Raw genomic sequence first — 57,671 nt, 5'->3', positions numbered from 1 at the left:
CGTGGCGTGGGTGAGCGCGTCCATGCCGGAGTCAGCCGCGAGGAAGTTGGGCTGGCCCTGGGCGAGCACCGGGTCGACGATGGCGACGGACGGTGTCAGCGCGTAGTCGGCGAGCGGGTACTTCTTGCCCTCGTCCGGGTCCGAGATCACCGCGAACGGCGTCATTTCGGCGCCCGTGCCCGAGGTGGTCGGGATGCAGACGAGCTTGGCGAGCTCACCGAGCTCGGGGAACTTGAACGCGCGCTTGCGAACGTCGAAGAACTTCTCGCGCATGTCCGAGAACTCGATCTCGGGGTGCTCGTACAGGAGCCACATGACCTTGGCCGCGTCCATCGGCGAGCCACCGCCCAGGGCGATGATGGTGTCGGGCTTGAAGTCGCTCATCAGGTCGGCGCCCTTGCGCACGGCCTGCACGGTGGGCTCCGGCTCGACGTTGTCGATGATCTGGAGCGATACCTTGTCCTCCCGTCGGTTCAGCACGTCGATGATCTTGTCCACGACGCCGAGGCGAGTCATCGTCGCGTCAGTGACGATGGTGACCCGGTTGATGTGGAGCATGTCCTCGAGGTAACGAATCGCGTTCGGCTCGAAGTACGTCTTGGCGGGGACCTTGAACCACTGCAAGTTGTTGTTCCTCCGTCCGATTCGCTTGATGTTGATGAGGTTGATGGCCGACACGTTGTTCGACACCGAGTTGCGGCCGTACGAGCCGCAGCCGAGGGTCAACGACGGGATGAAGGCGTTGTAGATGTCGCCGATCCCGCCGAGGGCGGATGGCGAGTTCCAGATGACGCGGATCGCCTTGACGCGGGATCCGAATTCGCGGGCGAGCTCCTCGTCCGACGTGTGGATCGCGGCCGAGTGACCGAGTCCGCCGAGCTCGAGCATCTGCTCGGCGAGCTGAATGCCTTCCTCGGAGTTCTCCGCACGCAGCACGGCGAGCACCGGGCTCAGCTTCTCTCGCGTCAGCGGCTCCTGCGGGCCGACGCCGGAGCATTCGGCAAGGATGATGGACGTGTCCTCGGGGATGGTGAATCCCGCCTGCTCGGCGATCCAGGTCGCCTTCTTGCCGACGACGTCCGGGTTCAGCTTCGCACCGGCGCAGTTCTCGGAGTTGGCTGTGGCACCGAAGATGAACTCTTCGAGCAGCGCCTTTTCCTTGGCGTTCACGCGGTATGCGTGGAGACGCTCGAACTCGACCATCGCCTGGTCGTAGATGGGGGAGTCGAGGATGACTGCCTGCTCCGAGGCGCAGACCATTCCGTGGTCGAAGTCCTTCGACAGGACGAGGTCGTTGATGGCGCGTCCGAGGTTGGCGGTGCGCTCCACGAATGCGGGCACGTTGCCCGCGCCGACGCCGAGGGCGGGCTTGCCGCACGAGTAGGCGGCGCGGACCATGGCGTTGCCGCCCGTCGCGAGGATGAGCGCGACACCCGGGTGGTTCATCAGGGCGTTGGTGGCCTCCAGGCTGGGGTGCTCGACCCACTGGACGCAGTCGGCGGGGGCGCCCACGGCGACTGCCGCATCGCGCACGATCTTGGCCGCGGCCACCGAGCACTCCTGAGCGCTGGGGTGGAAGGCGAAGATGATCGGGTTGCGGGTCTTGATCGCGATCAATGCCTTGAAGATCGCGGTTGACGTGGGGTTGGTGACCGGGGTGATGCCGGCGACGACTCCGACGGGCTCCGCGATCTCGACGATGCCGTTGATGTCGTCACGGCTGATCTCGCCGACCGTCTTGAGCTTCGCCATCGAGTTGGTGACGTGCTCGCAAGCGAAGATGTTCTTCGTCGCCTTGTCCTCGAACACGCCACGTCCGGTCTCTTCGACCGCGAGGACCGCGAGGTTTCCGTGCTCGTGCAGGGCGGCGACAGAGGCCTTCTTGACCAGGTGATCGATCTGCTCCTGATCGAAGCGCTGGTACTCGCGCAGTGCACCGAGCGCGCGCTGCACCAATCCGTCGATTTCGGCAATGACCTCTGGGTTCGGGCCGTTGTCTGACATGACTACCCTCTCGTTCTTCTTCTCGTTAATCCGAGGGCCGACGATGGGCTGGCGATCGGATTAGTGGGGCTGAGTTCTGTTTATGATCTCAAGAACAACGGTATGGCGTCGAAAGGCTTGCGCGATGTGTCATTAGTCCCACGTTTGGGGCGGTATCGGATATGTCCGACATGGCGGGTAGTCGAGGGAGCGCGCCCGTGGAGCGGTGATGACCTCGCGTGCAGTGTCGGAGAGCCTGCGGCGGGAATGAGGACGAGGCACCCGTCGGCCCCCGCCCAGCGACTAGGGCGTGAGCCGCGTGAGCCAGGAAGTCGTGAGCGATTCCTCGGCGACGTCGATCTCCCGGAGCATCGATCGCAGCACGGTCTCGTTGACCTCGCCCTTGTCGCGTTCGGCGGCGAGCACCTTGCGCTGTGCCCCCAGCAGATCGTGCCGTACCTGCAGGATCATGGCCCGCTTCTTGCGCATGCGCGCCTGCTTCTGGGCGTTCGTCTCCGCCGCGGTCGCATCCGGCGACGTATCGACTGCCGCGGTCGCGACGGAGGGCTCGTCCCCCGAAACCTGCTGTGGCCCGGGCGAGGTGCTGGTCATGTCGGACACGGATTGCGAGTCGCGGGCGGCCTGGGCAATGGCCGCGCCAGCCGCGATCATGCGGGCCCGGAGCGTGTCGGCGATGGCCGTCGCATCTTCCTCACCCAGCTGGGGAGACCAGCGCTTGATGGCCCGGTCGATGACCTCGCCCTGGGCCTTGGCCATCTGCGCGCGCACGCGGATCTCCTGCTGGGAGTCGATTCGGTGATCCTCCTCGCCGGACAGCCCGAGGCGCCTGATCATCCATGGAAGCGTCAGGCCCTGCAGCAGCAGCGTGCCGATCGCCACGCTATAAGCGGCGAACTGCACGGTCGCGCGCTCGGGAAACACGACGGACCCGGCGAGTACCGGGATCGCGCTCGCCGCCGCCAGCGTCACCACGTCGCGCATGCGTGCGAACGCCGTGATGGCAAGTGCGATGACGACGAACACGATGATGAGGCCCGGGTGTACTCTTCCCTATACCCTTCTCCCATACCGCCGGCCCGGACGGGCCCGGCTGCTACTTTCGACGCGAAATAAGGCTGACGTCGCGGACGGCACCGCGATCGGCCGAGGTCGCCATTGCGGCGTATGCCTGCAGTGCGGGCGAAACGTACCGATCCCGGTTCTTGGGTTGCCATGGGTTCTCCGACGCCTCCATTTTGGCGCGGCGCTCGGCTAGGACGTCGTCGGGCACGTTCACGCGGATGAGGCGCGTGTTCACGTCGATCTCGATCTCGTCGCCGTCCTCCACCAGCCCGATGGTGCCTCCGGCCGCCGCCTCGGGGGAGATATGACCCACGGAGATGCCCGACGAGCCGCCCGAGAACCGGCCGTCTGTGATCAGCGCGCAGACCTTTCCGAGTCCGCGGCCCTTGATGAAGGACGTCGGGTAAAGCATCTCCTGCATCCCGGGGCCGCCCGCGGGTCCCTCGTAGCGCACGACCACGACGTGACCGGGGACTACCTGCTTGCTGAGGATCTTCTCGACGGCCTCGTCCTGGGACTCGACCACGATCGCCTTGCCGACGAAGTGGAACACGTCCGGGTCGATGCCCGCCGTCTTGATGATCGCCCCGTCCTCGGCGAGATTGCCGCGCAGTACCGCGAGGCCTCCCTCCACGGTGTAGGCGTGCTCGGCGTCGCGGATACAGCCGCCTGTCGCGTCCGTGTCGAGCGAATCCCAGCGGTTGGACGTCGAGAACGCCTGCGTGGTGCGCACCCCGCCTGGGGCAGCGTGGAACAGTTCGAGCGCAGTGTCGGTAGCCTTGCCGCCGCGCACGTCCCAGTCGTCGAGCCACTGCTGCAGATTGGCCGTATGGATCGACGTGACGTCGTGGCTCAGCAAGCCTGCCCGGTTGAGTTCGCCGAGCAGGGCGGGGATGCCGCCAGCGCGGTGCACGTCCTCCATGTGGTAGTCCGGGTGGTTCGGCGCGACCTTGGAGAGGCAGGGGACGCGGCGGGAGATCGCGTCGATGTCCTCGAGCGTGAAGTCGATCCCAGCCTCCTGGGCGGCGGCGAGGATGTGCAGGACGGTGTTCGTCGAGCCGCCCATCGCGACATCGAGCGTCATCGCGTTGGCGAACGCCGACCGGTTGGCGATGGAGCGGGGGAGGACCGAGGTGTCGTCGTTGTCGTAGTAGCGGTGGCACAGGTCAACGACGCGCCGGCCTGCCTCGAGGAAGAGTTCCTTGCGGGCGGCGTGCGTGGCGAGGGTCGATCCGTTCCCGGGCAGGGACAGCCCGAGCGCCTCGGTGAGGCAGTTCATCGAGTTCGCGGTGAACATTCCAGAGCAAGAGCCGCAGGTGGGGCACGCGCTGCGCTCGATGGCGCTGAGGCCGTCGTCGCTCACCGCATCGTCGGCCGACGAGTTGATCGCGTTGATCAGGTTCAGGTGGCTCGTGGCGACGCCATTGACGATGACGGCCTTGCCTGCTTCCATCGGCCCGCCGGAGACGAAAACAACGGGGATGTTGAGACGCAGGGCGGCATTGAGCATTCCAGGGGTGATCTTGTCGCAGTTGGAGATGCACACGAGGGCATCCGCGCAGTGCGCGTTCACCATGTACTCCACGGAATCAGCGATGAGGTCGCGGCTCGGCAGCGAGTAGAGCATGCCAGCGTGGCCCATGGCGATCCCGTCATCGACGGCGATCGTGTTGAATTCCTTGGCGACACCGCCCGCCTCGCGTACCGCGCTCGCGACGAGGTCGCCCATGTCCTTGAGGTGGACGTGGCCGGGGACGAACTGGGTGTAGGAGTTGGCGATCGCGATGATCGGCTTCCCGAAGTCGTCGTCGCCCATGCCGGTGGCGCGCCACAGTGCGCGGGCACCGGCCATGTTACGGCCGTGGGTGGACGTCTTAGAACGCAGGGGGCGGGGCATGGAACGGGCTCCTTGGGGGTGCGTATGGCTCTTCACTAAGGGTAACGCCCAGGAGTGTCCGTTTTATTCACGTCGCCCTCGCGTGCTGACGGCATCGCGCACGGCTGTGGGGGCGCGCCGACGATTGCGCGGCACGCCCCCACAGGTTCCGGTCTTGCCGGAATCTGACTAGATTCAGATCACAGGCTCGTCTTCACGCTTCCGGCCAGGAGGGCGTTGTTGACGGCATTGCTGCGTTCGACCAGCTTGAGGTGGAGCGCGCTTCCCTGGCCGCCCTTCGCAACCTTCTTCTTGGTGTAAGAGGAGTTCCAACCGTAGGAGTAGTTGACCTTGGTGGTCTTGGTCTTGCCGTTCTTGGTGACCGTGACGGTTCCGGTCACCTTCATGCTGCCGTCGTCCTTACTCGCCTCGAGCGTCTTCCAGGACGCCTTGAGGAGCGTCTTCTTGCCCTTGAGGACCGAGAAGGAGCCGGTGGTGTTGGATCCGTTGGCCTTGTTGTTCGTCTTGGCCTTGTAGGAGGACTTGGCGATGCGGCCGTTCGACAGCGTGATCGTCGACGCTGATTGCGAACCCGTGTTGCCCCACGTCGAGGTGCCCGTTCCGGACTTGACCTTGTACTTCTTGACGCCGGCGGGCAGGTACTTGGTCTTGTACGTCCACTTGATGCCCGACTTGGACGTCTTGGACGCCATCGTGCGCACGGAGTAGGGCGTGGCGCTGGACGAGTTCGCCACGAAGACCGAGGTGGCCTTGTTCTTGACGGTGTTGCCGTGGATGCCGGCGACCTTCTTGTCGAAGTAGGGAGTGTTCAGGGTGATGCCGTCCGTCTTGGTGCCGTACTTCGCCCAGACCGACAGCGCGGTGTCATCTGAAAGCTTGGTCTCGTTCTCGTTCACCGTCGTGGCGGCGTTCGCTGCCGTCTGCGCACCGAGAGTCAGAACGAGGAGTGCGGCGCCCAGTGCGACAGCGATCTTCTTGCGACCGAACATGATGTTCCTCCGGAAATTTAATGCGGCCCGCAGGCCGGTCAAGGGACGAAATGCCTAGTGGCATGCGTTCAGGCTAATCCGGGCGCGGAGGGTCCCAAATGGGATTCGGCGAAAACTAGGGTCGAATCTGGGGGCGAACCGTACGGCCGGTTCGCTAGGGGCTGGCCGCAGCCGCCTATGCAGGACCGACGTCGGCGACTATGAGCGAGTAGTTGTCGTCCGTGTCGTAGTCTTGCGCGACGGTGATCAGCGCGTCGTGGGCTTCGAGCGCTGTCCGCTCGCGCTGCAGGATGCTGCGGATCTTTCCCGGCGGCACGGCCCGGTGCAGCCCGTCCGAGCACACGAGGTAGCGGGCGCGTCCGGTCTCGCCGTGTTCGAGGGTGAACCGGTGCGGGTCGAGTACCCGGGGGACGCCGCCGAGGTGCTGCGTGACCACCGTCAGCGATCCCTGCGGTTCGTGATCGTCGGTGCTCAGCAGCTCGATCCGGCCCTCGGCCACCTGATAGGAACGACAATCGCCCAGATTGATCGAAGTGGCGTGGGTTCTGGACAGCACGAGTCCGGCGACCGTGGCGCCCATGCGTTCGGTTCCCCAGGCTTTGCCCGCGGCGGCGACGCGATCAGAGGCGTACTCGATGGCCTCGGCCCAGTTGGTGCGCGGAGCCGCGATGCGGATCATCTCGCCCGCAGCGACGAATGCCGCGTCGACGCCGCCCGCGTGCCCGCCGATTCCGTCGATCACGGCGAGCAGTAACCAGTCCTCGTCGGCCATCCAGTAGGTCCCCGCGAGGGTCGCGCCGTCAGTGAGCGCGATAGTGCCGCCCACGACGATCGCATCCTCGTGGTAATTCCGATGACTTCCCTGCATGGTCGTGCCCCAGTAGTTCACGGACCATGTCGCGGGCGGTGTTGTAGCGCCTGGCCTAGGGCTCATGGCGTACCGTCCTTACGCCGGCTAGACCGCCGGTAGGTCTGCAAGACATCGTGCGATCGGCGAACCACCGCACTTGTGCAGCAATGCTGTCATACCGGACGGCGCGTGTCACTAGGGATCGGCGCGCGGGCTTTTGCTCAATGGCTGCCGGGAATTCGGCGGAACGATACGATCGAAGGCGTGCGCAGGCTGATCGGCCTCCTTGCTTTATCAGTGTTTCTCGTCGCGACCGCCCTCGTCGGGCCGGTCGCGAACGCTGCTGCGCCGATCTGGACCCTGCAAGACGCCGCTGTGGCGCGCCAGCTCGCCGTTCCGCCGGCGGCCATGGCCAACCCGTCGTCGCCGACCGGCCAGCCCGAATGGCTTGCCCAGGACGAGGCGTACCGTGGCTACCTCGATTCGAAACTCGCGCTCGCGAATAATAAGGCCAAGGTCAGCGCCAAGCTGACGAAGATCGTCAGGGCAGGGAAGCTCGGGGCGGCCTCGTCCATTCGCGTCATCGATGTCGCCACCGGGCAGGTGGTCTACGACCGCAAACCGGGCAAAGCGCGCACGGTCGCCTCCAACACCAAGATCCTGACCGCCATCACGGCACTCGAGAGGCTGGGAACTCAGCGCACGTTCCAGACGACAATCCGCCGTAGCGGCAAGAGTGCGACCGTCTACTTCGTCTCCGGCGGCGACCCGCGCATGACGAACACAAAGCTGAAATCGCTGGCCCGGCAGACCGCCACGGCGATGAAGCAGAAGACGGGCGGCGCGCCGAAGAAGGTGACGGTCCGCCTGGACGACACGATCTTCTCCGGACCGGCCAAGCACAAAACCTGGCGCAAGGGGGGCTACAACCTCGCCACTATCCAGCCCATCCGGGGCACGGCGCGCGTGGAGGTTCGCTCAGCGGACTCGGCGAAATCGGCCGCGACCGTCTTCACCAAGTACCTGGGAAAGGCGCTCGGCAAGGCCACTAAGGCGGAGTACAAGGGAAAGCGTAAGGCGCCTAAGTCCGCCAGCGTGACGGGATCGGTCCAGTCCGAGACGACGGAGGCGCTCGTGCGGCGAATGCTCACGAACTCCGACAACCAGGTCGCCGAGGTGCTTCACCGGCACGTCGCGCTCGCGGCCGGGTACAAGGGAACGTTCGCGGGCGGTGTGAAGGCCACGGCGAAGACGCTTCGCAAGCTCGGGGTTTCCCTGGCGGGACTCAGCCAGGTTGACGGTAGCGGGCTCTCGCCCCGGAACAGGATGACGACGGCGTTCCTCACGCGCACTCTCAGGGCGGCGGCCAACCCCGACGAGTTGCCGCTGCGGACGATTCTCTACACCGCCAATTCGCTGCCCCTGGCCGGGCGCACCGGCACGCTCTGGAGCGGCTACGGGCGTTTCTCCTCCTCGGAGTCAAAGTGCGCGGCGGGGCTCATCGTGGCGAAGACCGGCACGCTGGACTACGAGATCGCGCTGTCCGGTTACACCGTGGGAGGCGACGGCAGGCTCAAGGCGTTCTCTATCCTCGTGAACGGTGTCAAGGGGGCCAAGCGAACCGCCGCACGCAAGGCAATGGACGCGGCCGCAGCCGCCGTCAGTGGCGGCTGCACGCGGTAAAAGCGTCACCGCTGCGCGGCGCCGAGACCGCGGCCCCCTCGAGGCGCCGGAACCACAGGTCGGCGGCCCACTAACGAGTGGCTGTCGGATCGGTGACCACGGTCTCGCGCGAGGCGCCTGATCGCCGATTGAGTGTGCGCCCGAAGGGACTCGAACCCCCGACCTTCTGCTCCGGAGGCAGACGCTCTATCCACTGAGCTACGGGCGCGCAGCGAGGAAAAGTGCCCTCGCACGGTGAATGAGCCTATCAGGCATCGCAGGCGCGGCGCATCTTGCCTCGACCTGCGAGCCCGATTTCAGACCCGCCCGGAATTGTCCTGTCCGACCACCGGGCGGCTCGGTGCGTCGAAGAACGCCTGAAAGACGTGGTGGATGGCGTTGATCGCGCCGAAGCCGTCGCGGCGCAGCACCGCGTCGACCAGCTCATCGTGATCGTGCTGCACGTTCTCGACCTGGCTGGGGGACTGGAGCGCCACATCGAGGCTCGCCTGCACGTTGGCCTGAATGGCATCGACGAGGTTTTCGTATATCGACGCCAGCAGCGAGTTGTGCGAAGCGGCGACGAGCGCCCGGTGCAGGGCGACGTCGGACTCGACGAGTTCCTCCGTTGCGATCGTCTCGCCGGGAACCACTGCGGCCAGCGTGGCGCGGCGGCGACGTTCGATGCTTCGCAGCGTTTCGGCGTCCTCGTCTGTGTGGCGCTGAGCCGCCAGCCACACGGCCTCGACCTCGATTGCGCGGCGTACCTCTAGCGACTCGAGGTATTCGGCTCCGCCGATGCGCCGATTGAGCGCGGCGGAGAGCTCGTCCTTGCTGATGACGTACGTGCCCGACCCCTGCCGCTTCAGCAGCAGGCCCGCATGCACGAGAGATTGAACGGCCTCGCGAACGGTGTTACGCCCGAGCCCGAGCAATTCCGTCAGCTCGGTTTCCGTCGGGATGCGGCTGCCAACGGGCCACACGCCATCGGCGATCATGCCGCGCATCGTCGTCACGGCGTGTACTGCTCGCGGAGAATGCGTTGCTCCTCCAGCTGACATCGGAGTCTCCTCTTATCCCGTCCGAGCGGTGCGTCCTGGCGAGTACCATGGGCGGGTGACTCCCGAGGAACTCTCCCGCGCGGTACGTGACGCGCTCCAGGCGGCGCTTGCCGCCCTATCAGACACTGTAGACGCCGAATCGCTGCCTGAGCGCATTCAACTCCAGCGCCCCAAGCAACGCGAACACGGCGACTGGTCCACCAACATCGCCCTTCAACTGGGCCGCCGCGTCGGTCTTGCCCCCCGCGCGATTGCCGATGAGATCGCCGCACAGCTGCGTCAATTGCCGTCCGTTGCGAAGGCAGAGGTGGCCGGACCAGGATTCTTGAACATCACGCTTGACGCCGCGGCCGCCGGCGAACTGGCCCGTACGATCGTGCAGCGCGGGCCCGACTTCGGACGCGGGCACTCCCTGCAGGGCCACGTCATCAACCTCGAATACGTCTCAGCTAACCCCACGGGGCCGCTGCACATCGGCCACACGCGCTGGGCTGCCCTGGGCGACTCGCTCGTCCGCCTGCTGCGCGCCGCGGGGGCAGACGTCACCGCCGAGTACTACATCAACGACGCGGGTAGCCAGATGGACAAATTCGGCGAATCCATCGTCGCGCGCATCACCGGCGCCGACGTGCCCGAGGGCGGCTACAACGGCGCCTACGTCGCGGAGTTGGCGAGCAAGGTCGCGGCGGAGGACTCGTCCATAGCCACCCTGCCGCGCGAGGAGGCCATCGACCAGGCGCGGGAGGCGGGCTACCGCCTGCAGCTCGCGGAGATCCGCGACGTGCTCCAGGAGTTCGGCGTGCACTTCGACGAGTGGTTCTCGGAGCGGACTCTGCACGGATCGGGTGCCGTCGCCAGCGCGGTGCAGCGCCTGCGCGATCAGGGTCACGTCTACGACGAGGGTGGGGCGGTCTGGTTGCGAACGACCACGTTCGGCGACGACAAGGACCGCGTGCTGATCAAGGCGGACGGATCGCCGACGTACTTCGCCGCGGACGCCGCGTACTACCTGTCGAAGAAGGACCGGGGCTATACGGAGAAGATCTACCTGCTTGGGGCGGACCATCATGGATACGTGGGGCGCCTCAAGGCGATCGCCGCGTGCGCCGGCGATGACCCAGGCGTCAACATCGAGATCCTGATCGGCCAACTCGTCTCGGTCGGGGGCGCCAAGTTATCCAAGCGCGCGGGAAACATCATCGAACTGGCCGACCTGATCGACTGGATCGGCACAGACGCGATCCGCTACTCGCTCGAGCGTTACCCCGCGGATACCCCGCTGTCCCTGGACGGCGAGGAACTGCGCAAGAAGTCCAATGACAACCCGGTGTTCTACGTGCAGTACGCTCACGCCCGCACCGCCTCGGTGGCGCGCAACGCCGCCGACCTCGCAGTGGCCCGTGTCGACGGGTTCGACGCGTCGCTCCTAGCGGACAGCACGGAGGCGACGCTGCTTGCCCTTCTCGCGGACTACCCGAGAATCGTTGCGAATGCCGCGCAGCTGCGCGAGCCGCACCGCATCGCCCGCTACCTCGAGGAACTCGCCAGCGCTTATCACAAGTGGTACGACGTCTGCCGCGTCACCCCGCAGGGGCAGGAGGAGGTCACCGACACGCACCGCACGAGGCTGTGGCTCAATGATGCTGTCGGCCAGGTCCTGGCCAATGGTCTCGATCTGCTCGGCGTCAGCGCCCCGGAGCGAATGTGACCGCCGAGTCGGCGCGGATCTGGCCGCGCGGAACCAGACTGTCTGAGGCGGGCTCGCTCGTGCTCGGCGAACACGATGTGCGCGATCTGGCGGAAAACTTTGGCACTCCGCTATTCGTGCTGAACGAGGATGATTTCCGTGCCCGGGCGCGCCTTTTCAGGGACAGCTTCGGCGCGGCCTTCGCGGACATCGGGTCGAGCGTGGACGTGTACTACGCCGGTAAGTCGTTCCTGTGCACTGCTATCGCCAAGATCGTTGTGGCCGAGGGCCTGCGGCTCGATACGTGCACGGGCGGGGAACTGGCGGTCGCGGCGCGGGCAGGGGTGCCGGGCGCCAAACTGGGCCTGCACGGGAACAACAAGTCGCTCGCCGAGATCGAGCGGGCCATTGAGATGCGCGTGGGCCGGATCGTCATCGATTCGCTCGACGAGATCGATCTGATCGCCGATGTTGCCCGTCGCGCGGGTCGCCGCGTGCCCGTGATGGTGCGCGTCACCACCGGCGTGCACGCTGGCGGGCACGAGTACATCTCGACGGCTCACGAGGACCAGAAGTTCGGCCTGTCGCTCGCCGACGGGGGAGCCGTCAAGGCGATCCAGAAGGTGCTGGGACTCGAGTCCGAACTCGAACTGCTGGGTATTCACACGCATATCGGATCGCAGATCCAGGACGCGGCCGCGTTCGTCGTGTCGGCGCGCAAACTGCTGTCGCTGCGGGCGCAGATCCGCGACAAGTTCGACTACCTCCTTCCCGAGATCGACCTCGGCGGTGGCTTCGGCATTGCATATACGATCCGGGACGAGCCCATCGACGTGCCCGCGCTGGCGCACGAACTAGCCGGCTCGATCGACGCATTGTGTACCGAGATGTCGATGCCGGTTCCTCGCGTCTCCATCGAGCCGGGCCGGTCGATCGTCGGACCCTCCACCGTGACGCTGTACCGAGTGGGGGTCGTTAAGCCTGTGACGGTGGACGACGGCGACACCAAGGTGCGTACGTACGTCTCCGTCGATGGGGGGATGTCCGACAACATCCGGCCCGCGCTCTACGGCGCGGAGTATTCCGCCAAGCTTGCGAACCGGGCGTCGTCGAAGGTGAAGATCCGTTCGCGAATCGTGGGCAAGCACTGCGAGTCCGGGGACATCGTGATCCCCGACATCGATCTGCCCGCCGACATATCCCGCGGAGACCTGATCGCGGTTCCCGCGACGGGGGCGTACGGCAGGTCCATGGCCTCGAACTACAACCTCGTGACGCGGCCCGCGGTGGTGGCGATTCGTGGTGGGGAGGCCCGGGTGATCGTCCGGCGCGAGACGGAGGAGGACCTGCTAGCGACCGACGTCGAATCGTAGCGAGTTCGCGCCGGCCAAAATGCCCTGGTTTTTTGACTTTTTGTCAGAAAATCAGGGCATTTTTCGCGCCCCGCGTGTGTCGTGAGACACAATTCCGCGCTACTTCGGTTTCGCTGTTGATTTTCGCAACACTTCTGTTGTGGAATGGGTGGTGCCTAAGGTTAGTTAACCAATCCTGGGCGGGATGCGCGCCGCAGCAATCGCTCAGGCGTCGTGGCCGATGCTGGCCATATCAACCGATTATCGTGTGAGAGGGAAGCGCGTGACTTCAGCGACAACAAAGCGATGGCGTGCAGGGGTGGGTGCCGGCGCGGCAATCGTCCTAGCCGCTATCGGCCTGGCACCAGCGGCACAGGCTGCGACCGTGGAGATTTCCGGCGGAACGCTGCAGTGGAGTGTGAGCAACCAGGTTGTGCAGCACTTGTCGGCTCGTACCGTGGCTGGCTCCGCGCTCATCAAGAACGCCACCGCTGGAGTCGTCGCGTTCGGCAACGCCACCGGAACTGTCGATGATGCAAGCGGTGAAGCGACGATTCAGTACTCCGGGTCATACACGGCCGGGTTCGTCTACGGCGGTTCGACGTTGTACTCGGTGACCATCACCGATCCGGTCGTCGAGGTCGAGGCGGATGGTTCCGGAAACCTGTCCGCGACCGTGAGTTCCGATGTGGCCCCCGCCCACCAGTCGAGCCAGGGTCTGCCTACCGCCCCGACGGCGGGCGTGAAGATCGTCGAGTTCACGGGCGCCGCGGTAGCGGTTGCCAACGGAATCGCCTCCTTCACCGCGACACCGAAGTTCGAGAACGTGCTGGTACCGGGATCGCAGGAAGCCAGCGATCTCGGCCTCGCCGCCGAGCACCCCTACGGCGGTCAGTCATTCCGCCCCGAGTTCCTGAAGGCCATCGCGAAGGGCATCCGCGCGCACTTCCTCGCGACCGCCGACCCGGCGGTGGGCCAGGCCGCGAACGAGAAGAAGCGCCCCACCATCATCGTCGGCGCTGGACCGGTCCTGACCACTGGCGTGACGCTCGCCGAGGGCGGTGCGACCCTCGACGTCAAGGGCACCGGCTTCCGCGCGGTGACGAACCAGGGTGACGCGGGCGTCTACCTGGGCGTGGCTCCTGCCGGCGGGCTGCCGGACGTTTCGTCCCCCGCGGGCATGGCGAACTTCGTGACCGCGGCGTACATCCCGGCCGTGCCCTCGAGCGTGGTCACGAAGTCGATCTCGATCCCGGCCGGCGACATTCAGCCTTTGGTCTGCTACTCGCTGTACTCGTGGCAGGCCCACAGCCACTCCAACACCTCGCAGGACGTGGAACTGCCCGTCTCGCTGGTCCCCGCACAGCCCGTCGCGATTACGACTCAGCCCGCGGACGCCGTGGCAACCGATGGCGATTCCGCCGCATACGAGGTTGAGGTCAGCGGATCGTGCCCCTCGTACCAGTGGCAGTCCTCATCCGACGGCGCAACCTGGGCCAACGTCGACGGCGCGACCACGGCGTCCTTCGCCACTCCCGCCACCACGCTCGGCGACAATGGCACGAAGTTCCGTGTCGTCGTCGCGGGCACGGCAGGTAACGAAGTGACCTCCGACGTGGCTTCCCTGACCGTCAACCCTCGTCCGGTGAGCATCAACACGAACCCCGCCAACGCGGCGGTGGTAGAGGGCGAGACCGCCTCCTTCGCCGTCGCCGCTGTGGGCAGCACACTGACGTACCAGTGGCAGTCCTCCGCTGACGGTCAGGCGTGGACGGACGTCGCGGGAGCGACGGCAGCCACCTACACCACGCCGTCGACGACGCTCGCGGACTCGGGCCAAAAGCTCCGCGTGGTCGTCTCCGGCGCCAGCGGCCAGCAGACTTCGACCGCAGCCACCCTGACGGTGACGGCCAAGCCGATCGTCAAGGTGCTGCCGACCGTCAGTGTCACGGTGCCCGCGTTCGCCTACGGCAAGCAGGGCAAGGCCAGCGTCGTGGTGACGGCAACGGGTGCGACTCCCACCGGCACCGTCACCCTCACGGCGGGCGCCAAGAACCTGGGTTCGGCTGCGCTCGTGAACGGGCGTGTCGCGATCACCATCCCCGCCAAGGCGCTTCTTCCCGGGGTCACTGAGATCAAGACCGCGTACTCCGGTGACGCCGCGGTCGAGGCAGGCACGGCAACCAGCAAGGCGTCCGTGACGAAGGCCGCGAGCACGGTCAAGGGCAAGATCGCGAAGAAGTCGATCAAGGCGAAGAAGGCCTCGGCGCTCAAGGTGACCGTCAAGTCGGCCGCCGGGGTATCGGTCAAGGGCACAGTCACCGTGACCTGGAAGGGCACCAAGGGCAAGGCCAAGGGCAAGACGATCACCAAGAAGGGTACCGTCAAGGCGAACGGCACCGTGACCGTGAAGTCCGCGAAGCTGAAGAAGAAGGGCACCTACACGGTGACCGTCTCCTACGCGGGCAACGCCACCGTTGCTGGCGCCAAGAAGGCTAAGGCCGCGAAGGTCGTCGTCAAGTAGTGGCGACTCCGCAATAAACGACGCGCTGCGAGCCGGCATCAACGCCGGCTCGCAGCGCATCGGCATTTCCGAAAACGGCGTTCGGGTGCCGAATCGCAGTGACGAAACTCAGGATATTCATACGTGGAGATGCGGAAGTGATGAATCAGATGAAGCGCAAAGCGGCCGTTGCAGCGGGCCTCGGCGTCCTCCTGGCGTTCGGATCGCTGACCCCAGGAATGGCCGCCGCCGCGCCCCAGGCACTTTCGGACGTGTCTCTCGCGTGGTCCATCAACGATGAGGTCGGCGGCGGAGCCCATTTCGGGGTGTGCAACTTCCTCTCGGCCGGGGTTGCCGGTAACACCGGATCGTCTCGCCTGTGGAGCGAGGCGGACGGCTTTTACCAGAGTTCTGCCGGAAACGTCCGCATCGAGAAGCCGACTGCCGGCGGCGGCTGGAACGCTCCGACCTGGGCAACGAAATGCCAGGGCGCGTCCGGGACGAACGTCACCACCGCGGTGGGGTCGACGAGCGGGAATCGCGTGGTCTTCAATGGGGGGGTCGGCACGCGCGATGTCCAGGCGGGGACTGCGCACATCGCATGGAGCGGTTCTTTCACGTTCGTCTTCTACGGCGGCTTTACGTACTGGAGTATCACGAATCCGATCCTCGACATCGCGAGTGACGGGACCGGCCAGTTGACGGGAACGGCGACCGGGTACGGTGCCGACCGCAATCATCCCGTCACCTGGACCGCTCTTGCTCCGGCAGACATAGTGCTCGCCGACTTCACGGACGTGACCGGTCTCTCCGATGGAATCGTTGCCACGCCGCGGTATCTCGGCGTGACATATGCCAATGCCGAGGCGGAACCGCAGTCCACCACCGGACCGGCGTGGGGATCCTTTCCGGCATCATTCGTGGACTACAACCTGCTGACCGGGCAGTCCTCCTACTGGTATTCCTCGGGCGGAGCGGCCGACCAGAAGAAGGTCACGACCACTGACGGCTTCCGGGTGTCGTTCGCGCGCCCGACCGCGACCGTCTCCAGCGCCACCGTGGGAGGCGTAACGGGGGATCGACCCACGGCGAACGGTATCGCCACTGGCCTGGCACCGTTCGCCTACCAGTGGGAGCGTCGCTCGTCCGGCGGGCAATGGCAGGCCGTCGCCGGGGCAACAGGCGCAACGTACCAGCTTCCCGCGCTCACCCCTGCCGATGCTGGCGGTGCCCTGCGCCTGCGGGTTAAGGACGGCCTGGGCGATGCCGCCGTGTCGCCGGAAATTGCCGTGACGTTCGCCAAGGCATCCGTGCTGTCTGTGACAGCAACCAGCAAGGCGGTCAAGTACGGCGCCAAGGCGCAGGTCGCCGTCAAGATTGCCGGACGGGCGGGCATCGCAGCGACCGGCACGGTCCGCCTGACGGTGGGGTCCAAAATCGTCGCCAGCGACACGTTGAACGCGGCCGGTGCGGCCGTCCTGACGATCCCGGCCAAGGCGCTCGTCGCTGGAAAGCACTCCGCGACCATCTCTTATCTCGGATCGGCGGCCTACAACGCCGGTGCAGGCAAGGTGACCCTGCAGGTGACCAAGGCCGCGACCAAACTGACCGCCAAGGTCAAGAAGACCTCGATCAAGGCCAAGGCACGGTCGGTCGTGACCGTCGCCGCGAAGTCCGCTGGCTCAGCCGCGACAGGTAAGGTGAGGGTTACCTGGAAGGGTACGAAGGGTGCTGCAAAGGGCAAATCCGTCACCGCCACCGCGACTTTGAAAAAGGGCAGGGCCAACGTGAAGACGGCCAAGCTCAAGAAGAAGGGGACCTACCGGGTCACCGTGAAGTATCTCGGCAGCGCGAACAGCAGCGCCAAGAACGCCAAGGCGAAGACCGTCAAGGTCACGTGACCTCTACCGTGCGGTGCGGCCCCGCGGCCGGCTGGCATCGGTAGGAACCAAAGTAAGGCAAGGAAAAGAACCCGGTGAAGTTCACTCACATATCCGCCCCTCGGCGAGCGGCCGCACTGGTCGCGGTCGCCGCGAGCGTGTTCGCGCTGGCGGCATGCGGGGCAGGAGGACCTTCGTCGTCAGGTGGGCAGGACGAGGCCGTCGCCGGCGAGGTGACCGTGACCAATGAGGCGACCCCGCTCGCACAAGCCAGCCTCCTGGCGGATCCCAAGGCCTACACGGGCACCGTCGTCGCGCAGCTCACGAACGCGGGAATCGATCCCGTCGCGCAGAACCCGTCGCCCACGTTACCCGTCACCGTCACAGACGCGCAGGGCACCACGGTCACGATCGACGACACCTCGCGCATCCTCGCGCTCGACATCTACGGGTCACTCTCGCGAATCGTGTTTGATCTTGGCCTCGGATCCAATGTGATCGGCCGCGACACTTCGTCCACCTTCGACGAGATCGCCGGTCTGCCGAACGTCACCGCGAATGGGCACGACGTGAGCGGCGAGGCCATTTTGGACCTCGCACCCACCGTTATCCTGACGGATACGTCGCTTGGCCCCTGGGACGTGTTCCTGCAGATGCGCGACGCTAACATTCCCGTGGTCGTGCTCGACTCCTCGCGTTCGCTCGCGAGCACGGGCGATCTGATTCAATCTGTCGCCGACGCCCTAGGCGTCCCAGATCAGGGCAAGAAACTCGCCGAGCGTTCCGAACAACAGATCAGCGCCAAGATCGCGGACATCGCCTCAATCGCCCCCACCTCGGTCCAGGACAAACTCCGAGTCGTGTTCCTGTATGCGCGTGGCCAGGCCGGTATCTACTACCTCTTCGGCGAGGGGTCGGGCGCGGATGACCTGATCGAGGCGATCGGCGGCTACGACGTTGCCAAGGAGATCAACTGGAACGGGATGAAGCCGCTCACCGCGGAAGGACTGGTCGACGCGCAACCCGATCTCGTCCTGATGATGACCAAAGGGCTCGAATCGGTCGGCGGCGTCGATGGGCTGCTCCAGTCCGTCCCGGCCCTGGCGCAGACTCCCGCAGGTATGAACAGGCGGATAGTGGCGATGGACGATTCGGACATCCTGAGCTTCGGTCCGCAGAGCAGTGACGTCCTCGACGCGCTGGCTCGCGCCATCTACGCACCTCCCGCCCAATGACTTTGAGCGACACGACACTCCCCGCCACGACCACCAGGGACCTCTCTGCGGGTGACTCGCTGCTGATCTCGGAGGCCAGCCCGAGCGCTCACGAAGCGCCCGCCGCGTCGGGCACGGGCACTGCCTCCCAGCGAACCATGAGCGTGCGCCGAGGTCGCACCTGGCTGGTCGCGACCATTGCCGCCATCCTGCTAGCGGTCGTCGCGGTCATCGCTTCCGGCAGCGGACAATTGCACGTCCCACCGGCAGAGGTGTTGGGTTCGGTCATGAACCGGATCGGCATCCATGTGTGGCCCATGCCGTCGCATCCGCAGGGCGATGCGGCGTTGTGGACCATCCGTTTTCCCCGCGTCGTGATGGCGATGCTCGTCGGCGCGGCCCTCGCCACGGCCGGTGCGCTCATGCAGGGGGTATTCGGCAACCCCCTCGCCGAGCCGGGAGTCGTCGGAGTGTCGTCCGGTGCCGCAGTGGCAGCGAGCACGACCATCGTCTTCGGCCTCACCTTCTTCGGCAACTGGACCATCGCCGTGATGGCGTTCCTGGGCGGACTGATCACCGCCATCGCGGTATACCTGCTGGCGCGATCCGGTGGCCGCACCGAGGTCGTCACCCTGATCCTGACGGGCGTCGCCATCAACGCGTTCACCGGCGCGGCGCTGGCATTTCTTACGTTCCTGGGGGATACGCAGGCCCGGGAGCAGATAGTGTTCTGGCAACTCGGATCGTTCAATGGCATCCGCTGGCAGTACGTGGGCGTGGCGGCACCACTGATCGCGGTCGGCTTCATCGTCTCGCTGTTCCTCGCCCGATCCCTCGACCTGATGTCGCTGGGGGACAAGGCCGCGCGCCACCTGGGTGTCCACGTCGAGCGCGTGCGCGTGATCGCGATCGTCATCGTCGCGCTGCTGACCGGCGCGGCCGTAGCATTCTGCGGCATCATCGCGTTCATCGGCCTCGTGGTGCCGCACGTCGTGCGCATGCTCATCGGCCCTGCGCACAGGTCCCTCATTCCGATCTGCGCGCTCGGTGGAGCGCTCGTCCTCCTCGCCTCGGATCTCGTGGCGCGCACCGCGATCGCCTACGCGGACCTGCCTATCGGTATGCTCACCGCGCTGGTGGGTGGTCCGTTCTTCTTCTGGCTCCTGCGCCGCACGCGCAAGACGTCGGGGGGGTGGCGCTGATGGCGGCGTCCGCTCCCGGCGCTCTCGTCCAGGTCAACGATGTTCGGGTGCGACTCGGCGACCGAGACGTGCTGTGCGGAATCGACCTCGAGATATTCCCCGGCGAGGTGCTCGTCCTGGTCGGTCCCAACGGGGCGGGCAAATCGACTCTGCTCTCCGTCCTGTCCGGCGACCGTAAGCCGGACGCCGGCAGCGTCCACTTCGGCGGCATTCCGCTCACTTCGCTGAGCCACGCCAAGCAGGCGCGGCTGCGCGCGGTCTTGCTGCAGGAACAGCACGTGAGTTTCCCGTTCACCGTCCGCCAGGTCGTCGAGATGGGCCGCGCCCCCTGGGCGGGAACCTCGGCGGAGGCGCAGGACGAGGAGGTCGTCGAGCGCGCGCTCGACGCGACCGAGGTCACGCACCTGTCCTCGCAGCGGTTCCCCACGCTTTCTGGCGGCGAGAAGGCGCGCACGGCGTTCGCGCGCACCCTGGCACAGGGCACCGCGCTGCAGTTCCTGGACGAGCCCACCGCCGCACTCGACATCAGGCATCAAGAGGCGGTGCTCACGCGTGTCCGGAAGAACGCCCGCAACGGGATGGCCATCGTCATCGTGCTGCACGACCTCTCGCTCGCCGCGGCCTACGCCGACCGCGTGGCCGTGCTCTCCGACGGGATCGTTAAGGCAGCCGGTCCCGTGCGCGAGGTGATGACCGCGGAGTTGCTGAGCGACGTGTACGGGCATCCGATCGACGTCATCGAACGGCCCGGACAGGCCAGCCCGGTGATCATTCCCAATAGAGAGGCGGAAGCAGTCCTGTGAGGATTACCACGCGTCGCATTCATCGGCCAGCAGGGCGCGTCGTCGCGCTCGCCGTCGCGTTCGCGATTGGTTGCGCTGGCGTGCTGGTGGGAGTTGTCGCACTCGCGGGTCCCGCCGGGGCAGCCGCCAAGCTGGCGGTCGCGAACGAGTTCGGCAAGGCCGAGGCGGACCTCACCTACTCCACGTCGGTGACCGTCACGGGGTCGGGATACCAGTCCGTTAAAGGCGGCTTCGGCGGTATCTACGTGGTGTTCGGCTGGGTGAAGTCCGGCGCCTGGCAGCCCAGCAAGGGCGGATCTGTCGGCAACGGCGACTACCTGTATGTCCCCGACAGCGAATCGAAGGACAACCAGGGGTTCCAGAAGTTCGTCTCGTTCCAGGGCTCCGAGACTGAAGTCGCGGCGAACGGCGGCAGCATCGCCGCCGATGGCTCGTGGAAGACCACGCTGGTCATCCCCGGTCCGACGTTCGAGGCGGTCGCCCGCGACGGCAAGAAGACAGTGATCGACTGCCGCACCGTCACCTGCGGAGTGTTCACGATCGGCGCTCACGGCGTCGCCAACGGCCAGAACGAGGTCTTCACCCCGATCGCTTTCAAGTCGATCTACTCGTCACAGCCGTCCACCACGCCGAGGGATGACACGAGTGGCGAAACGGGGACGGGCGATCCCGCCACGGGCGCTGGCGGAGCTGTCACGCCCGCCAACCCGGAGGCGGACGCGGTTGATACGGGCACCGCCGCTGTCGTCGTCGATCGCGAGACCGCCGTCGTCGGGCGGGTACTGGCCTTCACCGCGACCGGCTTCCAGGAGGGGGAGCAACTCGTCGCCGTCCTGGATGACGGCATCGCGGCGATAGGGCCACTGATCGCCGGCGTGGGTGGTGCCACAGCGGGTGTGCTGCAACTGCCGGAACTGGCCCAGGCGGGGACGCACACTCTCAAGGTGACCGGTGCCGCCTCCGGGCGCTCCGCCACGGCCTCGTTCCCCGTCAGGATCGCTCCTGAACAGGCGACGATCAGTGCCACCCCGGTTGCTCAGAGTCCCGGCGGCTCATCGTGGCCCGATTGGATTCCGCCCTGGCCCATCGTTGTCTTCGTGGGCCTGGCGCTGGCCGTGTTCATTGCCGCGCTCATCTGGCGGATCCTCTCGAGGAGGCCGGTCAAGGCAATGGCGGCGCGCAACAGGTCAGGCCAGGCGGCGCGCGGCCGCGAGGCGGACTCGCAGAGCGCGGGGCAGGACTCGTCCTCGTCCTCCTCGGGCGCCCGGGCCGCAGTACCCCCAGCGCCCTCGCCCCCGAACCCGGAATCCAACACCGCAACGTTCGAATCGGCAAGGAAGGGGGAGTAGGTGAGGCAACCACGCATAAAGCTCGCAGCGATCGCGGCACTGTCCGCGCTTCTTGGCGCGGGGCTTGTCGGGCCGATTCTCGCGGCACCCGCAGCCGTGTCGGCGGAATCGACCGCTCGAGCGGTGACTGGGGCCACCCTCGCCTGGAGCCTCAACGACGAATCGGGCAGCGCGGCCTATTTCGGTGGGTGTAACTTCCTTTCGGCCGGAGTAGCCGCGAATGCCGGAAAGTCGCGTTTGTGGTCCGCGTCCGATGGTCTCTACCGGGTGTCGGACGGCAACGTCAGGATCGAGAAGGCAACGGGCGATGGCTACGAGCCGCCATCCTTCGCGACGAAGTGCCAGGATGCGTCGGGCACGACGGTTACATCCGGCAACAACCGGAGGACCGGCAACCGAGTCGTTATCGCCGATGGCGAGGGGTGGCTCGATCTGGCGGCTGGTACCGCAGAGATCCGCTGGTCCGGGTCCTTCACCGTCGCCTACTACGGCGGCATGACCTACTGGTCCGCATCCGACCCGATCCTTCAGGTGCGGGCGGACGGGAGTGCGCGCCTCACCGCGACGTTGAGCGGCTATGGTGCGGACATGGAAGACGCAACCAAATGGAGCGTCCTACCGCCGCACGTCGTCGAACTCGCCACGTTCCGCTCGACCACCGCTGTCGAACCCGAGTTCACGGCAAAGGCGGACTATGTCGGCGTGACCGTATCGGATCATGCCAGCAGGGTTCCACAGGTCGCGCGCACGGCGGATAACGCGGCCTACTGGGGAAGCTTCCCCGCCTCGTTCATCGATTACCAGACCCTGACCGGCCAGAGCGCCTACTGGTACAGCTCCGGCGGGCTGTCGGATCAGAACAAAGTCGCGCACGACCTCTCCGTTGCGGACATGATCCTGGGCGACGATGGGGTCAAGCCCTCATACACCGACATTCCGATCAAAGCGATTCTCCCATCCGAGAATCCGAAGCCCTCGGATCCGGTCACTCCCACGCAGCCGGACGATGACAAGACCACCAAGGACGATGGCGATTCCCTGACTTCCAAGGTCACCGTCAAGGATGCGGTCCTGCGCTGGGGGCTCAACGCGGAGACGTCGTCGGCTGCCTTCTTCGGAGGCTGCAACTTCCTGTCTGCCGGCCAGGCCGGAAACAATGATGCGGCCAAGGCATGGACCCAGAGCAGTGGACTGTACAAGGCCGCCTCCGGGAACGTAGAGATCCTCAAACCGAACTCGCGGGGAAAGCTGGAGCGCGCCACCTGGGCGACGAAGTGCCATACCCGCACGGGCACGGCCGTGAGCAACGGCAACAGCGCGACCACCGAGTCCATCGTCTCCATCTCCGGGGGAACCGGAACCCTGAACCCGAAGAAGGGCACCGCCAAGATCGCGTGGAAGGGATCCTTCACGGTCGCCTTCTATGGCGGTATGACCTACTGGTACGCCAAGAATCCCGTGCTGACCGTCGCCAAGAACGGCTCCGCCACGCTCACCGCGACCGCGGGCGGTTACGCCTCGTCGATGGATGACGCCACCAAGTGGAGCCCGCTGAAGGAGCGGAAGGTCACTCTCGCGAATCTCACGGGGGTGGATGTGAGCGCCGCGAAGGGCTTCACCATCACCCCCGAATACCTCGGCGTCTCCGTGAAGGCGGGCGGAGGAGAACACTCGGCACAGGCGGCTAAGACTACGGCGAACGCCGGCTACTGGGGGTCCTTCCCGCAGTCGTTCATCGACTTCCACCTGGAGACCGGGCAGAGCGCCTACTGGTACACCTCGGGCGGTTCGCGTGACTGGGCCAAGCCCGCCGCGGCGCTCACCGTGACCTATGACGCAGCCAATGTGAAGAACACGGTCAAGAAGAAGGCCGACAAGGGCGAGGACTCCGGCTCGAGGCCCTCGACCGCGACCGTGGTGCGACCGTCGACGCTACCGCCTGCCTCGACGCCCACCGCAGTGCTGCCGCCAAGCGGGGCGGTGACTGCCGCAGGCGCGACGCAGAACTCGTCCCGACCGTGGCCGACCACCCAACCGGTGGCGCTCGCCGCAACGGCGCAGGCCCCCGTGGTGCGCGCTGAGCTGGCGAGCACGACCGCGCCCACCGACGCGCACGCCGCCCTCACCGGCGGCTTCATCGCGCTGGGCATCGCCCTATTTGCCGGAGCGCTGGCGCTAGCGCCGTTTCCGAGTGGGCGCAGGCGCGGTTGAGCCCCGAACGTGCCCCTCGGCGCCCACTGCGCCGACTACGGAGCGGGCCTGGGCGTTCGATACACTGAGCGGGGCCAGCGAGTTCTTTCGTTCGCCTCACCCCACCGCACCTCAGGAGGACTTCGAGTCGTGACACGCGTGCAGGATAGGTCTCTCCGCATTGCGGTACTTGGCGCCGGGGTCGTGGGAACTGAGGTGATCCGCTCCCTCGTGACGCAGGAGGGCGACCTCTCGGCCCGCGTCGGCAGCGGCCTGGAACTCATCGGCGTGGCGGTGCGAGACACCTCAGCCCCGCGCGACTCCGTCATCGATCCGGCCCTGCTGACCTCGGATGCCGGTTCGCTCGTCGACCGCGCTGATCTCGTCGTCGAGCTGATGGGCGGCCTCGAGCCCGCTCGCACCTTGATCCTGCGTGCATTCGCCGCGGGCGCATCCGTCGTGACCGCGAACAAGGCGCTCGTCGCCGCGCACGGTCCCGAGCTGTACGAGGCCGCGGAGGCGGCCGGCGCCGATCTGTACTTCGAGGCGGCCGTGGCCGGGGCCATCCCCGTCGTGCGTGCGCTTCGGGAATCACTGGCGGGGGACGAGATCTCCCGGGTGCTCGGCATCGTGAACGGCACGACCAACTACATCCTTGACGAGATGACCACGGCCGGACTCGCCTTTGACGTGGCGCTCGGGCAGGCTCAGGAACTCGGCTACGCGGAGGCCGACCCGACGGCCGATGTCGAGGGTCATGACGCGGCGGCGAAGGCCGCGATCATCGCCTCGCTCGCGTTCCACACGCGTATACCCCTCAGCGCCGTCGCCTGCGAGGGGATCTCGGCGGTCACCAAGGAGGACGTCGCGGCGGCGGCCGAATCGGGGCACGTGATCAAGCTGCTGGCCATCGTGGAGAACACCGCTGGCGGCGTTCAGGCGCGAGTCCACCCCGCACTGGTGCCTACCGGTCACCCGCTCGCCGGGGTGCACGGCGCGTTCAACGCGGTCTTCGTCGAGTCGGAATCCGCCGGCGAGCTGATGTTCTATGGACGAGGCGCGGGTGGCCGCCCGACGGCGTCCGCGGTGCTCGGAGACGTGGTCGCAGCCGCGCGGCATCGCGTTCACGGCGGGCTCGCGCCCGCCGAATCCGCGTACGCGGGCCTCGCCGCCGCGCCGTCCGCCGATGCGCTCACCCGACTGCAGATTCGGCTCTACGTGGCCGATCGGCCCGGTGTGCTGGCGCAGGTGGCGTCGGTCGTGGCGAAGCACGGCGTGTCGATCGAGGCAGTGCGGCAGAGCGATACGGCGCAGGCGAGCCAGCGGGACGCTGCGGAACTCATCATCATCACCCATCGTGCGCGCCAGGCAGACCTGGACGCCACGGTCGCCGACCTCGCCGAGCTCGACTCGGTGACCGAGGTCGCATCCGTCCTGCGAGTGATAGGAATCTGATGGCACACATCTGGCGCGGCGTGATCAACGAATACGCCGACCTGCTCCCCGCCCACCTGACGGAGAAGACCGTCACGCTCGGCGAGGGCGGCACGCCGCTCGTCGCCGCTCGTCGCCTGAACGAGCTCACCGGCGCGGAGGTGTACCTGAAGGTCGAGGGGATGAACCCGACCGGGTCGTTCAAGGACCGCGGCATGACCGCCGCCATTTCGGCCGCCGCTGCGCGTGGCGCCAAGGTAGTCGTGTGTGCCTCGACCGGCAACACCTCGGCCAGCGCCGCCGCGTACGCGACGGCTGCGGGCATGACCTGCGCGGTGCTCGTCCCGGACGGCAAGATCGCGATGGGCAAGCTCTCGCAGGCGATCGCCCACGGCGCGACGTTGCTGCAGGTGGACGGCAACTTCGACGACTGCCTCGTCGCCGCCCGCAAACTCGCCGAGGCGTACCCCGTCGAACTCGTGAACTCCGTGAACCCGGACCGCATCGAGGGGCAGAAGACGGCGTCGTTCGAGGTCGTGGACGCGCTCGGGTCGGCACCCGACATTCACGCGCTGCCCGTCGGAAACGCCGGCAACATCACCGCGTACTGGAAGGGCTACCGCGAGTACCTCGCGGCCGGGAGGATCGACCGGCTCCCGCAGATGTGGGGCTTCCAGGCGGCTGGGGCGGCGCCCATCGTCAAGGGGCACCCGATCGACGCGCCCGAGACGATCGCCACCGCGATCCGCATCGGCAACCCCGCGTCGTGGGCGCAGGCCGAGGCCGCTCGCGACGAGTCCGGCGGCGTCATCGAGGCGGTGACCGACGACGAGATCCTCGCCGCGCACCGCATCCTGTCCGCCGAGGTCGGCGTGTTCGTGGAGCCGGCTTCCGCGGCCGGTGCAGCGGGACTGCTGAAACGCGCGGAACAGGGTCTCGTCCCCGCCGGTGCCCGCGTGGTCATCACCGTGACTGGACACGGCCTGAAGGACCCGCAGTGGGCGCTGCGCGGCGCGGACGGCTCCGAGGTCACCCCGCAGCGCATCAGCGCCGACGTGGTTTCGATCGCCGACGCATTGGGACTCTAACGATGCAGCTCCGGTCGGACCACGTCGAGGTTTCCGTCCCGGCGACGAGCGCGAACCTTGGCCCCGGGTTCGACGCCCTGGGTCTCGCCGTGAACCTGCGCGACACGATTCGCGTGCGTGCGCTCGCCACGCCCTCCGTCCAGGTTGACGTCGAGGGGGAGGGGGCCGACGGCGTTCCAACCGACGAACGGCATCTGGTGGCGAGGGCGATTCGAGTGGGCCTGGAGTACGTCGGCGCCCCCAATGTCGGCCTGCACCTGACCTGCCGCAACGTCATCCCGCACGCGCGCGGACTCGGATCCTCGGCCGCGGCGTGCGTTGGCGGGTTGCTCGCTGCGCGCGGGCTCATCTCCGATTCAGGCGCGCTCGACGACGATGCCATCCTTGCGCTGGCAACGCAGATGGAAGGGCATCCCGACAATGCCGCCCCCGCGATCCTGGGGGGCGCGACGGTCGCCTGGATGGGGCAGGATCCCGATGGCTCTCCCGTTGCGCGCGCCACGCGCTTTACCCTTGCCGACGACATCGACCCTATCGTTCTCATCCCGGACACGACGCTAGCCACGAAGGCGGCACGTGCCGCGCTCCCGGCGGAGGTGCCGCACCGGGACGCGTCGTTCAATGCCGGCCGCTCGGCGCTGCTCGTCGCGGCGCTTTCGCAGCACCCCGAGTTCCTGCTTGATGCGACCGCCGACAGGTTGCACCAGGGCTTCCGCGGGGCGCAGATGCCGAGTTCGACGCTGCTCGTCGAGCGACTGCGCTCGGCGGGGCTCGCCGCGGTGATCTCTGGTGCGGGGCCGACGGTGCTCGTCCTGGGCACGCGCTCCGGCCGGGCCGAGGAGGACGAGGCCATCGCGGGGATCACCGGACGATGGGACGAGGACGGCACCGCGCCGGGCGGATGGCGGGTGCTGCGCCCGGGCGTAGCTCACGAGGGCGCGTCCTGTCGCGTTGTCGGCGCTTGAACCGCCCGAGCCCGACCATCCGTGGAATGGGCGGCTATGTGGTGGTATCGTAGTGATGATCGTATGACGCGCCGGCCTTGGGTCGGCGTTGCATGACGGCCCCGGCGCGATTCGCCGAGATCCCGTCAGCAAAGCAGAACGATCCCCCTGCGACTCACCTTCGGACTGTTTAGTGATCGAGGTCTGTTGAGTCACGAGCCAAACCAGGATTCTTGTCCCGGTCTTGCCACAGCAGGAACGAATTACCCAGCCGTCAGTCGCCTCTGACTCCGGCATCAATGATCTCTCGCGCATCGATCGACACGCGAGACCAGCCCCGCATTCCTTTCGCGGGGCACCGAAAAGATGAGAAGGATTCCTTCGTGACACAACCTGCAACCTCAACTGAGACGGTCGGCGGCGCGAGCGATGGCGCCCGTGGCCCACTGGGCTCGCTGAAGCTGGCTGAATTGCAGAAAATTGCTTCCTCCATGGGGATCAAGGGCATATCGAAGATGCGCAAGGGAGACCTCGTCGAGGCCATCCAGGGCCAGCGCGGCGGCGCCGCCAGGTCCAAGAGCGCAACAGCCCCCAAATCCGGCACGCTCCGCGCAAGCAGCGGCGAAGCCGCGGGCGCTCAACTGTCCGTCGCATCGTCCTCGACCGCGCAATCTGTGGCTCGTCAGACCGCCGGCGACGGCGCGGACACTACTCGCGCCGCGCGCGGCAACGACCGCCGCTCCGGGAACCACGAAGGCGATCAACGTCGCTCACGACGCGACGCGCCGGCGGACGGCGAGCAGCGCTCGCACAACACCGACGGCATCCTCGATGACCTCCTGAGCACCGCTGGCAAGAGTCGCCAGGGCCGTCCCGACCGCGACGCGCAGAACCGCGACGGGCAGAACCGCGACGCGCAGAACCGCGACGCCCAGGGCCGCGAGGAGGGCGGCGCCGACCGCGCAGATCGGGCCGCCTCCGTCATCGACGACCTGCCCAGCGCCAGCCGGGGACGCGACGGCGAGCAGCGGTCTCGTCGCCAGCGTCAGCGTGATGGCGAGTCGCGGAATTCGGCCAGTGGCGCTGGCGGTGCCGCGCAGCGTGACGGCTCCCGCCGCCAGGAATCGACCGTGGAACTCGACGACGAGCGCGGCCGCCGCCGGCGCGGTCGCGACCGTTACCGCGACCGCTCCAAACGCGGACGGGGTGCTCGCGGACTCGCGGATGCCGGTCCGATCGAGGACATCGAGATCTCGGAAGACGACGTCCTCGTCCCCGTCGCGGGCATCCTTGACGTGCTCGACAACTACGCGTTCGTCCGGACCTCCGGTTACCTGCCCGGATCGAACGACGTCTACCTATCCCTCGCTCAGGTCAAGAAGGCCGGGCTCCGTCGCGGAGACGCGATCACGGGAGCGATCAAGGCGCCGAAGGATGGCGAGAGCAACCCGTCCAGCAACCGGCAGAAGTTCAACGCACTGGTCCGGCTCGACACGGTGAACGGCCTGAACCCCGAGGCCGCTCGCAAGCGCCCCGACTTCGCAAAGTTGACGCCGCTGTATCCCCAGGAGCGACTGCGCCTGGAGAACTCGGCCGCAACGCGCCTGACGCCGCGCGTCATCGACATCGTGGCGCCGATCGGTAAGGGCCAGCGCGGCCTGATCGTCGCCCCGCCGAAGGCCGGCAAGACGATCATCATGCAGCAGATCGCCAACGCGATCACCGCGAACAACCCCGAGGTTCACCTCATGGTCGTTCTCGTCGACGAGCGGCCCGAAGAGGTCACAGACATGGAGCGCACGGTCAACGGTGAGGTCATCGCCTCGACGTTCGACCGCCCCGCGTCGGATCACACGATCGTCGCCGAACTGGCGATCGAGCGGGCCAAGCGCCTAGTCGAGTTGGGTCAGGACGTCGTGGTGCTGCTCGATTCGCTGACCCGCCTGTCGCGTGCGTACAACCTCGCGGCACCCGCCTCCGGCCGCATCCTGTCCGGTGGTGTGGATGCGTCCGCGCTCTACCCGCCGAAGAGGTTCTTCGGCGCCGCGCGCAACATCGAAGAAGGCGGCTCCCTGACGATCCTCGCCTCGGCGCTCGTCGAGACCGGCTCCAAGATGGACGAGGTCATCTTCGAGGAGTTCAAGGGCACCGGAAACATGGAACTGCGCCTCAGCCGCCAACTGGCTGACAAGCGGATCTTCCCGGCGGTCGACGTCAACGCCTCGGGTACCCGTCGCGAAGAGGTCCTGCTGCCGGCCGAGGAACTCAAGATCATCTACAAACTGCGTCGCGTCTTCGGCGGGCTCGACCAGCAGCAGGCGATCGAGTTGCTCCTGGGCAAGCTCAAGGAAACCAAGACGAACATCGAGTTCCTGTTGCAGGTTCAGAAGACCACGCCTGGCTCGTCCTCCGATGAGAGCGTCGGCCGCACTGTCTAGTCACGCTAGTCACGGCTGAACAAGCGAAGGGCCGCCCCCGTCCGGGGGCGGCCCTTCGTCTTGCCCGCTTCGCTTGCGCACGGGAAATCGCTAGAGACCGAGGTACCCCTTGCAGGTCGCGGCGACCTGGTCCCACGTCCAGTCGCGCTCCACGCGCGCGCGTCCGGCCGATCCCATTCGCGCCGCAAGTTCGGGATTCTGCAAGAGATCCACGATCTTCGCCGCGACGTCGGCGGGATCACGGGGATCGACGAGGAAGCCGGTCTCGCCGTCGACCACGGCATCGGGGGCACCACCCGAGTCGCCGACGACCACGGGCTTGCCGCATGCGCCGGCCTCCAGGTAAACGATGCCCAGTCCCTCGACCTCCAAACCTCCCTTGCGCGTCCGCGAGGGCATGGCGAACAGCGTGCACGCGTCGTAGTACCCCGGTAGATCGGCCCAGGGCACGGAACCGGCGAAGATCACCGCATCCTCGACGTGCAACGTGGCGGCGAGCTTGCGTAGCTTGGCCTCGTCGGGGCCCTTGCCGACGATCACGAGCCGGGCTTCCGGCGCGGATGCGAGCACCGCGGGCCATGCCTCGATCAGCGTGTCCTGGCCCTTGCGGGCGACCAGTCGCCCGGTGACGAGGACGATCGGCGTCCCGTCCGCCAATCCCAGCGACGCGAACGCGTCCCGCGCGCCCACGCCCGGATAGAACCGCCCGGGATCCACCCCGGGTGCCAGGCGAAGTTGCCGGTCCCGACCGGCAGGACTCAGCGCCCGGCTGATCTGGTCGCGGCACCAGATCGATATGTAGGTCAGCGCGTCGACGCTATTGCCCATGCGCCGCAGCAACTGCGCCGTTACCGGGATGCGCGCCCACCACGCCTCGTGCCCGTGGGTGATCGCGACGATCCGCTTCGCGCCGGCCTTTCGCAGGGCGGGGGACAGGAGCGACAGTGGCGCGGCAGCGCCGAACAGCACGCGATCGCAGGAGTACTCGTCCATGATCCGCACCACGGCCTTACGCACGCGCCGCGTGGGAAGAAGCGTGCCCGCCCGGTCGCGGATCACGGGGAAACCAGCCCGCCTGTCGTATTCGGCATCGCCCGGCATGGACGCGGTGTAGACCACGATCTCATCGGGGTCGAACCGCTTGGCCAGTTCTTCGGCGAACGTCTCGATGCCTCCCTGTCGCGTGGGGAAGTCGTTCGTGATCATGAGCGTGCGGGGCATGGGTCCGATCCTAGACGCGAGAGCCCATGAGAGCGTGCAGGCACCGCTGCCCGCTGTTAGCCTTGCCGAGTGTACGACAAGCCCCATGCCCAAAAATTCCCGCGAACAGCGCGGGCGATGGCCATCGCCTGTCTCGTGGCGCTCGCAGCCAGCGCCTGCGGGACCATCCCGACCACGGACGCGCAGAATCCCGTTCTGCGCGCCAAACCGGTCGAGGACGCCATGCGGGACAGCGGCTTCGCGTTGCAGTGCACGAACGAGGACGCCGCCACCGGTGTCGCGCGGGATAACACCTATCCATGGCGTGCCGCCTACTTCATCGGGCGTGGACCGGACATCGGCGCGGCGCTCGACGCGATCACGAACGCGGGTTTCACCTTCAAGGGTCAGCCGCATCGCGATCTCGCGACGCTGCCCGCCGCGGTGCCGGTGCCGCCGGACGAGACGGTCGAGGACACGGCCGTCGCGTGGGACACCGCCACGGGCACCGATGGCGCCGGTTGGTCCATCGGGTATTACAAGGACGAGTTCACCCTCGCGTGCGGTGACGTCGACCGCTGGGGCACCGTGATCCACCTCAGGGCCGGCGAGATCGGGATCGTGACGAACCTGATGCTCCCGGAACTGAACTGAGCGAACAGCCACTGGATTTCGCGGGCTGAAAGTGGCATAATTCTTCGTTGGTCTGACTGGTTCACGCTGCGCAACCCGCGCGGCGACCCAGTAGCCGAGATCACAAGGAGAATCCATGAAGGCCGGAATCCACCCCGAGTACGTCGTCACCGAGGTCACCTGCACCTGCGGCAACACGTTCGTCACTCGCAGCACCGAGACGTCGGGCAAGATCAGCGCGGACGTCTGCAACGCCTGCCACCCGTTCTACACGGGCAAGCAGAAGATCCTCGACACCGGTGGCCGCGTCGCCCGCTTCGAGGCACGCTACGGCAAGAAGGACAAGTAGCTTCTCTCTCAGCGCCGGTGGCATCGACACCGCCAACCTCTCCAGGGGCAGGCGGTGGATGTCACCGGCGCTGAGTCGTTTCCGCAGAAGAACCACTCGTAGGAGAAGCAGCCATGTCCCACCCTCCGGTTGACGCGTCGAATCAGTTCGCCGCCGTCCAGTCGCTCTTGGACGAGTATTCCGAACTCGAAACCGCGTTGGCGGACCCTTCGGTGCACGCCGACCAGGGGAAGGCTCGCTCGCTGGGGCGAAGGTATGCCGAACTGGGTGCCGTCGTGGGGGCGTACCGCGAGTGGGAGAAGATCACCGGCGACCTCGCCGCGGCCCGCGAGTTGGCTGAACTGGACCAGGCGTTCGCCGAGGAGGCCGAGTCGCTTGCCGAGGCGCAGCAGTCGTCTGCCGACCGGCTGCGCCGAGTGCTCATCCCGCGCGACCCGGACGATGCCCGCGACGTCATCCTTGAGATCAAGGCCGGTGAGGGCGGTGAGGAATCCGCACTGTTCGCCGGCGACCTGCTGCGGATGTACCTACGCTACGCCGAGGCACAGGGCTGGAAGACCGAGATCATCTCCGCCACCGAATCGGATCTGGGTGGCTACAAGGACGTCTCGGTCGCAGTCAAGGCACGCGGCAACGTGGCTCCCGAGGACGGAGTGTGGGCCCACCTGAAGTACGAGGGCGGCGTCCACCGCGTCCAGCGCGTGCCCGTCACCGAATCCCAGGGGCGCATTCACACCTCCGCTGCGGGCGTGCTCGTATTCCCGGAGGCGGAAGACGTTGCCGAGGTCGAGATCGACCAGAACGACCTGCGCATCGATGTCTACCGCTCGTCTGGGCCTGGAGGACAGTCCGTCAACACGACCGACTCCGCCGTGCGCATCACCCACGTCCCGACGGGCATCGTCGTGTCGATGCAGAACGAGAAGTCGCAGCTGCAGAACCGCGAGCAGGCGATGCGCGTGCTGCGCGCCCGACTGCTGGCCGCCCAGCAGGAGGCCGCCGCTGCCCAGGCCAACGACCTGCGCCGCTCGCAGGTGCGCACCGTGGACCGCTCCGAGCGCATCCGCACCTACAACTTCCCCGAGAACCGGATTGCGGACCACCGCACGGGCTACAAGTCGTACAACCTCGACCAGGTGCTCGACGGTGCGCTGGGTCCGGTGGTGCAGTCCGCCATCACCGCGGACGAGGAAGCCCGGATCGCGGCGAGCCTGGGGGAGTGACCGTGACGCACGGTTCGCCGCCCGGGGGCGGCTGGCGCGCGGAGATCGATGCGGCCACGGCCTTGCTGGCATCTGCGGGGGTGGCCTCGCCCGGCGCGGACGCGCTGGCGCTCGCCCAGGCCGTTGCCGGGATTCCGCTCGGCCGGTTCCGTGCCGCGCTCATCACGGGTAGCCTCGCCCCGGCGCCCGGTGAGCTCGATCGCTTGCGTGAGCTGGCCGAGCGCCGGGCCCGGCGCGAGCCCCTGCAGCACATTCTCGGTGTCGCCCACTTCCGCGCGCTAACGCTCGCCGTCGGCCCCGGTGTCTTCGTCCCGCGCCCCGAGACCGAGATCGTCGTCGCCGCCGCGCTCGAAGCGATCGCGCCGCTCACCGACGGCGCCGTGGTCGCCGACCTTTGCGCTGGCAGCGGGGCGATCGGCTTCGCGATTGCGGACGAGTTTCCCGCCGCCCGGGTCTGGTCGGTCGAACTGGACCGGCGGGCGTTCGAGTGGACCACGCGCAATCACGCTGCCCTCGATGAGGGGACGATGCGGCGCGTCACGATCCAGCGAGGGGACGCGCGCACGGCGCTCGCCCCGCTCAACGGCACCGTTGACCTCGTCGTGTCGAACCCTCCTTACGTGCCCCCCGGCGCCATCCCGCGCGATGAGGAGGTGGCCAAGCACGATCCGGCTGTCGCCCTCTACGGCCTGGGGCCCGACGGGCTGGCGGTGCCTGCCGGGATAGTGGCCGCGGCCGAGCGGCTGCTGAAACCGGGTGGCACCCTCGTCATGGAACACGCGGAAGTGCAGGCAGAGGCGGCGCGCGGACTCCTCGACCCGGCGCGGTGGACGGCCGTGCGCACCCGCCCCGACCTCACAGGCCGGTCGCGTATGGTTATCGGGCGCCGCACAGCGAACCTTTCACCTGGGGCGAGCCCCGACGAGACGATTGAGGAATCGGAAAAGTGACGTCTTTGCGCGATGTGAGCGACGAGTCCGCCTGGGGGCCAGCACTCGACGAGGCGGTGAATGCCATCGGGCGCGGCGGGCTCATCGTCCTCCCGACCGACACGGTGTACGGAATCGGCGCGGATGCCTTCGACGGCCGCGCGGTCGCCGGGCTCCTCGCGGCGAAGGGGCGAGGCCGGCAGATGCCGCCGCCGGTCCTTATCGCTTCGGCACAGGTGCTGGACGCGCTCGCGGAGAGCGTCCCGGACGAGGCGCGCACCCTCGTGGCGAAGTTCTGGCCGGGGCCGCTGACCATCATCTGCCATTCCCAGCCCTCACTCGCGTGGGATTTGGGCGAGACCCACGGCACGGTCGCCCTGCGCATGCCGGACCACCCGGCCGCGCTCGCATTGCTGCGCCGCACCGGGCCGCTCGCCGTATCCAGCGCGAACAAGACGGGCGGCCCAGCCGCTACGTCGGCACGGGAGGCCGCCGATCAACTCGGCGATTCCGTGGCCGTGTACCTCGACGCGGGCAATTCGCCGCTCGGGCAGGCATCCACGATCGTCGACGCGACGGGACCCGTCCTGCGGATCGTACGCGAGGGCGGCGTGAGCTACGCCGACCTCGCGCAGCTCGTGCCCGGAATCTTGCCGGTAGAGGGAACGCCCCCCGCGCGCGCAGCCGATGACGACGGTGACGCCGGCGAATGAGGGTCTATCTGCTGGTGAGTGTCGTCGCCGCCGTGGTGACGTTCCTTCTCACACCGCTCGCTCGATGGATCGCCACGCGATCGGGTGCGTACACCGCGGTTCGCGATCGCGACGTCCACACCATCCCCACTCCCCGGCTGGGCGGCCTGGCGATGCTGGGCGGCCTGGTGGTGTCCTTCGTCATCGCCTCCCACACCCCGTTCCTCGCGCCCATATTCGAGGAATCGGGCAATACGGCGTGGGGCGTGATACTCGGGGCGGCGATCGTATGCCTCATCGGCGTGGTCGACGACATCTGGGATCTGGACTGGATGATCAAGCTCGTCGGGCAGGTGCTCGCCGCCGGCGTCATGGCCTGGCAGGGGGTGCAGTTGATCACGCTCCCGATCGGCGGCCTCACCATCGGGTCTAGCCGCATGTCCCTGTTCGCCACCGTCCTCGTGATAGTCGTCGCCATGAATGCCGTCAACTTCGTGGACGGCCTGGATGGCCTCGCCGCGGGCGTGGTTGCCATCGGCGGCGGAGCGTTCTTCGTGTACACCTACCTCCTGACCTTCTCCTCGAGCCCGCAGGACTACGCCTCGCTCGCGTCGCTCGTGGTCGCGGCCCTGGTGGGCATCTGCGTCGGATTCCTCCCCTTCAACTTCCACCAGGCGCGAATCTTCATGGGGGATTCGGGTTCGATGCTCATCGGGCTAGTCATGGCCGCAGGGGCCATCATCGTCACCGGGAATATCGACCCCGAGCGCGTCTCCGGCGGCCAGACGCTGCCCGCGTACCTGCCGATGCTGCTGCCGTTGGCGGTGCTCGTTCTGCCCTTACTCGACATGACCATGGCCGTGATCCGTCGGATAGCGCAGGGGAAGTCGCCCTTCCATCCGGACCGTCGACACCTGCACCATCGTCTGCTGGCGCTCGGCCACACCCACCGTCGCGCCGTGTTCGTGATGTACTTGTGGACCGGCGTCTTCGCGTTCAGTGCCGTCGCGCTGGTCGCCTTCCCCTGGCGGGATGTCCTGATCGGCGCCGCGCTCGCCTCCGCAGTATCCCTTGTCCTGACCCTTGGCCCGCTCCGCGGACGTAGCGCATCGGGCCCTCGGGGCGCCCGCCGCGTTCAAGCCTAGAGAGAACGAGACCACAGTGACCCACAGTGAGAACCCGCTCGATCGCCTGGCGGACGGAGCGCCTGTCCGTCGCGCCGCCATCAAGGCACTGAGATGGAATGCCGTCGTCTTCGCCGTCATCGTGATCGTCGCGTCGCCGATCGGCTGGATCGTCGACAGAGGCCAGGGACTGTGGGCGGTGGTGCTGGGCGTGGCCATCGCGATCTTCTTCTCGCTGACCACGGTCGTGTCGATGATCGTCGCCGCGCGCAGGCAACCCGCAGCGATGGCGGGCATCATCCTCGGAGCCTGGCTCGGCAAGATGATCATGCTGTTCGCCATCCTGCTCGCACTCAAGGACGCCGACTTCTACAACAGGCCCGTTTTCGCGATCGTTCTGTGCCTGGCAGTGATCTGCGCGGCGATCATCGATGCCATCGCGGTGCAGAAATCCCGGATTCCTCTTCTCGGATCCTGACGCCGGTCCGCAACCTAAGATGAATGCGCAAGCAGAGCCGCAAGTACGATAGGCTAGCCCCGACCCAAACACGGCGGTGGCCCGTTGCTGCCTATGCGCGGCCGCGCCCGATCTCCCAGGAGTCATGACAGGTCATGATCACGCTTCAAACTCTCCTCATTGCTGAGGGCGGCGCTGAAGAGTTTCACGCACCTTCCCTAGCGGACTTTTTCCCGCCTGCGATCTGGTTCGAGGGCACGGTATTCGAGATCACTCGGCTGCAGCTGATCCAGTTCCTGGCGACCGCCGTCGTATTGACGGTGCTGTTGTTCGCTGCCCGCCGTGCGGTCCTTGTGCCAGGACGGCTGCAGAGCGCGATCGAACTGCTGCTCGACTTCGTGCGCGTGCAGATCGTCGAGTCGACGTTCGGAGCGGGCAAGGGTAAGAAGTACATCGGTATAGTCACCACGATCTTCATCACGGTGCTCGCCTTCAACTTGACTTCGATCGTTCCCGGAATCAACCTGCCGATCAACTCGCGCATCGGTGTTCCGTTGCTGCTCGCGCTCTGGGTGATGGTCGCCTATTGGGCCGCTGGAATCAAGAAGCACGGCCTCTGGGGATATCTGAAGGGGAACATGTTCCCGCCTGGTGTCCCTGTGTTCGTCTATCCGATTCTGGCGCCGATCGAGCTCCTTCAGATTCTGGTCATCCGCCCTGCATCGCTGATCATCCGGCTCCTGGCCAACATGGTCGCCGGTCACATCATGCTTGCGCTGACGTATCTTGCCACTCATTATTTCCTCACGGTCAGTGCGGGCGGGATGAAGGCGATCTCCGGCCTGACGTTTGCGGCTTCACTCGGCATGACCCTCTTCGAGGTATTCGTAGCGGCACTGCAGGCGTACATCTTCGCTTTGCTGGCGGCCGTGTACATCAACATGTCGCTGGAAGAGGAGCACTGAGCTCCGCACCGAGCGACCCATCGCTGAACCAACTCCCACATGATGTCCGGCACAGGGCCGGTCCATACGAAAGGAAAACTCGTGGACATCACGAACCTCGCCGAAATCACCGGTAGCCTCAACACGATCGGTTACGGCATCGCCGCAATCGGCCCTGGTATCGGCCTCGGTATCCTGATCGGCAAGACCGTCGAGGGCATCGCCCGCCAGCCCGAGATCGCAAACCAGCTGCGTACGACCATGTTCATCGGTCTTGCGTTCGTTGAGATTCTTGCGCTCCTCGGCTTCGTTCTTGCGTTTGTCGCCTAAGGATCACCGTGACTGCACAGTTAGCAGCTGGAGGGGGCGAGGTTGAAGGGATCAGACTCTTCATCCCAGAACCCTCCGAGATCCTTTGGTCAGCGATCGTCCTGGTCATCATCGCCGTAGCCATCGCCAAGTTCGTGCTGCCCAAGTTCACCGCAGTGCTGGATGAGCGCGCTGCAAAGATCGAAGGCGGAATCGAGAAGGCCGATGCCGCCCAGGCGGAGGCCGCGGCATTGCTTGCACAGCAGGACGAGGCACTGCGCGAGGCTCGCGCTGAGGCCGCCAAGATCCGCGAGTCCGCACGCGCCGAAGGCGCTGCGATCGTGAGCGAGCAGCGGCTCAGCGCATCCGCCGATGCGGATCGAATCCTCGAGACGGCCCAGCGTCAGATCGAGTCCGAACGCGTCGCCGCATCGGTCGCCCTGCGTGATGAGGTAGGCACACTCGCGACGGAACTCGCATCCAAGATCGTCGGCGAATCGCTTGACGACGCTGTGCGACAGTCGCGTGTGGTGGATCGTTTCCTCGCTGACCTCGACGCCTCCGCGTCCCAGTCCAAGGGGAACTAATGCGTGGAACATCATTGGCGTCGCGCGACGCCGTCCTGGCGGCCATCGAACCAGCGCTGAGCGCTGCCGGTGCCAAGGCGACGACGATCGGCGAGCAGCTCCTGGAGGTCGTCGATTTCCTCGATGACAATGGAGCCGTTCGCCGCGCACTGACAGACCCGGCACGCGAAGACGCAGCCAAGGCGGCGCTCGTTCGCTCGCTCTTCGGTGAGCGGCTCGAAGCCCAGACCGTCGACATCGTTGCCGACGCAGCGGCACGCCGGTGGTCGGGCGCCGATGATTTCGTGGAGTCCGTGGAGCGGTTCGCCTTCGACGCGATCCTGATCGGCGCCAAGAACGACGGGCGCCTCGAAGAGGTCAGCCAGGAACTCTGGCGTGCCAGCCAGGCGATGATCGGCCGAGTCGACATCCGCACCGCGCTCACGGACGCACGCGCGACCGCTGCTGCACGGGCGGACCTGCTCGGCGCGCTTTTCGCGGGCAAGGTCAGTGCGGAAGCACTCGTCCTCATCCGCCGCGTAGCGGCGAAACCCCGCGGACGCCACGTGATCCCGTTCCTGCAGCACCTGTCCGACCTCGGTGCCCAGCTTCGCAACCACAAGGTTGCGCATGTCACGGTGAGCGCTCCGATCAGTCCAGAGCAGGTCACCAGGATCGAGGAGATCCTGCAGCGTCGCCATGGCCAGGACATCCAGGTCGATGTCTCGGTGGACCCCAAGGTCGTCGGCGGTATCCGTATCCAGGTCGGCGCCGATGTGCTAGACCAGACTCTGCTTGCGCGCCTGAAGGACGTTCGCAGAGAAATCGCCAGTTAGGCTGCGGTGGTCGCGGTCCGAGTGCCCGTCCACCATCACATAAGTGAAGCATCAAATTGCGACCGCCCAGCGGTCACGACAGGAGTAGAAAATGGCTGAGCTGACGATCCGGCCCGACGAGATCCGGGCAGCGCTGGACAGCTTTGTAAAGTCCTATGAGCCCACCGGCGCAGTTACCGAAGAGGTTGGCCGCGTCACGCTCGCCGGGGACGGCATCGCCCAGGTCGAGGGACTGCCCGGCGCGATGGCCAACGAGTTGCTGCGCTTCGAGGACGGCACCCTCGGCCTCGCCCTCAACCTCGACGTCCGCGAGATCGGTGTGGTGATCCTGGGTGAGTTCACCGGCATCGAGGAGGGCCAGCAGGTCCGCCGTACGGGGGAGGTCCTTTCGGTTGCCGTAGGCGATGGCTACCTCGGTCGCGTCGTAGACCCGCTCGGTACCCCCATCGACGGTCTCGGGGATATTGAGACTGTCGGACGCCGCGCACTCGAACTCCAGGCTCCCGGCGTCATGCAGCGCAAGAGCGTGCACGAGCCGCTGCAGACCGGCATCAAGGCCATCGACTCGATGATCCCGATCGGCCGCGGGCAGCGACAGCTGATCATCGGCGACCGCCAGACCGGCAAGACCGCCATCGCGATCGACACGATCATCAACCAGAAGGCGAACTGGGAGTCGGGCGACCCGAGCAAGCAGGTTCGCTGCATCTACGTCGCGATCGGCCAGAAGGGCTCGACGATCGCCGCGGTGCGCGGCGCGCTCGAAGACGCCGGTGCGCTGGAGTACACGACCATCGTCGCTGCTCCCGCCTCCGACCCCGCCGGCTTCAAGTACGTCGCTCCCTACACCGGCTCGGCCATCGGTCAGCACTGGATGTACGAGGGCAAGCACGTCCTGATCGTCTTCGACGACCTGTCGAAGCAGGCGGAGGCCTACCGCGCTGTGTCGCTGCTGCTCCGCCGTCCGCCGGGCCGCGAGGCATACCCCGGTGACGTCTTCTACCTCCACTCCCGTCTGCTGGAGCGTTGCGCCAAGCTGTCGGACGAGATGGGCGCCGGTTCCATGACCGGACTGCCGATCATCGAGACCAAGGCCAACGACGTCTCGGCCTACATTCCGACCAACGTCATCTCGATCACGGACGGCCAGATCTTCCTCCAGTCCGATCTGTTCAACGCCGACCAGCGTCCTGCTGTCGATGTCGGTATCTCCGTGTCGCGTGTTGGCGGTTCGGCGCAGATCAAGGCGATGAAGAAGGTCTCCGGTACCCTCAAGCTCGATCTGGCCCAGTTCCGCTCGCTCGAGGCGTTCGCGATGTTCGCATCGGACCTCGACGCCGCATCCCGTGCACAGCTGAACCGTGGATCGCGCCTCCTCGAACTGCTCAAGCAGGGTCAGTACCAGCCGTACCCGGTCGAGGACCAGGTCGTGTCCGTGTGGGCTGGCACGAAGGGCAAGATCGACGACGTTCCGGTGCAGGACGTTCGTCGTTTCGAGAGCCAGCTGCTGGACCACCTGCGCCGCAACACCGAGGTTCTTTCGACCATCGCCTCCACGGGCAAGCTCGAGGACGAGACCGAGGCAGCGCTCGACGCCGCCATCGATGAGTTCCGTCTGAGCTTCCTCACCTTCGACGGCTCGCCGCTCACCGGCGAAGACGCCCAGGAGGAAGAGGCGCTGGAATCTGAGCCCGAGCAGATCGTCAAGCAGAAGAAGGCCTGATCGTGGCCGGTTCTCAGCGGATCTATCGCGCGCGGATCAAATCGACTCAGTCCCTGAAGAAGGTCTTCCGGGCCCAGGAGCTGATCGCCGCCTCGCGCATCGGAAAGGCGCGTGACCGCGCCCAAGCTGCGGTTCCGTACTCCCGTGCCCTGACGCAGGCAGTGTCGGCGCTCGCAACGCATGCGCACGTCGACCACCCGCTCGCATCGCAGCGCAGTGACACGAACAGAGTCGCCGTGCTGCTCGTGACGTCGGATCGCGGTATGGCCGGGGCCTACACGGCGAACGTGCTGCGCGAGGGCGAGCGCCTCATCGAACGGCTGACAACGGAAGGCCGCGAGGTCGACATCTACGTGGCCGGCCGCCGCGGTGTCGGATACTTCCAGTACCGCGGTCGTGAACTCGTCAAGAACTGGACGGGCGAATCGGATGCCCCGTCGCCCGGACTCGCCGAGGACATCTCGAAGGAACTGCTCGCGCGATTCCTCGCACCGGCAGAGCAGGGCGGCGTCGCCGAACTGCACGTCGTGTACACGCGGTTCGTCAACATGGTGACGCAGCAGGCGCGCATCCTGCGTCTGCTGCCGCTCGAGGTCGTCGAGGGTGTTGCCCCCGCCGGCGAGGATGTGCTGCCGCTGTACGACTTCGAGCCGTCGCCCGAGGACGTCCTCGACGCGCTGCTGCCGCGCTACATTCAGTCGCGTATCCACTCGATCCTCCTGCAGGCGGCCGCGTCCGAGCTTGCTGCGCGTCAGCGTGCGATGCACACCGCGACCGACAATGCCGAGGATCTGATCCGCACCTACACGCGGCTGGCCAACCAGGCACGTCAGGCGGAGATCACGCAGGAGATCTCCGAGATCGTCTCTGGCGCCGACGCACTGAAGGCATCGTGATGAACGTGATCACCACCAAGATAAGAATCATTATTGAAGGCGTCGCCGCGGGCGTCGCAGTTTCAGGACTAGAAGAGCGAGGCCAGGAATGACCGCCACCACAGTCGAGAACCCGGCAGCAGCGTCAGCGGCGTCAGCTTCTGGCCGCGTTGCCCGTGTTATCGGACCCGTCGTCGACATCGAATTCCCTTCGGGCGCGATTCCCGACATCTACAACGCACTCACCGTGCCGATCGACCTGTCGAACCAGGGCGAGGGCGAGACGAGCTTCAACTTGACGCTCGAGGTCGCTCAGCACCTCGGTGACAACCTGGTTCGCGCGGTCGCGCTGAAGCCGACCGACGGCCTGGTCCGCGGCTCCGAGGTGACCGACACGGGCGCACCGATCTCGGTGCCGGTGGGCGACGTCACCAAGGGCCACGTCTTCGATGTGACCGGCGAGGTCCTCAACGCCAAGCCCGGCGAGGTCATCGAGGTGACCGAGCGCTGGCCGATCCACCGCAAGCCCCCGGCATTCGACCAGCTCGAGTCCAAGACTCAGATGTTCGAGACCGGCATCAAGGTCATCGACCTTCTCACCCCGTACGTCCAGGGTGGAAAGATCGGCCTCTTCGGTGGTGCGGGTGTCGGCAAGACCGTTCTGATCCAGGAGATGATCTACCGTGTGGCGAACAACCACAACGGTGTGTCGGTGTTCGCCGGTGTCGGCGAGCGCACCCGTGAGGGCAACGACCTCATCGAGGAGATGACCGACTCGGGCGTCATCAAGCAGACGGCTCTTGTCTTCGGGCAGATGGACGAGCCGCCGGGCACGCGTCTTCGCGTCGCGCTGTCCGCCCTGACGATGGCGGAGTACTTCCGCGACGTGCAGAGGCAGGACGTGCTGCTGTTCATCGACAACATCTTCCGCTTCACCCAGGCGGGCTCCGAGGTCTCCACGCTGCTCGGCCGTATGCCGTCCGCGGTGGGCTATCAGCCGAACCTGGCTGACGAGATGGGCGTGCTGCAGGAGCGCATCACGTCGACCCGCGGCCACTCGATCACCTCGCTGCAGGCGATCTACGTGCCGGCGGACGACTACACCGACCCGGCTCCGGCAACGACGTTCGCGCACCTCGACGCGACGACCGAGCTCAGCCGTGAGATCGCCTCGCGCGGTCTGTACCCCGCCGTCGACCCGCTGTCGTCGTCCTCGCGCATCCTCGACCCCCGCTACGTCGGTCAGGATCACTACGACGCCGCGACCCGCGTCAAGCAGATCCTGCAGCGCAACAAGGAACTGCAGGACATCATCGCGATCCTCGGTGTCGACGAGCTTTCCGAAGAGGACAAGACCGTCGTGGGTCGCGCTCGTCGCATCCAGCAGTTCTTGTCGCAGAACACCTACATGGCCGAGCAGTTCACCAACGTGCCGGGTTCGACGGTGCCGTTGAGCGAGACCATCGAGGCCTTCACCAAGATCGCGGACGGCGAGTTCGACCACATCTCGGAGCAGGCGTTCTACAACATCGGTGGCCTCGAGGACCTCGAGCGCAACTGGGCCCGTATCCAGAAGGACTACGGAGTCTGATCGACCGCCCAGCGGTAGTCAGTTGGACCGACAAGTGAGGAATTCTTTCGTGGCCAATCTCAAGGTGAATGTTGTCTCGAGCACCAGCACGCTGTGGCAGGGGGAGGCGAAGATGGTCGTCGCGCCCGCCGCGGATGGTGAGATCGGCCTGCTCGCAGGCCACACCCCGCTGTTGTCCGTGATGCGGCAGGGCGAGGTGCGGATCACTCCGCTGGACGGCGGCGCGCGCGTCTCCGTCACGGTGTCAGGCGGCTTCCTCTCTGTGGATGACGACCAGGTGACGGTTGTCGCCGAAGACGCAGAACTGACCACGACTCGCAACTGACGAACCAGTAGCTCAGCAGGTGGTAGGCGACATTCTCATCCCAGTTGGAACGGTAGCCGGCGTGGCCTTCGTGGTCGCACTGGCTACCGTTCTGCGTTTCCGCTGGCTCGCTCGCCGGCCAGGGTCGCTCATCGCGTCCTGGCGCCCGGCTCGCGAGGGCGCCAAATGGCGCCTGGGCATCCTGCGCACCCAGTCGCAGCGCGTCGACTGGTACGGGGCGCGCTACCTGATTCCGTTCGCCTCGCGGCGCTGGCCTCGCGGCGATCTGGAGATCCTATCTCGTCGAAAGCAGCGTTCGTCCGGTGGCGAGGAACTGGTGATCGTGGTGCTCGTCTGCGCCGGACGGAAGTTCGAACTCCTGATGTCGCAACGGGCGTATGCGGGCCTGGCGTCGTGGTACGAGTCGGCGCCGCCGCAGGCTACCGCGGTCGTTTACTGAGGGATTAGGGGAAACATGCGATTGGTTATCGCGCACTGCGCGGTGCGATACTCGGGGCGCCTCGTCGCCTATCTCCCTCCGGCTACCAGGGTGTTGATGATCAAGGCCGACGGGTCGGTGCTGATCCACAACGACGGTGGCTCCTATAAGCCGCTCAACTGGATGATGGCGCCATGCCAGCTGGCGGTGTCCGAGCCTGACGAGGGGGCGCGCGAACGGGGCGTGACCGAGTTATGGACCGTGCAGAATCAGAAGACGGACGACCGCCTTGAGATCGAGGTCGTCGAGGTCTTCTCGGATGTGCAGCAGGAACTCGGACACGATCCAGGACTCGTCAAGGACGGTGTCGAGGCGCACCTCCAGGAGTTGCTCGCCGAGCAGATCGCCCTACTCGGTAACGGGCACACTCTGGTTAGGCGTGAGTACCCGACGGCGATCGGACCGGTTGACATCCTCGCCCGCGACTCGGCCGGTGGCTCCGTGGCCGTCGAGATCAAGCGACGAGGCGAGATCGATGGAGTCGAGCAACTGACGCGCTACCTCGAACTGCTCAATCGCGATCCGCTACTGCGACCGGTGCGAGGCGTCTTCGCGGCACAGGAGATCAAACCGCAGGCCCGCGTCCTGGCCGAGGATCGCGGCATTCGCTGCGTGGTGCTCGACTACGATGCGATGCGCGGCGTGGACGACGCCGATTCACGCCTCTTCTGAGTTCCTCTCGCCGCTCGGACCCCCAGGCGCAGCCGCATCTTCGTGGTTCGTCTCCGCCGATGGGCGCCACCGCGCGGAATAGCGATTCGACCGCGCTCGACCCGGCTTGACATAGACTAATACGCATCGGTGCGGATGCCCGGCAGGTGCTGCCGGTGAGGGTTCGCCGCTAGGCGTGATACCGCTCGGCCCGCCGATAGTGATTGCATGCAAGCCGGGTTCCGCAACGGGAAAGGACCACCGAAAGTGTCGAACGGAGCATTCCGCTTTAGGGTCATGGCAGCGGCGGTCGCATTGGGCGTTGTGGCGACCACGCTCGCTGGTTGCTCGGGCGAAAACGATACCCCGGATACCGATACCATCGTTGCGGACGATGGCTGCACGCCGGTTATCGTGGCAACCTCCTCGGAGAAAGTAAACCTGATGGAGGATCTCGGTGAGCTCTTCAAGAAGTCTCCCGAGTACTCAAGTCTGAGCGAATGCGCGACGGTGTATCCCGTGAACGTTGCGTCGGGAAAGGCCGCCAAGTACCTCTCCGACTCGACGACGGAGTGGGCGCTCGGAAACGACACCGCGCCTTCGGTGTGGTCACCCGCATCGACGGTGTGGACCGAACGAGTGGCCTCCATCGCCGGCGAGAAGGTCGTCGCGGGAGCCGAGAGCTTCGCCAAGACCCCGGTCGTGTTCGGCATGCCCGAATCCATGGCGAAGGCACTCGGATATCCCGCCAAGGACATCGGCATCGCCCAGATCCACGAACTCATCGAGAATCCGGACGGCTGGGGTTCCGTGGGCAAGTCGCTGTGGGGATCGTTCAAGATCGCCAAGACCAACCCCAACAGCTCGACCACTGGGCTCTCGACGCTGCTGATGCAGGCGTACGCGGCCTCGGGCAAGACGCAGGACCTCACCACCGCGGACGTCGGCGCGGCCGAGGAGTTCTCCCGCGTTTTCGAATCGGGCGCGATTCACTACGGAGACACCACCGGCAAGGTGCTGCAGAACCTCGCCGACAAGACGACGGGCGGCGGCTCCTCATACGTCAGCGCGATCACGCTGGAGGAGACCTCGCTCTACAACTACAACATCGGCAACCCCGACTCGCACACGGTGCAACCCGGAGAGACGCTCACACCGCCCGATGAGAAGCTGGTGGCCATCTACCCGAGCGAGGGCTCGATGTGGAGCGACAACCCTGCGGTCGTGCTGAACGCGGACTGGGTGACGCCCGAGCAGAAGACTGCGGCCACTGCATTCGTCGAGTTCCTGCACACGAAAGATGCCCAGCAGGTACTCCCCGAGTACGGCTTCCGGCCACTCGATGCCAGCGTCGATGTGAGCACGACTCTGAACGGCATTGTTGGAATCGACCCCGCGCAGCCGAAGACGACGCTGCCGCAACCGGCACCCGAGGTCGTCTCGGCGGCCATCGACCAGTGGACGCAGATCCGCAAGCCCTCAGCGATCCTGCAGCTCATCGACGTCTCCGGCTCCATGGACGAGGTCATCGACGGCGGCAAGACGCGTCTCGACGGTGCGATAGCGGGTTCCACCACCACTCTCGGCGAGGTTCGTTCCACGGACGAGATCGGGGTGTGGGCCTTCACCACGGGCCTGACCTCGGAGATCGACGGCACGCAAGCCGAGGGAATCGCCGTCGTCCGGCCGTTCAGCGTTCTCGGCGGCGACAAAGAGGCTATGCGCTCTGACATTCAGGATCTGGCCAACGCCCAGCGCGGTGGCACGCCGCTCTACGACGCGATCGCGACCGCGTACGACTACATGAAGCAACATGCTGAGACGGGTCGCATCAATGCGATCGTGGTTCTCTCCGACGGTGAGGACACGGACTCGCGCATCCAGCTCGACTCGCTGATCCAGAAGATCAACGCGGACCAGAAGGAAGGCGGCAACGACAAATCGGTGCGCATCTTCGCCATCGCCTACTCGTCGTCCGCGGATGTCGAATCCCTCGAGAATCTGGCACGTGCTTCCGGCGGTCAAGTCTTCGACGCGACCGATCCGACGAAGATCACCGAGACGTTCCAGTCGGTCATGAATAATTTCTAGCAGTCGGCTTCTGCCGGCTATAGGTTCTACGCGAATTCGAGGAGACACGGGTGTCCGAGGTAGACCAGATCGTTCAGGCGTGCGGTGACCAGCCGGTGTGCCTGTACGACGGCGCCTCGATTGCGAACCCCACCGAATTGCAGGGGGTTCTCCCGTCCGGGGTGCGGGTGATCGTGATCCCGCAGCCGGATGCCGCGCAGAGCATCCCCACGAACACCATAGCGAGCGGCGTCCGCAAGGCCACGGGGGACGACACCGTCATCGTCATCGAGGACCGGGCGACGGACCGCTTCGTCGTCGACTCGGGCCAGGACGCCGATGCCATCACCGCTTCGCTGTACTCCCAGGGTCAGGCGGACGGCGGAATGGCGGTCGCCGCGGTGGCATCGACGCTCGATCGCGGGCAGCCGTCCAACGCCGCCGATGATGGCTCATCAGCCGGTGGGATCCTGTTCGGGATAATCGGCGTCGTCGTGCTCGCCGGTGCTGCGGCTGGCTTCGTGGCCGGTGTACTCAGGCGGAAGCGGAACAGGACCGAGGGCCGGCGAATCTCCGCGCGCCGGCTGGACAAGGAGCTGAGCGAGGCACTCGACGGCGAGGACGGCGAGTTCGTGCAGGATTCGATCAAACGGCTCGGGGACCGTGCCACCGCACTGCCGGACCTCGGCCCGCTGCTGGCGGGTCTGCAGGGCCACGTCGCGGAGCTCTTCGTGCGAGTACGCAGGCGCGGCACCGACCAGCAGATCCGCCTGCTCCAGTCGCAGTACAAGGACACGCTGGGAAAGCTGCTCAAGGCGCTGGATGACGATTACTACGGCGACGTCCGGGCCAATCCGCAATACTGGAGCAACCCCGACGCGCGCCTGACAGAGGTGCAGCGCGCGGTGGGCTCCGTCGACCGGCAGGCGGTGGAGAACATCAGGCAGGTCAACGAATCGCGCGACCTCGAGTTTCAGGTGGCGCTCGATTCGCTCATCAAGAACGTCGACGAAGCCAAACTCTCGGACGTCTACAACGATCGCGATACGAACTGACCCGCTGGGAAAATCAAGCAACGTCGACCGGCAAGCAAGGCCCACTTACCAAGGAGGAAAGCGATGTCCACGGAAACCATAGCGGTGGATTTCACGACACTGATGGAGCCCGCCGATACTCAGAGCGCCGAGGTGCAGGGGAGTCCGCTAGAGACCGCGATCGCGGACGTGGCCGGTACCGATGTGGACGTATCGCGCCCCGCCGAAGCGGCGTTCAAGTTCCGCAGCCTGCTCACCGAGAAACAGCGCGCCGATCTCGAGAAGGGCGCACCGGGTCTCGCGAAGAAGTTCGTTGCCGACGTGAACCAGATCGTCAGCTTTGGCGCCCCGATCATGCGCAAGATGAACGATGCCTCAACTCAGTTGCTGGAGGCGCAGCGCGATATCAAAGTGCCCGAGGCAGACGTGATCGTCAACGACATGCTCCGGGAGATGGACGGCTTCGAGAAGAAGTGGCGCTCCGTCAAATTGGAGAGCGCAGTCGAGTCGATCAAGAGCTGGTTCAAGAAGGGCAAATACACGCTCAAGACGATGGTGCGCGAGTCCAAGCCCCTCGTCGCGAAGATCGATCTCGCCGAGGTAAAGCTGCAGGAGATGGAAACGGCACTGGCCGACAACATCGCGCGCGGGCAACTGCTGCACAAGCAGACCCTTGCCCACATGGATGACGTGGTGGCGGTGCTCGCAGCGCTCGAGCAGGTTATCGAGGTGCTGCGCGCGGACTTCGACGCTGCCGATGCCACCCTGCGCGCCGCGGAGGCCGCGGGGGCAGATTCGGTCGAGTACAACGGCGAGACGATCGCGACCAGTGAGTTGCGTGAGATCCACGCGAACCTCTCCTTCGTGCTCTCCGAGACTGAGAAGACCTGGTCCGACTGGCGTTCGCAGTTCTTCCTCGGCTTCGCGCACGCACCCGCCACACGCAACCTCGTCGTCACCACGTTCGCGCTCCGTCGTCGCCTCGCGGCCTTCCGGACGATGGGTCTGCCGTCAGCCCGGCAGTCGCTCGCGCTATGGCAGCAGGCGGCCTTCGCGAAGGAGGGGGCAGAGCTGGGCGTGGCCGTGCAGGACGGCACCAACAAGCTCATCCAGGGTGCGTTCAGTGAGGCGGCATCGTCGATCGAGGCCGTGGCCAATGCGGCACAGGCGCCCATCATCACGGAGGAGACAATCTGGGCGGTCATCGATTCCGTGAAGTCTCAGTGCGCTTCCATCGTGCAGGCCGACAAGGCGGGAAGGGCGCTGCGCGCGCGCAATCTGCGCGCGCTTGAGGCAGGCGAGAGCAAGATCGAGGATGCAGTGATCGCTTCGCAGCGCGCCATCGCCGACGCGAGCCGGGGTGCCGCAGCGCAGGCCTCTCCGATCGAATAGCCAGATCGGCAGCCGATCGACCATCGATTGCGGGTCTCTGGTGCGTATGCCGCTCGCGTCGACCTCTTGCGAATGAACGCAATCCCTGCACCCGATTCGGCGAGGCGTACCGAGTCACCCCCCAGCGTCACGCCCAGCATTAACCCTGGGGTCGACTCTGGGGATTTCACGCAACCTCCCCGGGTGACAATAGGGACATATCCCCGTTGCGCCCGTTGCGTCAGGGGCTCTTGACTCGGAGGTCTTCAGCATGTCGTCGGAGCGAACCCAGGGCCAGTCGCTGCGCCACTTTGCCGCGCGCTTCCGCGAACCAGCGGCGGGGAAACAGCGCCGCCCGGCGAACCACGCGGTCAGCACGGCTGTGGTACTCGCCGTTGTCGTTGCCGTGGCGTACTCGGCCATTTCGATAACCCCGGCCACGGCCGCTACTCGCTTCGCAGACGCATGGACTTCGGCCATCGAGCCCGGGATCACGGCCGGTTCCCGGGTCACGTCGGAGGTTGCCTGCTACAACACCACGCTGAAAATCACCGCCAGTTCCTCGGAGCAGGACAAAGACGACGCGTTGAGTGCGGTCCGATGCCTGCTGAACAATGAGCGCCTGGCGTGGGACCTGCCGGACCTCACCCCCTTTGCGATGCTGGACGAGGCCGCGCGGGTGCACAATGCCTGGATGGCGGGCACGCACGTCTTCGACCATCTCGAGACCGGCGCAGGCTCGCTGCCCACGCCGCCGGATCGCGTCGCCGCGGCCGGGTACAACTGGTCCTTCGTGGCGGAGAACATCGCGGCGGGCCAGACAACCGCGAGATCGGTCGTCGATGGATGGTTGCACAGCGTTGGGCACTGCAAGAACATCCTGTCGCCCAACCCGACCGACTTCGGTGTAGCGGTCTCTACGGGCTACGTGTCCGTCGGCGCATCGAACGTGAGTCCGATCTGGACGAACGTTTTTGCGCGATGGTCCGGGGCTCCGGCCCCCTCGTCCGAAACCGCCGGCATGCTCGCGTGTGACGCGGGACTCGGCTTCGAGCCGAGAAGCGGCGAGCTGCGTAACCAGGCCGAACCGGCGATCACGGTGACCGATGGTGCTGGCCATCCGGTGGCGTCGAGCGTCAACGAGACGCACAACCCCGGCTACGGCACGGAGATGGAGCGCATCTTCACGCTGACGAACACGAGCGCAACCGCGATCGTCAATCCGTCCTTCGTAGCCACGATGACGGACCGACCGCTTGATCAGCCGTGGCTCGGGATCGGGGACGTGACGTGCGTCTTCGATGATCCGGACACGCCACAGGTAGTACTGGTCGAGCAGGACTGCATGGGCACGGGTGAAGGCGACGGTAGGCTGTACATCCCAACGACGATCTCACCCGGCGAGTCGGTCAAGGTGAAGGTCGGCAGCTACAACGGCCCGAGCTTGGAGAAGTTGACTGGCAACGTTACCGGATTTCAAGTGACGTTCGGCGGGCGCGTCACGGAATCGGGGAGTTATGTGCCCTCGGCGACGGGCGACCGCGTCTTCTCGATGCGCTGGTCGTGGGTCATCTCCCGCACCTCAGTCGGATTCGGCATTCCCAGCGTGCAGGACAAGCCCACCGCCGATCTGGTCATCGGCGCGAACGGGACGACGACGTGGCGCGTCCCGGTGTACAACAAGGGCGCAGACACGCTTCCGCTCGCGGCAGTGATCTTCGTGAGTGCGGCGCGCGGAGCGAAGATCGTATCGGCCAGCCTGCCCGGGGCGAGCTGCGTCGCGGGCAAGAGCTACGCGGACAGCAGCAACGGCGTCCGCTGCACACTTCCGGCGGGCACGCTGACCTCGAATGCGACCCGGCAACTCACGATCGTCGCTCGCCCTAAGACGGCAACCAAGGCGAAGGCCGGTGGCAAGTACCTGGATCGCGGCGCGATCGGCGTCGCTATGTCCATCGGATCTGACAAGTCCCTGCTCCTGGCTTTCAAGACGGATGTAGCCGTCGGGGGACCGTTCTTCGACACGCTCCCGGCGGATTACCTGGGCGTGAGGAAGGGGCGCGTCAAGCCGGACAGCAACCTCGACAACAAGATGCGAGCCGCCGGATTCTGCGTCAAGGGGAATGACTGCGATCTCAACCTGAATGGTCAGTGGGATTCGCAGGAGGGTTCCAAGGCAAAGGGCGGCACGCCATCGAAACTGACGGTCAAGGCCAAGGGGGCGAAGCGTAAGGTCTTCTTCGCGGTGAAGGTCACGGCCAAGAAGAAGCCCGCAAAGGGCTACGTAACGGTCTCGCGCGGCAAGAAGCTTCTGAAGATCGTCGTCCTCAAGAAGGGCAAGGCCAGCATCACCTTGGCCAAGCAGGCCAAGGGCACCGGCAAGTACACGATTACGTATCGCGGACGCGGTACCGTCCTGAAGTCGACCAGGACGCTCACGGTCAAGATCCGCTGAGACTCAGCCGAAGCGGCCGTTGACGTAGTCGTTGGTCCGCGAGTCCTGCGGCGAGTTGAACATGGCGTCGGTGTCGCCCCACTCGACGATAACGCCCGGCGTTCCCGCCTCGGCGAGGAAGAAAGCGCACTGATCCGACACACGGGCGGCCTGCTGCATGTTGTGCGTGACGATCACCACGGTGACGTCCTCGGTCAGCTCCGTGATGGTCTCCTCGATGCGCCGCGTCGACGTGGGGTCGAGTGCGGAGCATGGCTCGTCCATCAAAAGAACCCGCGGGCGAATCGCAAGCGAGCGCGCAATGCACAACCGCTGCTGCTGCCCACCCGATAGCCCGCCGCCTGGCTGGCGCAGGCGATCCTTGACCTCGTTCCAGAGTCCGGCGCGGCGCAGCGAGGTCTCGACTAGTTCCTCCTTCTCGTCCTTGCTGCGCTTGGTTCCGGTCAGCGCGAGCCCGGCTATCACGTTGTCCTGGATGGACATCGCGGGAAACGGGTTCGGTTTCTGGAAGACCATGCCGATGTCGCGCCTCGCCTGCGTGACGCGCAGTGCCGGGTCGTAGATGTCCTGGCCGTCGAGCAGCACGGCCCCGGCGAGCGCGGCGCTCGGCACGAGCTCGTGCATACGGTTGAGGATGCGCAGGAACGTCGACTTACCACAGCCCGACGGGCCGATCAGGGCCGTGACCTTGCCCTTGGGCATGCTCAGCGATACGCGATCGAGGACCTGATGGGTGCCGAACCACGCCGAGATCGACTCGGCGCCGAGTTCTCCGGCGTTACTCTCCTTGGCGGGCCTGGAACCCTCTGGTGTGACCCGGGGGAATACGGCCTCTTCCTGGGCTGTTGAGGACGAGTCCTGAGCTGCGTTCTGCGGGAGCGTGGCACGCTGGGGCGCGGATTCGACGGGGCTCGGTACATGCGGCCGGGCACCGCGGGCCGGCGCATGCTGCGGCTGGGCGGAATCGGTGGCGGAAAGCGTCGACGAAGTCACGGGCTCACATTTCCATATCTTGTTGACGTGAAGGTGAACTGGAGGGGGACATTCGGTGCCGCGGCTCAGATCAGATTGGGCAGCACGGCGAAGAGCGATTGCGTCAGCAGGTAGCTGATGAGGACGAAGACTGGCGCCCCCACCAGATAAGCCTGAGCGCGCCCCCACCAGTTCCGCAGCCAGATGACGACGGCGACGACCCCGGCCCAGACCGCCAGCCAGATGATGACCCACGGCCACGCGGCCTGATCGGACGCGAAGGCCTGCTCATCGTCACTGAGTTCGGCGGTCGAGATCACCGAACGGGGAGTGGGAAACGCCTCGGACGTGAGGTCCGCGTCGACTCGCAGCACTCCGGTCGGTAGGTACGGCGTGCCCGATGCGGTCACGAGCGTGAGACGGCCTCGGCCCGCGCCGAGCGAAGCGGGGAGCGGGTCGCCCGCCCGTCGGAAGCCCGCGATGGTGTAGATCGCCGTGCCCTGCCCAGTGGTGACGGTGATCTCGTCCCCGATCGCGAGAGTTCCGATTTTGCGGAACGGTCCGCCGAAGGTGGCCTGCCGGCCCATGACGACGCTCGCGCCGAGCTGACCTGGCAGGACGGTGTCTCGACGGTGCCCAGGGCCGGACTGCAGGATGTCCGAGGTGGTGCCGGAGAGGAATACCTCGTCCAGGCCGAGTTTGGGGATGTGGATCACCCCGATCGGGGTACCGGGCGTGATCAGGCGATCCGAGGTGGTGAGCTGGCCGACTGGGCTGGTGCCGTTGGCCAGCGCATAGCGCAGGTCGTTGTAGGCGATGTGCTGGGCCCGGTGGTGCTGAAGGGGCGAGAAGAGCAGTACCTGCACGACAACGCTGAGCAGAAGCAGTCCGAGCGTCTGCAGCACGAACCCGAGGATGCGCGTGCGGTCCTCGCCATCGAATTGCGGCATCGCGGCCGTCAAGGCGGCGCGACGCTCTCGCGGTTCGGCCTGACGGGGCGCGTCGTAGCGCGCGGACGGCGCGTCGGCATGCGACGCGACGGGTTCCGGGGTGGGAGATGCCGCCAGGACCGCGGGTGGCTGCTCAGTGATGGTCACGTGGACGTTCTCTCGTTCTGCGGGAAAAAGTGACGGGGGCGGGAACGGTGCCGCGGTAGTGCGACACCGAGTGGTGCCGCACTACCGCGGGGCAGCGAGTGACGAGGCGCGAGATCGGAGCGCCTCGTGAGGCGCTACTTCTTGGCGGTGATGGACTTGCTCGAGCTCGCCTTCGCGACGAGCACTGCGCCGCCGTAGGTGAACGTCACCTTGTTCTTGCCGGCCTTGAGCTTCTTGAGCTTGAGGGTGGCCTTGCCGTTCTTAACGGTTCCCGTGCCGACCTTTTTCTTGCCGACCTTCGCAGTGATCTTGCCGGCGGCCTTGACGCCACTGACCTTGACGGTAACGGCGACCGTAGCGCTACGCTTGCCCGCCTTGACCTTGCCGACCTTGACGGCCGCCTTGGCCTTGGCGACCTTGACCGTGGTCGCCGCGTTCGATGCGATGGCGGCGCTCGTCGCCGGGGTGAACACCGCGCGAATCGAGTACGACAGCTTGCTCGCCTTGAACGTCGTGCTGGCCGTCTTGGCGCTGGCCGCGACGGTGACGGGGTTGCCGAGTGCCTTGGCGCCATCGAAGAACGTGACGGTTCCCGCGACGGAAGGCTTGGTGATCGACGCGGTGACCGTGACGGTCTTTCCGGCGGTCGGCGCCTTGCTCACCGTCAGAGCGATCGAGGTCGCGGCGGGAGCGGGGACGCTCGCCGCGCTCACGGTGATCGGCGATGCAGGGGAAACCGCCGCGCCGACTCCGGCGAGGTTCGGGACGAACTCGGTGGTGATGTCCATGCCGCCGGACGCCGCTGGCGTCCACTGCGCGGAGGCCGTGTCCTGCCCCTTGGCGATCGTGGTGCTCGCGAGAACGGTCGAGCCGTTCTTGAACGTGAGCGTGCCGCCGCCGTTTCCGAACGAGGTCACCTTGGCACTGAGCGTGCTGGCCTTGCCGACCTGCGCGGAGGCGGGGATCGTGGCGGCGATGGTGGCCTCGGAGGGGGCGTACGCGCGGATCGTCGTGTCGCCGCAGTCCGTGGTGGTGCCGAATCCGAAGGACTGGATGACCGCAGTCTGCTGGCAGACGGCCGAGTTCGATCCGACGAAGGTGGCGCGGATGACGGAGTTCGGGTCGTCAGCGTACTTTGAGGGGACGATGTTGTACACGGTCCGGTTGTACGCCTTGAAGTTGGGGTTGAGGGCGTAGCTCGTCCCGCTCCCGATGGTCGGTGTCTGTAGCGTGCCGGCTACCGTCACGCCGCCGAGCTGCGCGTTCGCCCGGTGGTCGGTGACCTTCCCGTTCGCCTGCGAGATCCACTGAGCGATCGAGAAGGGCACGATCGTCGCCTTCTGCTGCTCCGCGTTGCCGGTGACGAGCGCTGCGCCCTTGTGCTCCTGCACTGGAGCGCCGCCGAGGTCCGTGGCCTTCAGGTTCGGGAAGGTGTTGTTCGAGATCTGTGCCTCGCTGATGTCGACCTGGCCCAGCCAGTACGACCGCGTGCCGGACCCGGCCTGCGGGATGTAGGTGGTGATACCCACGGACGTGTAGCCGGCGGGTACGCTGTCGGTCTTATCGAGGAGCTGGCTGGCTTCGCCGGTCTTGTAGGCAACTCGGTCGATCGCGCCCTTGTAGATCGAGATGAGCTGGTCCTTGGTCAGATCCTTCGGCAGGACTGAGGTCGGGGACACCGCGTACGTCACGGCATCAACCGCGAACGGCACGTATGTCAGCACGCCGCCCGCGACGACGTTGCTACCGGCGCCGGAGGAGGACCGCGCGAAGTCGATCTGCCCCGCCACGGCCGCGGTCTCGACCGAGACGGTACCGCTGCTGAACGTCGATACGGAGGCGGAACCGGTCTGCCCGATGGCTACGCGCAGAAGGTTCACGCCCGCCCCGGAGCCGTTGGCGCGGGGAATCGCGGTTCCGCCGGCGCGGGTGACGACGGTTCCCGACCCGGTCGCGTCGTAGGACGCGACGAGGTTGCCCGGAATCGCACTGGCGATCCCGTTAAGCACGTCCTGGGTGGTGTCGGATCCGAGGCCGACGAGGGTCCCGAACGCGCCCCCAGCGGGGTCAGCGTGGACGGGAAGCGCAGCAGCGGCGAACAGGAGTGCGCCAGCACCGATGCCTGCGGCCACGTGGGCCGTCTTCTTGGCAATCATCGAGGGAGTTCCTCTCGTTTGATGAGTATGAGGTGTGTCATTTCGATTGACGTGATCATCTACGCAGTCCTGAGCGACATCGAGGTCGCAGTCAGGCGTCCGAAAAGCGAATTTCAGGCATCAGGAAGGCAAACCTCGGGCCCGGCGTACCAGCAGCGGGCCGAGAATGGAGCACGGCAGCCCCAGCGACATCGCGCCGATGGCTCCGGTCCGCCACCCTCGGGTGGACACGGCTGCGGTCAACACGGGTTCGGCGGCGGCCGTCTCCACCGCTACGGGTGCCGGCTCGGCGGGCGGGGGCGCGGTATCCTCGCTGGGTTCCGCCACGGGAGTCTCGACCGCAGGGGTCGGTGTAGAGGCCGAAGGGGCCGGCGCGGTCGGAGGTGCCGGTTTCTCCCGCTCGTCCTTCTTGGTGTCGTCCTTCTTGACGTTCTTGTCGTCCTTGGGCTTTTCCGCCGTCACGGGGCAGAGTTTCTTTATCCCGGCCGAATCGGTCAGCAGAGCGGACAGCGTGGTCAGTGAGTTCTTGTCGGCGGCGGTGAGGGGAAGGTAACCAAGCGGCAACTGCCCCTTGGCGGCACCACGGGCCTGTCCTGCGCCCGCCGCATAGGTGAGGAAACGCGAATAGTCCTTCAGTTCGGCGGTACTGGCGCGGCACACGTTCACGGCCGCGTAGCTCATAGTGGCCAGGGGATACGCGCCTAGCGTGCGCTGCGTCGGGTCGTACACCCGGACGGTCTCGTCTGCAGCCGCAGCTACGAAGGAATCCAGCCCCTTCGTGACCGCGGACTCGCTTGCCGCCACCTTCTGCCCTGCCTCGTTCACGAGCGACGCCGTGCGCAAGCCGAAGCGGTGGGCGGAGGTACGGTCGGTGAGCGCGAGCTGGAAGCGGTGTCCAGGAAGTTGCGCGCCCGAGGCAACGAACGACGACGGCTGACGGAACTGATCCCAGACGATCTTCGAACCCGATTCACCGCGCTGGGCCCGCTGCGCGGCATCGAGCATATCGGTCATGTAGGGGCGCAGGTCGAGCGTGCCGAAGCCGGGCTCGGGCACGATGCTGGAGGCGCGATAGGTCGTCAGGTCGGCCTTGGGGAAGGAATCCGTCGGTGTGTTCGCCAGATCGAGGGTCAGATAGGCGGGATTGATCTTCATGCCGTGACCGTCGTCCTCGCCCGAGAGGAACGCGCGGGCGTACGGGTCCGACTGGAGCCACTGCCACACCTGCGCATTCGCGTCGGACGAGCCCAGGGACACGAGCAGGCCCTCGGGTGCCGTCGCGGCCATGAAATCGGAGAACTCCGGATTGAGCTCCACGAACTCCGGATCGGTGACGATCGAGTAAGGGTTCGACGTGATCGGGGCGGTCGTACCGCCCCCCGGGACATCGGCCCGATACGACTGCGTCAGGAGTTTGGCGATCAGTCGCGCGTTGAGAGTCAGGTCGGACACAGGGGTGCCGCCGAGTTCCCTGTGCGTGGCGCTCTGCTTGAGATCGCGCTCAATGTTGTAGCCGAACACGATCGCGCTGCGCGCTATTGGCGCGTAGCGCAGCACGTTTCCCGTCGCCTTCTCCTTCGACACGGGATCGGATATCACGGCCAGGCGGGCGGCGCCGTCGATCGGGGAGAGGAGCTGAGTGCGGGCTTCCTCGTCGCCGATCTGCGACCAGCCGTAGGTGGTGCCCGATCCGCACAGGTTCGACTGCCACGAGGTCATTGCCTCGGAGAACAGCTCATGCCCGACGAGACGCCGCTCGGCATTGCCGAGGGGGCAGTTGGTTCCCACTGCCTGGAAGGACAGGTCGAACACCATGCGGTCCGCCCAGTTGGTAGCCGTCAGTGGGGATCCGTTCAGCATGCCGTCGTCCAGGTCGTCGACGTTCGTGCCGCCAGCGGTGGTGTCCGCCCGCGGTACGACGACGAGCCAGCACCCGCGCGGTTTGCCGCCGGTGACGGCGCCGCACCCCAGGTGCGGCGCGTCCATGGCGTTGAGGGTGTTG

General features: G+C 66.3%; 46 protein-coding genes and 1 tRNA gene (2 of these 47 only partly in view). 35 read left to right on the top strand and 12 right to left on the bottom strand.

Translation table 11 applies throughout. The annotated features are described in order from the left end of the window. The 5 genes from adhE to FB461_RS07325 form a co-directional block, all read right to left on the bottom strand. A protein-coding gene (gene adhE / locus FB461_RS07345; RefSeq protein ID WP_142120312.1) for a bifunctional acetaldehyde-CoA/alcohol dehydrogenase crosses the window boundary here: on the bottom strand, positions 1–2,004 show its 5' portion. 720 nt of this gene lie to the left of the window's left edge; the window shows 2,004 of its 2,724 coding nt (coding positions 1–2,004); the start codon lies at positions 2,002–2,004; the stop codon falls past the left edge of the window. A gap of 282 nt (positions 2,005–2,286) precedes the next feature. Then, entirely contained in the window at positions 2,287–3,027 is a 741-nt protein-coding gene (locus tag FB461_RS07340) for a hypothetical protein (protein WP_142120310.1), read from the bottom strand. A gap of 70 nt (positions 3,028–3,097) precedes the next feature. Then, a complete protein-coding gene (gene ilvD / locus FB461_RS07335) occupies positions 3,098–4,963 on the bottom strand; it encodes a dihydroxy-acid dehydratase (protein ID WP_142120308.1) in 1,866 nt (621 codons plus the stop codon). A gap of 179 nt (positions 4,964–5,142) precedes the next feature. Continuing rightward, complete coding sequence (locus tag FB461_RS07330) at positions 5,143–5,952, bottom strand: hypothetical protein (RefSeq protein WP_142120306.1); 810 nt, start codon at positions 5,950–5,952, stop codon at positions 5,143–5,145. 175 nt (positions 5,953–6,127) lie between these two features. Next, complete coding sequence (locus FB461_RS07325; RefSeq protein WP_142120304.1) at positions 6,128–6,886, bottom strand: PP2C family protein-serine/threonine phosphatase; 759 nt, start codon at positions 6,884–6,886, stop codon at positions 6,128–6,130. 180 nt (positions 6,887–7,066) lie between these two features. Here FB461_RS07325 and FB461_RS07320 point away from each other — a divergent pair, with 180 nt between their 5' ends. Continuing rightward, a complete protein-coding gene (locus FB461_RS07320; protein ID WP_142120302.1) occupies positions 7,067–8,485 on the top strand; it encodes a D-alanyl-D-alanine carboxypeptidase/D-alanyl-D-alanine-endopeptidase in 1,419 nt (472 codons plus the stop codon). Positions 8,486–8,620: 135 nt separating this feature from the next. On the opposite strand, the gene FB461_RS07315 is transcribed toward FB461_RS07320, so the two are convergent. Further along, positions 8,621–8,693: transfer RNA gene (locus FB461_RS07315), tRNA-Arg, on the bottom strand. An 88-nt stretch (positions 8,694–8,781) separates the two neighbouring features. Continuing rightward, positions 8,782–9,525, bottom strand: coding sequence for a FadR/GntR family transcriptional regulator (locus FB461_RS07310; RefSeq protein WP_142120289.1), 744 nt, complete (start codon positions 9,523–9,525; stop codon positions 8,782–8,784). 55 nt (positions 9,526–9,580) lie between these two features. On the opposite strand from FB461_RS07310, the gene argS reads away from it, so the two are divergent. The 13 genes from argS (at position 9,581) to rho (ending at position 29,609) form a co-directional block, all read left to right on the top strand. Further along, entirely contained in the window at positions 9,581–11,233 is a 1,653-nt protein-coding gene (gene argS, locus FB461_RS07305; RefSeq protein ID WP_142120287.1) for an arginine--tRNA ligase, read from the top strand. Further along, positions 11,230–12,585 carry a diaminopimelate decarboxylase gene (lysA, locus tag FB461_RS07300; RefSeq protein ID WP_142120285.1) on the top strand — a complete coding sequence of 452 codons (1,356 nt, stop codon included), beginning with the start codon at positions 11,230–11,232 and terminating at the stop codon, positions 12,583–12,585. The genes argS and lysA overlap by 4 nt, the downstream gene beginning before the upstream one ends. A 262-nt stretch (positions 12,586–12,847) precedes the next feature. Beyond that, positions 12,848–15,088 carry an Ig-like domain repeat protein gene (locus FB461_RS07295; protein ID WP_142120282.1) on the top strand — a complete coding sequence of 747 codons (2,241 nt, stop codon included), beginning with the start codon at positions 12,848–12,850 and terminating at the stop codon, positions 15,086–15,088. Positions 15,089–15,228: 140 nt separating this feature from the next. Then, entirely contained in the window at positions 15,229–16,968 is a 1,740-nt protein-coding gene (locus tag FB461_RS07290) for an Ig-like domain repeat protein (RefSeq protein ID WP_246046132.1), read from the top strand. Between the two features lie 74 nt (positions 16,969–17,042). Continuing rightward, on the top strand, positions 17,043–18,182 hold the full coding sequence (locus FB461_RS07285; RefSeq protein ID WP_142120277.1) for a heme/hemin ABC transporter substrate-binding protein: 1,140 nt from the start codon (positions 17,043–17,045) through the stop codon (positions 18,180–18,182). Between the two features lie 137 nt (positions 18,183–18,319). Continuing rightward, entirely contained in the window at positions 18,320–19,363 is a 1,044-nt protein-coding gene (locus FB461_RS07280) for a FecCD family ABC transporter permease (RefSeq protein WP_246046131.1), read from the top strand. Continuing rightward, positions 19,363–20,166, top strand: a complete 804-nt coding sequence (locus FB461_RS07275; RefSeq protein ID WP_142120273.1) for a heme ABC transporter ATP-binding protein — start codon at positions 19,363–19,365, stop codon at positions 20,164–20,166. The genes FB461_RS07280 and FB461_RS07275 overlap by 1 nt, the downstream gene beginning before the upstream one ends. Next, positions 20,163–21,515, top strand: coding sequence for a hypothetical protein (locus tag FB461_RS07270; protein ID WP_142120271.1), 1,353 nt, complete (start codon positions 20,163–20,165; stop codon positions 21,513–21,515). Before FB461_RS07275 ends, FB461_RS07270 begins: the two co-directional genes overlap by 4 nt. Next, positions 21,516–23,726 carry a RodZ family helix-turn-helix domain-containing protein gene (locus FB461_RS07265; RefSeq protein ID WP_142120269.1) on the top strand — a complete coding sequence of 737 codons (2,211 nt, stop codon included), beginning with the start codon at positions 21,516–21,518 and terminating at the stop codon, positions 23,724–23,726. It abuts the gene before it with no gap. Between the two features lie 129 nt (positions 23,727–23,855). After that, positions 23,856–25,160 carry a homoserine dehydrogenase gene (locus FB461_RS07260; RefSeq protein WP_142120266.1) on the top strand — a complete coding sequence of 435 codons (1,305 nt, stop codon included), beginning with the start codon at positions 23,856–23,858 and terminating at the stop codon, positions 25,158–25,160. Further along, on the top strand, positions 25,160–26,227 hold the full coding sequence (gene thrC / locus FB461_RS07255) for a threonine synthase (protein ID WP_142120265.1): 1,068 nt from the start codon (positions 25,160–25,162) through the stop codon (positions 26,225–26,227). The genes FB461_RS07260 and thrC overlap by 1 nt, the downstream gene beginning before the upstream one ends. A 2-nt stretch (positions 26,228–26,229) precedes the next feature. Then, positions 26,230–27,192, top strand: coding sequence for a homoserine kinase (thrB, locus tag FB461_RS07250; RefSeq protein ID WP_142120263.1), 963 nt, complete (start codon positions 26,230–26,232; stop codon positions 27,190–27,192). A 278-nt stretch (positions 27,193–27,470) separates the two neighbouring features. After that, entirely contained in the window at positions 27,471–29,609 is a 2,139-nt protein-coding gene (rho, locus tag FB461_RS07245; protein WP_142120261.1) for a transcription termination factor Rho, read from the top strand. 90 nt (positions 29,610–29,699) lie between these two features. Here rho and FB461_RS07240 read toward each other — a convergent pair whose 3' ends face one another. Further along, positions 29,700–30,830, bottom strand: a complete 1,131-nt coding sequence (locus FB461_RS07240) for a glycosyltransferase family 4 protein (RefSeq protein ID WP_142120259.1) — start codon at positions 30,828–30,830, stop codon at positions 29,700–29,702. 117 nt (positions 30,831–30,947) lie between these two features. On the opposite strand from FB461_RS07240, the gene FB461_RS07235 reads away from it, so the two are divergent. From FB461_RS07235 to FB461_RS07135, 21 genes are all read left to right on the top strand, one after another. Continuing rightward, positions 30,948–31,463 carry a hypothetical protein gene (locus FB461_RS07235; protein ID WP_142120257.1) on the top strand — a complete coding sequence of 172 codons (516 nt, stop codon included), beginning with the start codon at positions 30,948–30,950 and terminating at the stop codon, positions 31,461–31,463. Between the two features lie 115 nt (positions 31,464–31,578). After that, entirely contained in the window at positions 31,579–31,791 is a 213-nt protein-coding gene (rpmE, locus tag FB461_RS07230; RefSeq protein ID WP_142120255.1) for a 50S ribosomal protein L31, read from the top strand. A gap of 113 nt (positions 31,792–31,904) precedes the next feature. Further along, positions 31,905–33,014 carry a peptide chain release factor 1 gene (prfA, locus tag FB461_RS07225; protein WP_142120253.1) on the top strand — a complete coding sequence of 370 codons (1,110 nt, stop codon included), beginning with the start codon at positions 31,905–31,907 and terminating at the stop codon, positions 33,012–33,014. A 2-nt stretch (positions 33,015–33,016) separates the two neighbouring features. Next, on the top strand, positions 33,017–33,964 hold the full coding sequence (prmC, locus tag FB461_RS07220; protein WP_211349849.1) for a peptide chain release factor N(5)-glutamine methyltransferase: 948 nt from the start codon (positions 33,017–33,019) through the stop codon (positions 33,962–33,964). 5 nt (positions 33,965–33,969) lie between these two features. Continuing rightward, the gene (locus FB461_RS07215; protein ID WP_142120889.1) at positions 33,970–34,656 is read left to right on the top strand and encodes an L-threonylcarbamoyladenylate synthase; all 687 of its coding nucleotides are present in this window, start codon (positions 33,970–33,972) and stop codon (positions 34,654–34,656) included. Beyond that, complete coding sequence (locus FB461_RS07210) at positions 34,653–35,780, top strand: MraY family glycosyltransferase (RefSeq protein ID WP_142120252.1); 1,128 nt, start codon at positions 34,653–34,655, stop codon at positions 35,778–35,780. The genes FB461_RS07215 and FB461_RS07210 overlap by 4 nt, the downstream gene beginning before the upstream one ends. Positions 35,781–35,796: 16 nt before the next feature. Beyond that, positions 35,797–36,237: a Cg1360 family ATP-synthase-associated protein gene (locus FB461_RS07205; protein ID WP_142120250.1), complete on the top strand. Its 441-nt coding sequence runs from the start codon at positions 35,797–35,799 to the stop codon at positions 36,235–36,237. A 134-nt stretch (positions 36,238–36,371) separates the two neighbouring features. Beyond that, positions 36,372–37,181, top strand: a complete 810-nt coding sequence (gene atpB / locus FB461_RS07200; RefSeq protein WP_142120247.1) for a F0F1 ATP synthase subunit A — start codon at positions 36,372–36,374, stop codon at positions 37,179–37,181. Positions 37,182–37,262: 81 nt separating this feature from the next. After that, complete coding sequence (gene atpE, locus FB461_RS07195) at positions 37,263–37,490, top strand: ATP synthase F0 subunit C (RefSeq protein ID WP_142120245.1); 228 nt, start codon at positions 37,263–37,265, stop codon at positions 37,488–37,490. A gap of 8 nt (positions 37,491–37,498) precedes the next feature. After that, on the top strand, positions 37,499–38,056 hold the full coding sequence (locus FB461_RS07190) for a F0F1 ATP synthase subunit B (RefSeq protein ID WP_246046065.1): 558 nt from the start codon (positions 37,499–37,501) through the stop codon (positions 38,054–38,056). After that, positions 38,056–38,871 (top strand): F0F1 ATP synthase subunit delta, encoded by an 816-nt coding sequence (locus tag FB461_RS07185; protein WP_142120241.1) that lies wholly within the window; start codon positions 38,056–38,058, stop codon positions 38,869–38,871. Before FB461_RS07190 ends, FB461_RS07185 begins: the two co-directional genes overlap by 1 nt. Before the next feature lie 91 nt (positions 38,872–38,962). Beyond that, on the top strand, positions 38,963–40,594 hold the full coding sequence (gene atpA / locus FB461_RS07180; protein ID WP_142120239.1) for a F0F1 ATP synthase subunit alpha: 1,632 nt from the start codon (positions 38,963–38,965) through the stop codon (positions 40,592–40,594). Positions 40,595–40,596: 2 nt separating this feature from the next. Then, complete coding sequence (locus FB461_RS07175) at positions 40,597–41,490, top strand: F0F1 ATP synthase subunit gamma (RefSeq protein WP_142120237.1); 894 nt, start codon at positions 40,597–40,599, stop codon at positions 41,488–41,490. Positions 41,491–41,578: 88 nt separating this feature from the next. Beyond that, complete coding sequence (gene atpD, locus FB461_RS07170) at positions 41,579–43,060, top strand: F0F1 ATP synthase subunit beta (RefSeq protein ID WP_142120235.1); 1,482 nt, start codon at positions 41,579–41,581, stop codon at positions 43,058–43,060. 49 nt (positions 43,061–43,109) lie between these two features. Next, a complete protein-coding gene (locus FB461_RS07165; protein WP_142120233.1) occupies positions 43,110–43,385 on the top strand; it encodes a F0F1 ATP synthase subunit epsilon in 276 nt (91 codons plus the stop codon). A gap of 61 nt (positions 43,386–43,446) precedes the next feature. Next, a complete protein-coding gene (locus tag FB461_RS07160; protein ID WP_170222646.1) occupies positions 43,447–43,824 on the top strand; it encodes a DUF2550 family protein in 378 nt (125 codons plus the stop codon). A 15-nt stretch (positions 43,825–43,839) separates the two neighbouring features. Beyond that, positions 43,840–44,535 carry an endonuclease NucS gene (nucS, locus tag FB461_RS07155; protein ID WP_142120228.1) on the top strand — a complete coding sequence of 232 codons (696 nt, stop codon included), beginning with the start codon at positions 43,840–43,842 and terminating at the stop codon, positions 44,533–44,535. 246 nt (positions 44,536–44,781) lie between these two features. Continuing rightward, positions 44,782–46,605 carry a substrate-binding and vWA domain-containing protein gene (locus FB461_RS07150; RefSeq protein WP_246046064.1) on the top strand — a complete coding sequence of 608 codons (1,824 nt, stop codon included), beginning with the start codon at positions 44,782–44,784 and terminating at the stop codon, positions 46,603–46,605. Positions 46,606–46,655: 50 nt separating this feature from the next. Further along, positions 46,656–47,639 carry a hypothetical protein gene (locus FB461_RS07145; protein WP_142120226.1) on the top strand — a complete coding sequence of 328 codons (984 nt, stop codon included), beginning with the start codon at positions 46,656–46,658 and terminating at the stop codon, positions 47,637–47,639. A 63-nt stretch (positions 47,640–47,702) separates the two neighbouring features. Then, the gene (locus FB461_RS07140) at positions 47,703–49,010 is read left to right on the top strand and encodes a toxic anion resistance protein (RefSeq protein ID WP_142120224.1); all 1,308 of its coding nucleotides are present in this window, start codon (positions 47,703–47,705) and stop codon (positions 49,008–49,010) included. Positions 49,011–49,260: 250 nt separating this feature from the next. Then, positions 49,261–51,444 (top strand): CAP domain-containing protein, encoded by a 2,184-nt coding sequence (locus FB461_RS07135; RefSeq protein ID WP_142120222.1) that lies wholly within the window; start codon positions 49,261–49,263, stop codon positions 51,442–51,444. A gap of 3 nt (positions 51,445–51,447) precedes the next feature. Here FB461_RS07135 and pstB read toward each other — a convergent pair whose 3' ends face one another. The 4 genes from pstB to FB461_RS07115 all read right to left on the bottom strand — a co-directional run. After that, positions 51,448–52,197: a phosphate ABC transporter ATP-binding protein PstB gene (gene pstB / locus FB461_RS07130; protein WP_142120885.1), complete on the bottom strand. Its 750-nt coding sequence runs from the start codon at positions 52,195–52,197 to the stop codon at positions 51,448–51,450. 305 nt (positions 52,198–52,502) lie between these two features. Further along, a complete protein-coding gene (locus FB461_RS07125) occupies positions 52,503–53,513 on the bottom strand; it encodes a sortase (RefSeq protein WP_142120220.1) in 1,011 nt (336 codons plus the stop codon). Positions 53,514–53,647: 134 nt separating this feature from the next. Then, positions 53,648–55,669, bottom strand: coding sequence for an Ig-like domain repeat protein (locus tag FB461_RS07120; RefSeq protein WP_142120218.1), 2,022 nt, complete (start codon positions 55,667–55,669; stop codon positions 53,648–53,650). 120 nt (positions 55,670–55,789) lie between these two features. Next, on the bottom strand, positions 55,790–57,671 hold the 3' portion of the coding sequence (locus FB461_RS07115) for a hypothetical protein (RefSeq protein WP_142120216.1). The gene runs 707 nt beyond the window's last position; 1,882 of the gene's 2,589 nt are visible here — the last part of the coding sequence; its start codon lies beyond the right edge, outside the window; its stop codon occupies positions 55,790–55,792.

The organism is Rarobacter faecitabidus (assembly GCF_006716265.1).
Lineage (GTDB): Bacteria > Actinomycetota > Actinomycetes > Actinomycetales > Cellulomonadaceae > Rarobacter > Rarobacter faecitabidus.
Note: the sequence above shows the minus strand (reverse complement) of the source record. Positions and strands in the feature narration are given on the sequence as shown.

What these genes read in the sequence shown, in the direction of transcription:
- FB461_RS07185 (WP_142120241.1), top strand. Translation starts at nt 38,056, where the DNA reads ATGCGTGGAACATCATTGGCGTCGCGCGACGCCGTCCTGGCGGCCATC.
- atpA (WP_142120239.1), top strand. Translation starts at nt 38,963, where the DNA reads ATGGCTGAGCTGACGATCCGGCCCGACGAGATCCGGGCAGCGCTGGAC.
- FB461_RS07330 (WP_142120306.1), bottom strand. Translation starts at nt 5,952, where the DNA reads ATGTTCGGTCGCAAGAAGATCGCTGTCGCACTGGGCGCCGCACTCCTC.
- thrC (WP_142120265.1), top strand. Translation starts at nt 25,160, where the DNA reads ATGGCACACATCTGGCGCGGCGTGATCAACGAATACGCCGACCTGCTC.
- FB461_RS07140 (WP_142120224.1), top strand. Translation starts at nt 47,703, where the DNA reads ATGTCCACGGAAACCATAGCGGTGGATTTCACGACACTGATGGAGCCC.
- FB461_RS07325 (WP_142120304.1), bottom strand. Translation starts at nt 6,886, where the DNA reads ATGAGCCCTAGGCCAGGCGCTACAACACCGCCCGCGACATGGTCCGTG.
- rpmE (WP_142120255.1), top strand. Translation starts at nt 31,579, where the DNA reads ATGAAGGCCGGAATCCACCCCGAGTACGTCGTCACCGAGGTCACCTGC.
- ilvD (WP_142120308.1), bottom strand. Translation starts at nt 4,963, where the DNA reads ATGCCCCGCCCCCTGCGTTCTAAGACGTCCACCCACGGCCGTAACATG.
- prfA (WP_142120253.1), top strand. Translation starts at nt 31,905, where the DNA reads ATGTCCCACCCTCCGGTTGACGCGTCGAATCAGTTCGCCGCCGTCCAG.
- FB461_RS07120 (WP_142120218.1), bottom strand. Translation starts at nt 55,669, where the DNA reads ATGATTGCCAAGAAGACGGCCCACGTGGCCGCAGGCATCGGTGCTGGC.
- atpD (WP_142120235.1), top strand. Translation starts at nt 41,579, where the DNA reads ATGACCGCCACCACAGTCGAGAACCCGGCAGCAGCGTCAGCGGCGTCA.
- FB461_RS07240 (WP_142120259.1), bottom strand. Translation starts at nt 30,830, where the DNA reads ATGCCCCGCACGCTCATGATCACGAACGACTTCCCCACGCGACAGGGA.
- FB461_RS07275 (WP_142120273.1), top strand. Translation starts at nt 19,363, where the DNA reads ATGGCGGCGTCCGCTCCCGGCGCTCTCGTCCAGGTCAACGATGTTCGG.
- FB461_RS07235 (WP_142120257.1), top strand. Translation starts at nt 30,948, where the DNA reads ATGGCCATCGCCTGTCTCGTGGCGCTCGCAGCCAGCGCCTGCGGGACC.
- FB461_RS07210 (WP_142120252.1), top strand. Translation starts at nt 34,653, where the DNA reads ATGAGGGTCTATCTGCTGGTGAGTGTCGTCGCCGCCGTGGTGACGTTC.
- FB461_RS07290 (WP_246046132.1), top strand. Translation starts at nt 15,229, where the DNA reads ATGAATCAGATGAAGCGCAAAGCGGCCGTTGCAGCGGGCCTCGGCGTC.
- rho (WP_142120261.1), top strand. Translation starts at nt 27,471, where the DNA reads ATGATCTCTCGCGCATCGATCGACACGCGAGACCAGCCCCGCATTCCT.
- atpB (WP_142120247.1), top strand. Translation starts at nt 36,372, where the DNA reads ATGATCACGCTTCAAACTCTCCTCATTGCTGAGGGCGGCGCTGAAGAG.
- FB461_RS07280 (WP_246046131.1), top strand. Translation starts at nt 18,320, where the DNA reads ATGAGCGTGCGCCGAGGTCGCACCTGGCTGGTCGCGACCATTGCCGCC.
- nucS (WP_142120228.1), top strand. Translation starts at nt 43,840, where the DNA reads ATGCGATTGGTTATCGCGCACTGCGCGGTGCGATACTCGGGGCGCCTC.
- FB461_RS07135 (WP_142120222.1), top strand. Translation starts at nt 49,261, where the DNA reads ATGTCGTCGGAGCGAACCCAGGGCCAGTCGCTGCGCCACTTTGCCGCG.
- thrB (WP_142120263.1), top strand. Translation starts at nt 26,230, where the DNA reads ATGCAGCTCCGGTCGGACCACGTCGAGGTTTCCGTCCCGGCGACGAGC.
- FB461_RS07310 (WP_142120289.1), bottom strand. Translation starts at nt 9,525, where the DNA reads ATGTCAGCTGGAGGAGCAACGCATTCTCCGCGAGCAGTACACGCCGTG.